General features: G+C 66.9%; 52 protein-coding genes and 2 tRNA genes. 29 read left to right on the forward strand and 25 right to left on the reverse strand.

The annotated features are described in order from the left end of the window. Window positions 1–192: 192 nt before the first annotated feature. Window positions 193–519, reverse strand: a complete 327-nt coding sequence (locus tag N802_RS14640; protein WP_052109987.1) for a hypothetical protein — start codon at window positions 517–519, stop codon at window positions 193–195. A 274-nt stretch (window positions 520–793) separates the two neighbouring features. Here N802_RS14640 and N802_RS14645 point away from each other — a divergent pair, with 274 nt between their 5' ends. Next, the gene (locus N802_RS14645; RefSeq protein ID WP_169743441.1) at window positions 794–1,798 is read left to right on the forward strand and encodes a site-specific DNA-methyltransferase; all 1,005 of its coding nucleotides are present in this window, start codon (window positions 794–796) and stop codon (window positions 1,796–1,798) included. Between the two features lie 109 nt (window positions 1,799–1,907). Continuing rightward, window positions 1,908–2,918, forward strand: coding sequence for a phospholipase D family protein (locus N802_RS19610; RefSeq protein WP_156971430.1), 1,011 nt, complete (start codon window positions 1,908–1,910; stop codon window positions 2,916–2,918). Here N802_RS19610 and N802_RS14655 read toward each other — a convergent pair. The 3 genes from N802_RS14655 to N802_RS14665 all read right to left on the reverse strand — a co-directional run bounded on the left by N802_RS14655 (window position 2,915) and on the right by N802_RS14665 (window position 6,492). Next, the gene (locus tag N802_RS14655; RefSeq protein ID WP_084072250.1) at window positions 2,915–4,240 is read right to left on the reverse strand and encodes a DNA adenine methylase; all 1,326 of its coding nucleotides are present in this window, start codon (window positions 4,238–4,240) and stop codon (window positions 2,915–2,917) included. The genes N802_RS19610 and N802_RS14655 overlap by 4 nt on opposite strands. Window positions 4,241–4,594: 354 nt before the next feature. Continuing rightward, window positions 4,595–5,941 carry a hypothetical protein gene (locus tag N802_RS20300; protein ID WP_156971431.1) on the reverse strand — a complete coding sequence of 449 codons (1,347 nt, stop codon included), beginning with the start codon at window positions 5,939–5,941 and terminating at the stop codon, window positions 4,595–4,597. 200 nt (window positions 5,942–6,141) lie between these two features. Further along, window positions 6,142–6,492, reverse strand: a complete 351-nt coding sequence (locus N802_RS14665; protein ID WP_156971432.1) for a hypothetical protein — start codon at window positions 6,490–6,492, stop codon at window positions 6,142–6,144. 464 nt (window positions 6,493–6,956) lie between these two features. On the opposite strand from N802_RS14665, the gene N802_RS14670 reads away from it, so the two are divergent. The 7 genes from N802_RS14670 (at window position 6,957) to N802_RS14700 (ending at window position 16,513) form a co-directional block, all read left to right on the forward strand. Further along, window positions 6,957–7,214, forward strand: coding sequence for a hypothetical protein (locus N802_RS14670; protein WP_035917815.1), 258 nt, complete (start codon window positions 6,957–6,959; stop codon window positions 7,212–7,214). A gap of 3 nt (window positions 7,215–7,217) precedes the next feature. Next, window positions 7,218–7,619 carry a hypothetical protein gene (locus N802_RS14675; RefSeq protein ID WP_052109990.1) on the forward strand — a complete coding sequence of 134 codons (402 nt, stop codon included), beginning with the start codon at window positions 7,218–7,220 and terminating at the stop codon, window positions 7,617–7,619. Next, complete coding sequence (locus N802_RS14680; RefSeq protein WP_084072251.1) at window positions 7,616–10,147, forward strand: ATP-binding protein; 2,532 nt, start codon at window positions 7,616–7,618, stop codon at window positions 10,145–10,147. The genes N802_RS14675 and N802_RS14680 overlap by 4 nt, the downstream gene beginning before the upstream one ends. Window positions 10,148–10,233: 86 nt before the next feature. Then, window positions 10,234–12,084 carry a hypothetical protein gene (locus N802_RS14685; protein ID WP_156971433.1) on the forward strand — a complete coding sequence of 617 codons (1,851 nt, stop codon included), beginning with the start codon at window positions 10,234–10,236 and terminating at the stop codon, window positions 12,082–12,084. Window positions 12,085–12,437: 353 nt separating this feature from the next. Then, window positions 12,438–12,662: a hypothetical protein gene (locus tag N802_RS14690; protein ID WP_035917728.1), complete on the forward strand. Its 225-nt coding sequence runs from the start codon at window positions 12,438–12,440 to the stop codon at window positions 12,660–12,662. 41 nt (window positions 12,663–12,703) lie between these two features. Further along, window positions 12,704–13,720: a C40 family peptidase gene (locus N802_RS14695; protein WP_156971434.1), complete on the forward strand. Its 1,017-nt coding sequence runs from the start codon at window positions 12,704–12,706 to the stop codon at window positions 13,718–13,720. A 387-nt stretch (window positions 13,721–14,107) separates the two neighbouring features. Next, window positions 14,108–16,513, forward strand: coding sequence for a hypothetical protein (locus N802_RS14700; RefSeq protein ID WP_169743442.1), 2,406 nt, complete (start codon window positions 14,108–14,110; stop codon window positions 16,511–16,513). A gap of 137 nt (window positions 16,514–16,650) precedes the next feature. Here the strand turns inward: N802_RS14700 and N802_RS14705 are convergent, their stop codons facing one another. Further along, on the reverse strand, window positions 16,651–16,878 hold the full coding sequence (locus N802_RS14705; protein ID WP_035917822.1) for a DUF2283 domain-containing protein: 228 nt from the start codon (window positions 16,876–16,878) through the stop codon (window positions 16,651–16,653). 484 nt (window positions 16,879–17,362) lie between these two features. Here N802_RS14705 and N802_RS14710 point away from each other — a divergent pair, with 484 nt between their 5' ends. The 14 genes from N802_RS14710 to N802_RS14780 all read left to right on the forward strand — a co-directional run bounded on the left by N802_RS14710 (window position 17,363) and on the right by N802_RS14780 (window position 27,047). Next, window positions 17,363–17,617, forward strand: coding sequence for a hypothetical protein (locus N802_RS14710; RefSeq protein ID WP_035917731.1), 255 nt, complete (start codon window positions 17,363–17,365; stop codon window positions 17,615–17,617). Between the two features lie 267 nt (window positions 17,618–17,884). After that, the gene (locus N802_RS14715; RefSeq protein WP_035917733.1) at window positions 17,885–18,181 is read left to right on the forward strand and encodes a hypothetical protein; all 297 of its coding nucleotides are present in this window, start codon (window positions 17,885–17,887) and stop codon (window positions 18,179–18,181) included. A gap of 266 nt (window positions 18,182–18,447) precedes the next feature. After that, window positions 18,448–19,287 (forward strand): helix-turn-helix domain-containing protein, encoded by an 840-nt coding sequence (locus N802_RS14720; protein ID WP_084072252.1) that lies wholly within the window; start codon window positions 18,448–18,450, stop codon window positions 19,285–19,287. A 12-nt stretch (window positions 19,288–19,299) separates the two neighbouring features. Then, window positions 19,300–19,521 carry a DUF397 domain-containing protein gene (locus N802_RS14725; protein ID WP_035917738.1) on the forward strand — a complete coding sequence of 74 codons (222 nt, stop codon included), beginning with the start codon at window positions 19,300–19,302 and terminating at the stop codon, window positions 19,519–19,521. An 8-nt stretch (window positions 19,522–19,529) separates the two neighbouring features. Beyond that, window positions 19,530–20,783 (forward strand): MFS transporter, encoded by a 1,254-nt coding sequence (locus tag N802_RS14730; RefSeq protein WP_169743443.1) that lies wholly within the window; start codon window positions 19,530–19,532, stop codon window positions 20,781–20,783. Between the two features lie 413 nt (window positions 20,784–21,196). After that, entirely contained in the window at window positions 21,197–21,622 is a 426-nt protein-coding gene (locus tag N802_RS14740) for a hypothetical protein (RefSeq protein WP_035917742.1), read from the forward strand. 3 nt (window positions 21,623–21,625) lie between these two features. Beyond that, window positions 21,626–21,874, forward strand: a complete 249-nt coding sequence (locus N802_RS14745) for a hypothetical protein (protein ID WP_035917744.1) — start codon at window positions 21,626–21,628, stop codon at window positions 21,872–21,874. Beyond that, window positions 21,874–22,125, forward strand: coding sequence for a hypothetical protein (locus N802_RS20305; RefSeq protein ID WP_035917745.1), 252 nt, complete (start codon window positions 21,874–21,876; stop codon window positions 22,123–22,125). The genes N802_RS14745 and N802_RS20305 overlap by 1 nt, the downstream gene beginning before the upstream one ends. Next, window positions 22,125–23,552 (forward strand): FtsK/SpoIIIE domain-containing protein, encoded by a 1,428-nt coding sequence (locus tag N802_RS14755; protein ID WP_052109994.1) that lies wholly within the window; start codon window positions 22,125–22,127, stop codon window positions 23,550–23,552. The genes N802_RS20305 and N802_RS14755 overlap by 1 nt, the downstream gene beginning before the upstream one ends. Then, on the forward strand, window positions 23,549–23,944 hold the full coding sequence (locus N802_RS19615) for a WhiB family transcriptional regulator (RefSeq protein ID WP_052109995.1): 396 nt from the start codon (window positions 23,549–23,551) through the stop codon (window positions 23,942–23,944). The genes N802_RS14755 and N802_RS19615 overlap by 4 nt, the downstream gene beginning before the upstream one ends. Beyond that, window positions 23,928–25,451, forward strand: a complete 1,524-nt coding sequence (locus N802_RS14765) for a replication initiator (RefSeq protein ID WP_245613953.1) — start codon at window positions 23,928–23,930, stop codon at window positions 25,449–25,451. Before N802_RS19615 ends, N802_RS14765 begins: the two co-directional genes overlap by 17 nt. A 5-nt stretch (window positions 25,452–25,456) precedes the next feature. After that, the gene (locus tag N802_RS14770) at window positions 25,457–25,642 is read left to right on the forward strand and encodes an excisionase family DNA-binding protein (protein WP_035917827.1); all 186 of its coding nucleotides are present in this window, start codon (window positions 25,457–25,459) and stop codon (window positions 25,640–25,642) included. Next, entirely contained in the window at window positions 25,639–25,842 is a 204-nt protein-coding gene (locus N802_RS14775) for an excisionase family DNA-binding protein (protein WP_035917747.1), read from the forward strand. Before N802_RS14770 ends, N802_RS14775 begins: the two co-directional genes overlap by 4 nt. After that, on the forward strand, window positions 25,842–27,047 hold the full coding sequence (locus tag N802_RS14780) for a tyrosine-type recombinase/integrase (protein WP_035917749.1): 1,206 nt from the start codon (window positions 25,842–25,844) through the stop codon (window positions 27,045–27,047). The genes N802_RS14775 and N802_RS14780 overlap by 1 nt, the downstream gene beginning before the upstream one ends. Before the next feature lie 76 nt (window positions 27,048–27,123). Here N802_RS14780 and N802_RS14785 read toward each other — a convergent pair. From N802_RS14785 to N802_RS14830, 11 genes are all read right to left on the reverse strand, one after another. Beyond that, a tRNA-Ala gene (locus tag N802_RS14785) sits at window positions 27,124–27,199 on the reverse strand. Between the two features lie 29 nt (window positions 27,200–27,228). Beyond that, window positions 27,229–27,369, reverse strand: a complete 141-nt coding sequence (locus N802_RS20310; RefSeq protein WP_156971435.1) for a DLW-39 family protein — start codon at window positions 27,367–27,369, stop codon at window positions 27,229–27,231. A 31-nt stretch (window positions 27,370–27,400) separates the two neighbouring features. After that, window positions 27,401–27,477 (reverse strand) — tRNA-Ile (locus N802_RS14790). 218 nt (window positions 27,478–27,695) lie between these two features. Then, complete coding sequence (locus N802_RS14795) at window positions 27,696–28,238, reverse strand: DUF3566 domain-containing protein (RefSeq protein WP_035917750.1); 543 nt, start codon at window positions 28,236–28,238, stop codon at window positions 27,696–27,698. After that, window positions 28,235–30,985: a DNA gyrase subunit A gene (gyrA, locus tag N802_RS14800; RefSeq protein WP_052109996.1), complete on the reverse strand. Its 2,751-nt coding sequence runs from the start codon at window positions 30,983–30,985 to the stop codon at window positions 28,235–28,237. Before gyrA ends, N802_RS14795 begins: the two co-directional genes overlap by 4 nt. Before the next feature lie 270 nt (window positions 30,986–31,255). Then, entirely contained in the window at window positions 31,256–33,379 is a 2,124-nt protein-coding gene (gyrB, locus tag N802_RS14805; RefSeq protein WP_035917753.1) for a DNA topoisomerase (ATP-hydrolyzing) subunit B, read from the reverse strand. A gap of 277 nt (window positions 33,380–33,656) precedes the next feature. After that, entirely contained in the window at window positions 33,657–34,403 is a 747-nt protein-coding gene (locus N802_RS14810; RefSeq protein ID WP_052109997.1) for a hypothetical protein, read from the reverse strand. A 113-nt stretch (window positions 34,404–34,516) separates the two neighbouring features. Next, window positions 34,517–34,981 carry an acyl-CoA thioesterase gene (locus N802_RS14815; RefSeq protein ID WP_084072254.1) on the reverse strand — a complete coding sequence of 155 codons (465 nt, stop codon included), beginning with the start codon at window positions 34,979–34,981 and terminating at the stop codon, window positions 34,517–34,519. A gap of 118 nt (window positions 34,982–35,099) precedes the next feature. Continuing rightward, entirely contained in the window at window positions 35,100–36,245 is a 1,146-nt protein-coding gene (locus N802_RS14820; RefSeq protein WP_052109998.1) for an ABC transporter ATP-binding protein, read from the reverse strand. Continuing rightward, window positions 36,242–37,951: an ABC transporter permease gene (locus N802_RS14825; protein ID WP_052109999.1), complete on the reverse strand. Its 1,710-nt coding sequence runs from the start codon at window positions 37,949–37,951 to the stop codon at window positions 36,242–36,244. Before N802_RS14825 ends, N802_RS14820 begins: the two co-directional genes overlap by 4 nt. Before the next feature lie 55 nt (window positions 37,952–38,006). Then, window positions 38,007–39,044, reverse strand: coding sequence for an extracellular solute-binding protein (locus tag N802_RS14830; RefSeq protein WP_052110000.1), 1,038 nt, complete (start codon window positions 39,042–39,044; stop codon window positions 38,007–38,009). Between the two features lie 86 nt (window positions 39,045–39,130). Here N802_RS14830 and N802_RS14835 point away from each other — a divergent pair, with 86 nt between their 5' ends. After that, window positions 39,131–41,866 carry an AMP-binding protein gene (locus tag N802_RS14835; protein ID WP_052110001.1) on the forward strand — a complete coding sequence of 912 codons (2,736 nt, stop codon included), beginning with the start codon at window positions 39,131–39,133 and terminating at the stop codon, window positions 41,864–41,866. Here N802_RS14835 and N802_RS14840 read toward each other — a convergent pair. From N802_RS14840 to dnaA, 9 genes are all read right to left on the reverse strand, one after another. Then, on the reverse strand, window positions 41,859–42,683 hold the full coding sequence (locus N802_RS14840; RefSeq protein WP_035917757.1) for an ABC transporter permease: 825 nt from the start codon (window positions 42,681–42,683) through the stop codon (window positions 41,859–41,861). The two genes, N802_RS14835 and N802_RS14840, sit on opposite strands and share 8 nt — an antisense overlap. Then, entirely contained in the window at window positions 42,680–45,601 is a 2,922-nt protein-coding gene (locus tag N802_RS14845) for an alpha/beta fold hydrolase (RefSeq protein ID WP_035917758.1), read from the reverse strand. Before N802_RS14845 ends, N802_RS14840 begins: the two co-directional genes overlap by 4 nt. Before the next feature lie 115 nt (window positions 45,602–45,716). Continuing rightward, window positions 45,717–47,228, reverse strand: a complete 1,512-nt coding sequence (locus tag N802_RS14850) for a protealysin inhibitor emfourin (protein WP_052110002.1) — start codon at window positions 47,226–47,228, stop codon at window positions 45,717–45,719. A gap of 38 nt (window positions 47,229–47,266) precedes the next feature. After that, window positions 47,267–47,848: a hypothetical protein gene (locus tag N802_RS19620; protein WP_052110003.1), complete on the reverse strand. Its 582-nt coding sequence runs from the start codon at window positions 47,846–47,848 to the stop codon at window positions 47,267–47,269. Between the two features lie 113 nt (window positions 47,849–47,961). Beyond that, complete coding sequence (locus tag N802_RS14860) at window positions 47,962–48,567, reverse strand: DciA family protein (protein WP_035917761.1); 606 nt, start codon at window positions 48,565–48,567, stop codon at window positions 47,962–47,964. Next, window positions 48,560–49,756 (reverse strand): DNA replication/repair protein RecF, encoded by a 1,197-nt coding sequence (gene recF / locus N802_RS14865; protein WP_035917762.1) that lies wholly within the window; start codon window positions 49,754–49,756, stop codon window positions 48,560–48,562. The genes N802_RS14860 and recF overlap by 8 nt, the downstream gene beginning before the upstream one ends. A gap of 22 nt (window positions 49,757–49,778) precedes the next feature. Further along, entirely contained in the window at window positions 49,779–50,939 is a 1,161-nt protein-coding gene (gnd, locus tag N802_RS14870) for a phosphogluconate dehydrogenase (NAD(+)-dependent, decarboxylating) (protein WP_052110004.1), read from the reverse strand. A gap of 160 nt (window positions 50,940–51,099) precedes the next feature. Further along, on the reverse strand, window positions 51,100–52,233 hold the full coding sequence (gene dnaN, locus N802_RS14875; protein ID WP_035917764.1) for a DNA polymerase III subunit beta: 1,134 nt from the start codon (window positions 52,231–52,233) through the stop codon (window positions 51,100–51,102). A gap of 684 nt (window positions 52,234–52,917) precedes the next feature. Beyond that, a complete protein-coding gene (gene dnaA / locus N802_RS14880) occupies window positions 52,918–54,522 on the reverse strand; it encodes a chromosomal replication initiator protein DnaA (protein WP_035917766.1) in 1,605 nt (534 codons plus the stop codon). Window positions 54,523–54,939: 417 nt separating this feature from the next. Here dnaA and rpmH point away from each other — a divergent pair, with 417 nt between their 5' ends. From rpmH to N802_RS14905, 5 genes are all read left to right on the forward strand, one after another. After that, window positions 54,940–55,077: a 50S ribosomal protein L34 gene (rpmH, locus tag N802_RS14885; protein ID WP_010849920.1), complete on the forward strand. Its 138-nt coding sequence runs from the start codon at window positions 54,940–54,942 to the stop codon at window positions 55,075–55,077. A gap of 7 nt (window positions 55,078–55,084) precedes the next feature. Continuing rightward, window positions 55,085–55,450, forward strand: coding sequence for a ribonuclease P protein component (gene rnpA, locus N802_RS14890; protein WP_035917768.1), 366 nt, complete (start codon window positions 55,085–55,087; stop codon window positions 55,448–55,450). Continuing rightward, a complete protein-coding gene (yidD, locus tag N802_RS14895; RefSeq protein WP_035917770.1) occupies window positions 55,447–55,740 on the forward strand; it encodes a membrane protein insertion efficiency factor YidD in 294 nt (97 codons plus the stop codon). The genes rnpA and yidD overlap by 4 nt, the downstream gene beginning before the upstream one ends. Window positions 55,741–55,809: 69 nt before the next feature. Then, complete coding sequence (yidC, locus tag N802_RS14900; RefSeq protein ID WP_035917773.1) at window positions 55,810–56,874, forward strand: membrane protein insertase YidC; 1,065 nt, start codon at window positions 55,810–55,812, stop codon at window positions 56,872–56,874. A gap of 105 nt (window positions 56,875–56,979) precedes the next feature. After that, window positions 56,980–57,591 carry a Jag family protein gene (locus N802_RS14905; RefSeq protein ID WP_035917775.1) on the forward strand — a complete coding sequence of 204 codons (612 nt, stop codon included), beginning with the start codon at window positions 56,980–56,982 and terminating at the stop codon, window positions 57,589–57,591. Window positions 57,592–57,671: the final 80 nt, after the last annotated feature.

Consider the following 57,671-nt stretch of genomic DNA (forward strand, 5'->3'; position numbering starts at 1 on the left):
TTGACGACTTACAACCCTGGGATGTCTAACCCCCTGCTTGCAAACTCGGCGCCTAGCCATCGTGACGCCCCGTCTGTGCGCGGGCTGCGCCACCGGGTGTCACATGTTGCCGGGTGTGGGGCGGTGGGTTGCAGTACTTCGTTGCAGTACTTCGGACGGTGCCCGAGATCGTTGGGAAGACCTCTCGCCGCTCTACTCAACAGCACCACGGCGCGTGCCAGACCGGCGCCTTGGAAGTGCTTCCGCCTCGAGAATCGCGGTGGCCACCTCGATGACCTCCCACCAGGCGCTGTCAGTGCGGAAGTAGTAGACGCGGTTCTCACCGTCAGGCCGTTCCTCGTCCAACATCCCTGCTCGAGTGAGCCGAGCCAGCTCTTGCCGGATCGCAGTCGGCGAGCCCAGCTCCCGAGGTGGCTCGGACTGAAAGAAGTCAGGCTTCTCGCGGGCAAGGATCCACATGGCCACGGGCAGCCGGCATCGGCGACCGAACAGGTCAGCACTGATTCGACCAGCATCCATGTCAGAGGCCTCTTATAAACCTTGTAACAAGTAACATGCGACTACAACCAAGGATCGGAGCTACACCTTGCGCCGTCAACCGCTTCCGTCATCACGGTACGACCGCGGGCCCGCACAGACGGCCGAGTTGCTCTGGCCCGGCAAGAGCACCGGTGCTCTTAGGACTCTGGCCCCGGTTACGTCGTCAGCTCGAGCCAGTTGGGATCTCAGGGGCCGATTGGTGCGGGGGGAACGAGCTCACAGCCTCCTCATTCACGGCGATGCAGGCAAGGGCTTGGACGAACTACGTGCGACAACCGGCGACCAGTCCCTGGCTGGCACTGTCAAGCTGTGCTACATCGATCCGCCCTACAACACCGGCGAGCGATTCGCGCATTACAACGACCGCGCTGACCGCGCTGAGTGGCTGAGCACTCTTCACGAGCACCTGCTCGCGGCGCGCGAGCTTCTGGCACCCGACGGGAGCCTGTGGCTACACCTCGATGACTCGGAACAGCACCGCGCACGATGCGTCCTAGACGAAGTGTTTGGGGAGGACTGCTTCGTCGCGACCATCGTCTGGCAGAAGCGCACAACGCGAGACAACCGCAAGTCGTTTAGTTCGATGCACGACTACATCCATATCTATGCTCCTGCGGGGCCAAAAGCGTGGAAGAAGGTTCGCAACGGGCTCCCGGACACGGGGGCGTTCGCCAACCCGGACAACGATCCACGAGGAAGCTGGCGATCGATCCCGATGAACGTTCAGGCGGGTCACGCCACGGCCAGTCAGTTCTACACCGTCGTCACTCCTACGGGCGTCCAGCACGATCCCCCTCCCGGCCGGTGCTGGACATACACAGCTGAACGGCTGGCAGAGTTGGATGCTGAAGGCCGCGTGTACTGGCCGCGCGGGGGCGACGGTAAGCCACGGCTCAAGCGATTCGAGAGTGAGGTGACGGGCCTAGCGCCGTTCACTATTTGGTCCTCAGACGAGGTGGGTGACACTGGCGCCGCCAAGCGCGGGTTGCTCAGCGAGTTCCCTCACCAACAGGCGTTCGACACGCCAAAGCCCTTGGCCCTATTGGAGCGAATCGTCTCAATTGCGACCGAGCCGGGTGACGTGGTGCTCGACTACTACCTGGGATCAGGAACTACCGCCGTCGCCGCGCAGCGTCTCGGGCGGCGCTGGGTCGGAATCGAGCAGAACCTTCGGACTATCGAGCAGTTCGCGCTGCCGCGTCTGAGTACCGCGTGGGACTCATTCCCTGACGAAGGCTTCGCGTTCGCTCAAATCTGAGTTTCACACGTGCATCGTCGCTATCATCGGTCCGATGAGACGGATTCGGCGGTGACCGGTGCTCAAATTTCAGATTGCTGGGGCACCTGGGGGCTACCTACTCGAACACTTGCTGCTCGAGTCCATCGGGGCGGAGCGGGGCGGAGGGATCTTCGCTTGGGCCAATACCAACGGGGTCAAGAGCCTCTTAGAAGATGATGCTTTCGATGAGTTCCTTCTCGCTGGGAACTTCCGGCTTTTCGTCGGCACCGACTCAATCACCGACCCTCCCGCCGTAGACAAGCTAGTTCAAGTGGCTACCAAACGGCCGCGCCTGGACGTTCGGGCCTTCATGAGTCCGACGACCTCACTCTTCCACCCCAAGCTGGCGTGGTTTGAGCACACGACGCACTTGAGCCTGATCGTCGGTTCAGGAAACCTCACCATGGGCGGGCTTCGGTCCAACTGGGAGGCCTTCGTATCGTTGAAGCTGACTGGCAACGATCGGCGCGACGCGCTGACCAGCATCGAGGCCTTCCTCACTTCTGTGACAGGCCATCTGCTGCCTATCACGGACCCACGCGTACGCGAAAGGGCCGAGAGGAACACTGGCAACGAGCGAAGCCTGCGAGCTCCTGGCGTCGTGACTTCGAAGAAACCAACTGTCACATCGTCCGTAAGTCAAGTCCTCGTTGCCGAAATCCCTAGGTCAGGCAACCGTTGGAAGCAGGCAAATTTCGATCAGGAGAACTACACGGACTTCTTCGGCGCGAAGGTCGGATCCCAGCGTCGCATTTCCCTGCACCACGTAGATTCCTCCGGCGTAGTGGGCGCGGTGGAAAGTCGCCCGAGTGTCGAGGTTGCTAGCCAGAATTATCGGTTCGAGCTTGCGGCGGCGGGAGGAATTGCGTACCCGTCTGGCGGACCACCCATTGGGGTCTTCCTTCGCCTGATGACTGGGGAGTTCCTTTACTCGTTGCTCCTGCCAGGGGATCCGGGGTATAGCGAACTTGATGGCCTACTTTCAGCCAACTGGCAAGGGCGAGCCGATCACAAGCGCCGAGTCCGCTTCTCTACGGACCAAGTTCAGCAAGCTTGGCCTGCTTCACCACTGTGGACTGTCGCCCTGCCCGCCCTCTAGTTCGAACCGACGATCAGGACCTCGGCGTTGCCGCGCACTTCAGCACTCACCTCCACTCGATTGAAGCGGCTGTGTGAAGACGACTGGATGGTGAGGACCTGGACGTCCGCGAAATACTCGGACGCCAACGACGTGAGGCCGTCGATGGACACCAGCCGGGTCTCGGGCCTCGCTTTAGTCCCCTCGCTCATTGGCGAGTAGGACAAGACCAGCGGCACGTCGAGGCGCTTGGCATTCGCGAATAACTCTTGGAACGCTGGCATCACCAGTGATCGAATGCTGAATGGCGACTGATGGCGATTCTGTCGATACAGGCCGCGACTGGGCTGAGACGACCCTGGAACCAGGGTGACACCTGGGTCGTCGTCAAGAACAAGCGTCTCGAGGACATGGTAGAAGCGGCTGTAGTGGTCTCGCGTATATGGGGGATCCGCGTAAATCACGCCGACCTCGGGACCCAAGTTGGCGAGCATCGAGGTGTAGTCAGCTTGGACGGCCCGACATTCGAACCTAGTAGGCGTGAGCGAGGCGTACCTCGTGAGCCATGTTTCAAAGGCAGGAAGAGTCTGCACGCCCCTGCTGCGCATCACCTGTCGGATCCAGTTCCGCTTCAGGCTGCCCACTGCTGTGCGAGGCTGAATGGGCTGAGCGAAGTGGCTTCCAACCGTCGAGACGAGGTCGCTCGCTACGCCTAGCAGGGCGGCGGTGGCGGTGGCGTCACGTTGCTTGCCCCAAGTCGTTCGAAGCGCGTATCGCAGGGCATCGAGCGCGGCAGCTTGGCGATACGAGAAGTAGACACCTCCGTAGTAGCGCGTCATCGTTGCCATCCGGTCGTCGAGGACTGATCGTGCCGTCTCTTTGGCCGCCTGCAACTGAGACGAGCCGCGTCCAGTGGTGGTCAATGAACCGTGCTCGATGATGTCAGCCAAGGTGCCTGGATCCGCATCGGCGTTGCTCATGGCCCGCTCTTCCAAGACCAAAAGATCCTGCATCCCTGACTCGGTTTCGGCCAGCCAACCGTGTGCGGCTTCCATGACGGAGCGAACCTCGCCGGAGGTGAAGGCACGAGGGCGAGTCAGCGCTTGGGCGAGCACGGCCGAGTAAGCCTGGACGTCGGAAGAGATGACCGGGCGCGTCATCGCTAGGCGCCGCCCTACGACCGACGTTCCCGCGAAGAGGTCGCAAGCGGTGCTGTCCGGCGCTGCGACAGCGGACACCGCTGCTTCAATGGCGCTGAGGAAGCGCGACTTGTTGCCCATGTAGTGAATGGGCCGAAACTCGGCCACCGGCGCTACACGTGGCCCAGCTTCACTGTCGCTCATTGGCCGATTGTTGCAGGCCCCTCCCTCAGAGCCGGGAACCAGCCGGGATGTTGCTTTCGAGTCCGCGCCACGAACCAGAGCAGCCAGCCGGGATGTAATCCGCCCCGGGCCCGACCAAGGCCGACGGTGGGTGCTGACCCAGAGGGCCAGGTCTCGGCCAGGCTGGGTGCCCGACCCGCACTACGCCGTTACGAGCCCACAGAACGGGCGTCGAGGACGGCGCGCCAGCGCCGCCCGCAGATGGCCGGCCCGGCGAAGCCGGGCCTTGATTGTATAGAGGTCAATTCAGCAAGGCCGCGTGCAAATCCTTGCTCTCTATGCTGGCTCGCGTAACAGATGGCTGAGGGTGCCTGACTAAACCTCCCGCTTGAGAGTACCGTCCTCGAGCACTTGGACGCCGTTGAGTCGGAACTTTTCGACGACCTGGTACACCGCGTTCGTCCGCGTAAAGCCCTGTTTGACCTTGGGAGGAATGCAGAGAAGGTCTAGGACCTGCATCCGCATGACCAATTTTGCCAAGTTGGTGATGACGGCAAGTTCGACACCGTTCGGACGATTGGGTCTGTCGGCGTGCTTCAAATCGTTGGTTGTCTTGGCTATGGCTCGAGCGATGCCAGCCTCGGTCCCAATGGCGGACCAGTCGTGTTCCGTTGCCGCTAGGCAGCGTTCGATTTGTTCCGCCAGCGTCCTTCTGGGACGCCGCAGTGGATCGCGATAGTGGCCGGCAGCTTCCAAGGACATGGCAGCCATGATCAGTTGGGGTTCTCTGAATCGAGAGGCGCCGTTGATGACTTCGACCGCTGGCTCGATGGCGCGCCTGAGGATGTGGTCGTCGTAAAGCCGATACCAGCGCTTGAGTCCGGCGGTTCCCAGATCGGAGAGTTTGAACACTGGGAGACTGAGGTCCGACGTACTTGGGACCGCCTGCTCACCGTCCTCAGAGGTCCGCTGCAACTGCACGTCCACAGGACTAGGCTCCCTGGCTTCACCGCTGAGCATCCACGTGGGGAAGTTGTCGTCTCTAATACTGTGCTCACGCCAGTAGAGTGGAGTGCCGAACGCGAGCACTAGTAGTGCGCGAACGGGCCACTGCGACACAAGGTAACCCTCGGGAGTCTCCCCCCTTCCTCTGGTGGTCGTCAGAAACGCCTGTGACGTCGCATCAAAACTATGACCGAATCGTGCGCTCCATATCGCGTCAGCACGGATCTCATGTGTGTAGCCGCCATGTCGCCAGCGGAAGTGCTGGGATGGCTTGAGGGTGGCAGTAATGGGGTCTTCTCGAGTGCGGCGTTCGCCGACTTCGACGGAACCGACGTTGGTGAACTCCGAAAGGCCGTCGATCTGCGATGTGAACTCGCGTATGCGGTAGGTGTCCTTCAACCTTCGAGGTCTGCCGGCGAAAGTCACAGACGGCGACAGTCGCCCTACGCGATAGACGCCTCCTGTATGGCCTCGCCACCTCAACCCCGTGAGGGTGGCCACTCCGCGGTCATCGCAGAAGAGCAGAGTCTCGGGGGGTCGCTCTCTATCGAACCAGTCGACGGCATGAGAGAACTGGGGAGCGCCTTTGATGTAAGGCACCGAAAGGAGTGGTCCCATCCGCGGCTCATAGGTGAGGGTTGCCGCTTGGTGGGGGGTCTCAGCTCCGTCCACGAGATGTCCGATCCGGGTCTGTTCGGGCTCCACAGCGCCTGCCATGACGTGAATCTACGCTTGAGTCGCGGACATCTTCGACAACGGCGCCCCAGGCACAAGTTGACGAGCACCGATCCGGCCATTGCCTCCATAACAAGAATCGCAAGCACGATGCAATGTTGCTGGGTGCAATTATCCGTAGGGGTGGCCAGGCGCAGCGTGACGCCCCGTCGGACGGCTGACGCAAGTTGGTGACTCTGGACTCAACCTGTCTGCCCCCGCAGATGCTCAGGGAGCCAAATGAGACCCGAGAGATCGTAAAGTGCGCGCCCCTGTGCGTCTTCGTCGACCTTGAGATAGACATCCGGTTCGTCCACCTCTGTTCGAGTGACGATGAGCTTGTCACCGACCTCCGTCGGAAATCCCCAGTCGCCATTTGGGTCGTTGGCGCGCCACCGGTCGAGGAAGTCACCTGTAGCATCTGCCGTTGCGACTGGCCGGCCGAAACCGTTCCAGGTTCCCTCCAGCATGTATGCAGCCTTGAGCGCCATGCTCTCGCAGATGTTTTCTGGAGCAGAGTCCAGACAGACAAGTAGCTTTTGCTCCCTCGTCATGGCTCCTCCTGACGTGTTGGCGGTTGGGATCACCAGTCTGACCCAAACGGACCTCGCGCCTGCAGCGTTATCCACAGGTCTGGCAGACCTCCCGCGTCTTTGCACCGACCGAAAGCCAAGCGGCACCTGGGTGCCCGGCTGCGATGCCGAAACGGAAGCTAGCCACACGGGTCTGAGAACCCGAGCCCCAAGGGTCCGGGACGGCGGGGGCTTACGGAAGCCAGCCACGCGCGTTCACCCCCGTCCTCGTCATCAGCGCCTGTAACGCAACGCGCCTCGCAGGCGAGCCGGGAACAAGGTCAACCACAGGTGACCGGCCGCTGTCCCCACACCGAACGGAATCTCAGCTCAGGTCAGCGCTTCTTCAAGAGTTGGTAAAGGATCCGGTTCCAACTGGATGCATCGCATGACCCGCTGCGCAATGGCTGTGGAGGAACACGCCTCCACGGATGCAAGGGGACACCATGCACACCATCGTCAGCACACTCGTCGCCGCTCCTGGCGACACCACCAACCTGCAGGAGTGGATCAAGAGCAACATCATCCCGCTGCTGCTCCTGCTCATCGCGGTCATGCTCTTCGTCGTCGCCCAACGAGGCGACAACGCCAAGGCCATGCGAGTCGTCGGAGGGGTCGTCATCGCCCTCGCCGTCCTCGGTCTTGCGACAAGCGGTCAGGCCGGCGAAGTCGGCACCTGGCTCGCCAGCCTCGTGACGGGCTGAGCCATGCGACTGCCTGTCGACGATGAGATCTACAACGTCAACTCGGTCTGGTTGGGTCCACCCGGACGCACCCTGCCGTTCCGCGCGCGGTACGTCGCGTATGCCGTAGGGGCGGTCGTTTTCGTTCTGCTGCAGGCGATCGAGCGCCGACTCGGCATCGGGCTCGGCTTCTTCGTACTGGCCTACAGCGTCCTCGCCACTGTCGGAATCACGCGAGGCATCCTCGCGCTGGTTGATCACGACCGACCCGTGTTCTCGGCGCTGCGCACGCTGGCCAACGAGGTCGGCGCACCCCGAGCCGACACGCGTCTTCGTCGCGTCACAATCCGCCCGGCTCGGGTTCGAGCCGTCCCCTCTCGCCCGAGCCGGGTGCCCCCGCATGGCAGGACGGAGGTGGCGGCATGAGCCGGGGACTGTCATTGCGTCGGATCTCGGGCCACTGCACGGTCAGCTCTGACCGGGTGTACGCCTGGTATCGGCTCGCGCCGCAGGCGTGGTCGTTCAGGCCCGACGGTGTCCGTGAGCAGCTGATCCGGGAGTCCGCGGATGCCCACGCCCAGCTGGCCAAACGGAATCTCCACGTCAGGGTCACGACCCGCCCGTACCCAGTGAGCCGCTGGGCCAGGGCTCACAACGCCAACGCGCCTGCGCCACTGGAGGGTTGGCGTCACCACCTGATGACGGACCAGCTGCACCTGGCTCGGCGCAGCATGGCCGACAAGGAGGTCTACTTCGGAGTCGAGATCCCCGCTGTCCGCAGGGTCCTGCACTCTCTCGGTGCCTTCGTCCGGTCGCTGTCGGACCATGAAGTGGCATCTCTCGACAAGCCCATCCGTGAGACCGACGAAATCATGGCTCTGTCGGGTATGGCCGGGTCGCCGGCTTCCCCTCGGGAGCTCGAGTGGCTTCTGCACCGATCCGTCAGTCTCGGACTGCCGGCGCCGCTCACTCTGGGTGCCGTCGAGGACGACAAGTGGGACCCCGAGGACCTCGGTGAGTTCACCGACCAGGTCCACTGGTCGTCGGTGCCCTTCGGTCGAGCGATCGCGGTGCAGGGCGAGGCCGATGGTCGCGAGGTCACTCGCTACGTCTGCGTCATGAGTGTTGGTCGCATGACCGACCTGGAGATCCCGCCCGGGGTCCCGTGGATGCAACGCACCGACCAGCTGCCGTTCCCCGTCGAATGGTCGGCCCGCATCCAGATCGAAGACCCCGGCAAGGTGGGGGCGGCCATGCGCCGCAACATCCAGAAAATCCGCGCGCAGAAGGACCACTACGAGGTCGAGCATCAGGAGCCCGCGCCGGGTGCGCTCGACCGCCAAGCATCGAAGGCCTTGGTCGTGGAGGACGAGATCTCCATGGGGCTTTCCGGTCTGAGTACTCGCACGACAGGCTGGTATCGCATCGCCGTCTCCGGTGACACCGAAGAGGAGGCCCTCGAACGAGCAGCCTCCGTTCGCAAGCTCTTCGCTCCCCAGATCACGATCACCCGCCCGGCGGACCAGTACGCCTTGGCACGGGAGTTCATCCCGGGCGAGAAGCTGGCGAACACGGCATACAGACGTCGTATGCCGGTCACAACGCTGGCGGCGGCCGTCCCGGCTGCGACGGCGAAGGTTGGCGATCGGGTCGGCATCCATCTCGGTGAGACGTCCGGTACGTCCGCTCGAGTCGTGACATGGGAACCATGGCTGTCGACAGAGAGGGACGAGGAGTCAGGGCTCGCCGTGATCTGCGCCGGCCTTGGTGGTGGGAAATCCACCGCCGGCGGAAACATCATCTACCGCACCGTCCTGCAAGGGATTCCGTGGACGGTGCTCGACCCATCGGGAAGGCTGACTTCCCTGTGTCACCTTCCCGAGCTCGCACCGGTCTCGAAGCCGGTCGACCTTCTCGACGCTGAGCCCGGGGCGCTGTCGCCCTATCGGGTGATCGTGGAGCCACGGCGGGAGCACTTCGCCTCGGAGAGCGAGTGGCGGCTGGCTCAGACCACGGCGGAGAACACGAGGCGTCTGCTCACGAGCAGCGTGCTGCGGTCGATCCTGCCTCGACAGATGCAGGAGCACGTGCTCACGGAAGTCGCGCTCATGCGCGCTGTCGGGCAGGTGAGCGCCAACCACACCTCCTCTGCCGGCGAGGTGGTCAAAGCACTCCATCGTCTGGAGGGAGATGACGAGCTCGTGCGTCACGCGGGCTACATGCACGACTTCCTCAGCGAGGCGGCGCGCACCAGCCACGGACGCCTCATCTTCCCGCCGGGGTACCAATCGGACCACAGCACGAGCGAAGCGCTGCTCACGGTGTACTCACTGCGTGGCCTTTCGCTGCCCGACGAGGACGCCAAAGGTTCTGAGGACCTCGACGAGCGCCTCAGCATGTGCGTGCTCTACATCGCGGCGTGGCTCGCCCAGCGCGGGATGTACTTCGGCGACGTGCACGCACGCAAGGGCATCTTCATCGACGAGGCCTGGGCGCTCTCGTCGTTCTCGACCGGCCGCCGCTTCATCGAACGTGCAGGGCGAGACTCCCGCAAGCACAACACCCGCGTCATCATGGCGAGCCAGAACCCCTCGGACCTGCTCAAGCTCGACCTCGCGAACCTCGTCTCGGCCGCGTTCATCGGCCGGCTGACGGGGGAGGACGCTCAACGCGATGCCCTTCGGTTCCTTCCGGGGGCACGACCGGCCCAAGGGTACGAAGGGATCTTCGAGTCGCTGTCCCGCCCCAGCACGGAGGGGCACCGAGGCGCACGGGAGTTCGTCTTCAGTGACGGCACCGGAGGCGTCGAACGCATGCGCATGGACCTGTCGGCCCACCCGCGGCTGCTCGAGGCGCTGAACACGACAGCCGACCCGACGAAGGCGCGGAACCGCTTGGAGGCCAACGGTCGCCTTGCCGACGGTGACCTTGATGAGGGTCGTGAGATCGCATGACGCGCACGGCCAGCCCATGGACGGCTCGCGTCCTCGGGGTCGCAATAGTGGCGCTCCTGCTTGGGTGCTTCGGCGTGGCTACGGCGATGGCAACTCCCTCGATCCCGGGTGTCCCGGACTGCAAGGACGCCCCCGTCGCGGAGCAGCCCGATCGCGGAGTCTCGGGGATGTTGGACCCGGCTCCTGACCCGGTACCGCCGGCTGGGGACCCGTTCGCCTCATCGCGAACAACGAGCATCTACGACCAGTACGGGTATGCCGGCTTGCGGTGGAACACCTACGACCTGGGCTGCGGTGGCTCCGTTCGCGACCCAGAGGCGTCGGCCGACACCATGGTGGGCAACCTCGCCATGTCGGGCGCTGTATTCGTCACCTCCCTGAGCAACGGCATACACAACGCGGTCAGCAAGCCCCAGGACTACATGGGCCCGCTCGACCGAGTTGTCGACCGTGTCTCGAGCAGAATGCATGACGCGATCTGGACGCCGTGGGGTGCCGTCGCACTTCTCGGAGTGGTCGCGCTGTTGCTGACGTACTCGATGCGCGGTCAGATGTCCTCCGTTGTCTCGGGCGGGCTCTGGGCCCTGCTCGTTCTCGCTATCGTGAGCGGCCTCGGCGCGTATCCGAGTCGCGCAGCGTCGTTCTTTGACGACACGGTCACCCGCACCATTGGTGCGCTCCAGGTGGGCAGTGCAGGGCTGGTCGCAGGTGACGACTTGGCGGATCCGGGTCGCAGCCAGGGGGCATTGGCCGTGGACACCGTCCTCTACGAGGGCTGGCTCCGAGGTGAGCTCGGAAGCTCGGACAGCCCGGCAGCTGACAAGTGGGGCCCGCAGCTGTTCAAGGCAACCGCGTTCACCCGCAGTGAGGCAGCCGAGAGTCGGGATCCCAATCGCGCCCAGGAGATCTCGGAGGAGAAGGCGGAGGCCTTCACCACCCTTGCTGACGAGATCAAGGAGGAGGACCCCTCGACGTATGCCGTACTGCAGGGGAAGGCGGGGGGGCGTGCCGGGACTGGGCTGCTGACCTTCATCGGTTCACTCTTCACCGTCGGGTTCCGGGTGATCGCCGATGCCTTCCTTGTCGCCGGGCTCGTGATGCTGCGACTCCTGGTGATGTTCTTCCCAGCAGCCGCGGTCGTCGGGGTACTCGCCCCGCTGTCCTCGATCGTGCGCCGGATCGGCAACATCGGTGCCGCCTCGCTCGTGAACGTCGTGGCGTTCTCGGCTGGGTCGGTCATCCACACAGCCGCTGTCAGTGCGCTTCTCAGCTCGGGTCAGGGTGCCGGGATGTCGGTGATGGTGCTGCTCCTGTGTCTGGTCCTAACCGTTGCCGCGCTCGTGCTGATGTTGCCGTTCCTCTCGATGACTCGGATGCTTGGTGGCCAGTCCCGTCATGGCGTCATGAGGTCCGTCCGCCGAAATGCCATCCGGTATGCCGTCAATCGCAAGGCGACCGAGGACGGAACCAACGACGTGATCGATGAACAACGTGAGCGCCGTTCACAACCCGACGGTGACCCCGGCTCGAGAGTCTCCGACCCGACGCGGTCTGAGTCGTTCCGGCGACCGTCGCCTGTCTGGGATGTGACGAGCGACGGTGTTCGGTGGCGCGATTCGTCGAGCGACGACTCGCCCCAGCCCGTTCTGTTGACCTCGGCTCGCCGGCCCGGCGCCCGTTCTGATCCGGATCCGAGTCCCTCTTGGCCCGACGCTCCCCGAGGTCCCAACGAGCCACGACCGCAGCCGGGTCCGCAGGGTTCGCCCTCAGAGAGAGTGCTTGTCGGCCGACTGGTCGCCGATGAAGCGAACTCCGATCGAAAGCTGGGCCTCGTCCGGGAGCACGACGGAGACACCGAACGTCGGCACGACGGCTCCTTCGGGCACGAGATCTACGACCCGGGCACCGGACGCGACGCCGATCGGGAGGCGTCATGAGCGTCAGAGGTCAGCAGCTGTGGCGTTGGCCCCTGTGGTCATGGACGCACCTGGCCATCACGTGCACCCTGATGGCCTTGGTGCTGACCGGTCTGGGTCGTCTGCAAGCCAGTCGCGAAGACCGAAGCGCTTCCCATCCGACGCCGAGTCCAACTCAGACCGCTGAGTCCGCGGTCAACGACTTGGCCTCAACCGACGCCTCGGCTGCTTCTGCATCTCCGTCGTCGGCCGAGACCGTGGAGGCCTCGCCCTCGCCGTCTATGAGCAATCCTGTCGTAGTCGCACGCGCCTTCGTGACTGCCTGGTCCCGGCCCTACGACCCGGCGCCGAAATGGCGGGGCCGGTTGACTCCAATGGCGACTCCTCAGTTCGCAGCGCAGCTCTCGAGAACGGACCCGCTCCGGGTCCCGGCTACCGCTGTTGTCGGTGACGGTGTCGAGGTGTCGAAGTCGGCGACCTCGGTGACCATCCGGCATACGACGGACAACGGACGAGTGCTTGTCACGCTCGCTCGATCCGGTCCGCGCTGGCTTGTGGCCGCCATCGCTCCGGACGAGTCCGCTGGAGGTGTTCCGTGAGCGACCCGATCACAGCCCTTGCGCTCGAGAAGGGTCGCCAAGTGATCGTGCGGCGCTTGGTGAAGATCCTTGCGTGGGTGATGCCGCTCGTACTCGTTGTCGTTGGAGGGCTGGCGATCTTCGCGAGCCTGCTCTTTGCCGGAGGGGATGGTGAGGAAGTGGCGGGCGGCGTTTGCCCGGGCGTGCAGCGACCCACGGTGCAAGCGGAAGCGGACCTTGATCCTGAGCAGATCGCGAACGCGCAGAGCATCGTCGCGGTGGGTCGTCGACTCAACGTGCCGGATCGTGGCCTGGCGATCGCGATTGCCACGGCGATGCAAGAGTCGACACTCCACAACGTCCCCTACGGAGACCGCGATTCGCTCGGACTCTTCCAGCAGCGCACCCCATGGGGAAGTCGTGCAGAGCGTCTCGACCCGTCGACGTCAGCAGAACTGTTCTTCAACGGCGGACGAGGTGGCCAGCCAGGCCTGTTGTCGATTCCGAACTATCTCTCGTTGCCGCTGACGCTTGCCGCGCAGGCTGTTCAACGCAGCGCGTTCCCCGACGCGTACGCCAAGTGGGAAGGGCTCGCCAATAAGTTGCTGGGCCAGCGCGCGGTAGCGGGGGCGCGGTGTCTCGTCGGTGTTGCCGGTGGTTCAAGTGCAGTCGTCGACGCTGCACTCAAGTGGTTGGGCACCCCGTACTCCTGGGGAGGAGGCGGACTCGAAGGCCCCACGTTCGGCATCGCCCACGGGGCTGGCACGCAAGGTTTCGACTGCTCAGGACTCACGAGGTACTCCGTGTTCGCAGCAACCGGCCGTGTGATCCCTCGCGTCGCCAGCGACCAAGCGCGAGCACTGCAACGTGTACCGACTGATCAGATCCAAGCGGGTGACTTGCTGTTCTTCCATGCGGATGGAGATCCTCCCGGCTTCTACCATCACGTCGGCATCGCCGACGGAAACGGCGGGATGGTGCATGCCCCAAGGACTGGCCGAACGGTCGAGGTTGTTCCGAACGTCCTATCGAGCGGCTACTTTGCCGAGCAACTGGCCTTGGTCGGTCGCGCCTCTTGATGACCCCGCCAATGGAACCGACCGCTCATGCCACCTGTCGAGATGCGGCGAACTTTGCACACCCGACGTTTCTATGTTGCATGGACGGACGTCGATGTGTGCGGCAGCCCGCAGGGACCTATCCCATCGAGCCGGGTGCCGACGTGCGCGCCGCCAACTCGGGCTCATGCCGATGAGCGGTAGACGGCGGCCGCGTCTTTCCGTCCGGTGAGGACTGTGCCGTGACCTCGTCGTCGCCCCGATGAGTCCGGCCGTGGCCGCTCGAAACGAGCTCCTGTCAGTCCCTCGTGGGACGCTTTTCGCGTGACGATGCCAGATCCCGCCGGACCGGCCTGGTCGCTTCGAGAGGGCGAGGTCCCAGCGCCAGTAGAGGTTCACGAGGCGCTGTTGGAGACCGCGGACGGGCGGCGGATCACCCTTGTTGCGGCCAGCGAGGCAGCCTTGATGGCCACTGCCGCGCAGATCGACGCCTACGCCGGTCAACTGCAACCGTTGGAACCGGGCGAAGAGCCCGGGCGAGACCAACTTCCCGCGGTGGTCGAGCATGCCGCGCACCACATCGAGAAGTTGGTAGGGGGTCACGACTCCTACGACGTTATGACCATGCTGCGCCAGTACTTGGTGCCGCCCGACTTGGCTCTCTGGTCGGAGAGCGGCTCATCGCTGGGTGACTCCTGGGCTGCCGCCGAGGTGGTCGCGCTAGTTCTACTGGGCCTTGGCCTCCCCACACGCGACCCAGAAGTGGAGACCCCCACTGCCTCCATCGTGCCGGAACTGGCGACCAGCGGCGCGGCAGTCGTACAGCTCGCCGCAATCAATGGGATCACCCGCTACAGCCGAATGTCGGCAAGTGCGGACTCCTCCGGCGGATTGACGGCCATGGCATTCCGCCTTTCCAGCCACGAAACCTCCGTCCGCGGTCGCCAGTACCCAACCGTTGCAGCCCAGATCAACGACGCCGTGCTGCGCACCCCACAGACAGCCACCACCTTCCGGAACAGCCTCGGGTTTAGCTACGACGACGTCATAGCCGTGCGCCACGCACTCGTCGATCTCGTCGGCCGGGCGCACGAGCAGGCTTACGCCGCTCTCGCCCTTGCAGCGCAAGCTGGCGGCGCACCGGATGCGACTGCGCAGGCGGCAGTGGAAGCCTTGTTCCAGACCCCTTCCCAACTGCAACAGGTCACGGCACGTCAGGTCGCGGACCACGCCGGACTCGAGCCCGGACTGGTGGAGACGCTGCTTGACAGGTTCAGCGTCCGGCCCAACGGGGGCGCCCCGCTCGAGCTGGTCAGAGCGTTCGTCGATGGCCGCAACCCCATGGCCGGTACTGCCATGCTGTCGGCACCGGACCGGGGATACCTGCCGCTCCCCGGGGCCATCGCCCTGGACGAGATCCGACGCACCTGCGAGGCGCCGATCAAGGGCACCAGCGCGTGGACCCGGTACGGGCGCGCCCGGGATCGAGCGGTGGAGGCCTTGGTCGCCGACATCCTCACGGCCATGCTGGACGACCGGGCCGCAGTCCATCGCAATCTGCGCTATCGCGAAAGCCAAGCAGCCCACGATTTGTCAGCCACGTCTACCGCTCACGCGGTCGCTCCCATTACCGAGGTGGACTGCCTGCTGGTCCTCGATGGGGTCGCCTTGTGCGTCGAGGTGAAGGCCGGTGACCTGCGCCCGCGGACACGCCAAGGGGGCTTGGCCCAATTGCAGGGCGACCTGGAGAAGACCGTCAAGGCCGCCGCGAGCCAGGCCGACCGGCTGCGCCGACTGATCGTGGATCACGAAGGCCTTTGGCTCGAGGACGGCACTTGGCTCGACTTTGGAGACATTCAGGAGATCCACTCTCTGGTGGTGTGCTTGGACGACCTAGGTCCGCTGGCGCTGTGCACCGCCGAGCTCGTGCGTGCCGGCGTGCTCACGCAGACCCAGCTGCCTTGGGTGGTGAGCGTTCACGACTTGGTCGTGACCCAGCACGTCCTGAATCGGCCCGAACATTTCCTGAGTTACCTCCGCCGACGCACCAACCGCGACGCGGCGCTGTGGGTGACCGGCAGCGACGAGCTAGATCTGCTGATGTGGTTTCTCGCCGGTGGCTTCTACTTCGTCCCTGACCCGGACCGAATCCACGCCGAGCATCCCGGCTCCAAGCCACCCACGGCCCGAATGCGCAGGGAGTACTCCGAGCAGGGCCGCACCCAGGTCGGAACGTTTACTGACCCGTTGGACGCGTATTACTACTGGCTGGACGGCAGTTCGAGCCAGGAAGTGGCCTGCCCTCGCCGCGGCGACCCACCCCCGCTCTTCCACCGCCTCATCGACACCATGCGGCAGCAGGCGGCCCCGGGCTGGTGGCGAGTCGGCGCGGACCTAGACGGGTACTCCACCCAAGCTCAGGAGCAGATGGCTACGAATATCGAGACCACTCTGGAGAGCAGTCGTCGCGACGGCAAGTTCCACACCTTCACCACCGGCGGCACCGATGACACGGGCCGCTGGCTCTACATCTTCGCGACCGGACCGGTCACCCCCGAGAGCCGCGACCATCTTCGGCAGTACCTCGCTGCGAAGAAGCATCAGCAGCACGCTGACCGTGCCTTGGCGGTCCACCTGAATCCCGACGGGTCGCCCCGGCTCACCCTGTGGCTCGCCTACCCGCCCGAGAACGACCCAGAGCTCGACCGCCTCGCCCGCGCCATGCGCCTGATTCCACCTGACCGCGCCCCGGACAGCATCCCACCCAAAGCCAAGGCCAAGGCCAAGGCCGTCCGGAGGAAACGGCGACGGTAGGCCCCACGGAGTCCTTCGCTCGGGTCCTGACTTTCGCTCAACGGCGTTGCTCATTCACGGTTTGGGAGTCCGGGATGACAGACCCAGCGACTACCGCAAATGCCGCGATCCGATGGATCGTGCCGATGGGCGGTCCCTCACTCCAGAAGCGCGGCGGGCATGAGGCTCCGCGCGTCAAGCACCTCAAGGCCAAGTAGCCGCCCGTAATCATCTACATCGAGGTTCACCATCCACGGTTCTGAGCCGTCACCTACGGGGACTGTTTTGGCCACGCCGCCAGGCTGTATATCTGGGACGAAGTAGATGTAGGCGGCATCGGCTTCGGAGTCGTACGTGACTCGCAGGGGCTTGAGTGAGTCCTTCATGGCTCCATGCTCCACCACGTGGGCTCCGTCCGCTCATGCCGCTGCCGGGATCTGATGTGCAGGATCCGACACCGCCTGCGGCAGACTCGGCATTCGTGACGAGTGACCGAGCAATCCGACTTCGACGCACCGGCCAGCGCCGCACATGGCCGTGGTTTCGGACGCGCCCTGAGTATGAGCTGGTGATTAGCGTCGGGGACGCCGAGATCTATCGAGGCCTAACGATGGTGCCGTCAGCCGTTCTAGTCAGGAAGGGCGGGGTCCACAGCACCGACTCGTACGACTGGGTCCGCGCCGCCGATGAGGCCTACGAGCGGCACGACGGGACTTGGATATCGGACCCGTTTGGCGGCTGAGGCGTGAACTCGATGGCGAGCCGAACCTTCCGCTCATGCCGCAGAGTGCACATCAGGGTGCTGACGGCCGGGTGACTCAAGTTCGCGACACCCGGTAGAAACCACATCCCGCTTGTACCCTTCCCCCCATGGGGGACGCGGAAGTCGGGTTTTATGTCAACTGGTCCATCCTGCCCATCTTCCTGGTGTTCGCGCTCGGAGTCGCCTGGTACGCCACGAAGGTCTCTGGTAGCTGGACGCGCCCTTGGCTCGGCACGAAGCCGGTCTGGTGGTTCGTCGTTCTCTTCCTGCTTCCCCCGTTCAGCTACCTGTATCTCGCCGTGACCCTCTTCTCCAACCGGCACGCGCCGGAAGCCATCACTGGTCGACGCCCAGTTCGATGAAGGGCGCCGCTCCAGTCGCAGTCGATGACGGGTCCCGGACACACATCGGCATGGCGAAAGATGCTGCCGTGAACGAACGCTCATGCCGCAAATCGGGCCGATCCACGGCGGATAGTGCTGCGCTTCGGGGAGGATGTGCTCATGGGGCGTTTCGCTTTGAATGCGGCGACGATGCTGGTGGGCGGCGCCATCCTTGCCCTATCGGCTTGCGCCGCACCTTCTGCGGACAGTGCTTTGGTGCCGCCACCGGGTGCATCTGCTCCTGTCGTGCTCGACACGTACCTTCGAGCCCTCGTGGCTGGCGAGTGTGCCATCGCTCGCGCTGCTGCGGCACCCGCCTTCTCCTCCGAGAACGGCGACCTCTGTGGCGACGTGGAAGTTTCGGCGTTCTCCGTCCGTGAAGACGCAGCGACGCCCGGGCCGGATGAAGTCGTGTACTCAACCATCCTCACCACGGACGGAAGCAGCGACGGCACCATCGCGCGCGGGGAGACCCTTTGGTTTTACCAACTAGAGCACCGAGGCGGCGAGTGGAGGGTTGTGAGCGGTGGGTCAGGGCCGTAGGCCACACATCTCGCTATCAGCCGACGCTCTACCGGATCTGACACCGATCCTGCGGGAAGTCTCTACGTAGCCGCGTTGCGCGAGTCTCGATCACTGCGGTTGAGGCAGCCGAGGATCGAGATCTCGGCTTACCGCCAGGAGCGGTACCTCCAGCATTGGAACCTGCGGCGGGCACGGGATTGATAGGTGCTGTCCCGGCGCCGCCGAATCCTGATGTGGTTGTCATATTGGTAGGGTGCTTCCTATGCACTACTGCATGAGGTCGAATGTCTGAAGAGTCCAGAGCCCGTCTGGGCCACGAGCTGCGCCGCATACGCGAAGCGGAAGGGCTGTCAGGTATGTCCGTGGCAAAGGACTTGGGATGGTCTCAGTCCAAGGTGTCTCGGGTCGAGACTGGGCGCTTCGGGGCGTCATTGGCGGAGGTCGCCGACCTCTTGAACTTCTATGGAGTCCCGGAGGAGATCCGAGCCGAGCTCCTGGGCGCGGTTGCCCGGGCCGAAGGTCTCGAAGGTGCGTGGGTGGTCCGCGCCGGCGGCGCCCCTCGACGTCAGTCGAATGTTCAGGTCCTCGAGTCCCGGGTCCGGCAGATCCGCCAATACCAGGCACTGTGGATTCCAGGTCTCCTCCAGTCGCCCGCATATGCGGCCGCGGTAGCGCGCGCCGCCAAGCTCGGTTCAGTCGAGTCCTTCGTGTCCCGCCGTCTGGATCGCCAGCGGGCCGTCACGCAGGCGCGGGGTGTCAAGTACTCCGTCGTCCTCGAAGAGCAGGCCCTTCATCGCGCGCCGGGCCGGGAGCTGGACATCATGCCGGCGCAGATGGAACAGCTCGCCGACGCGATCGATGCCGGTTGGGTCGACGTCCGCATCCGGCGGACTTCCGACGCCGCAACGTTCTCGGTGTCCTCGTTCGTTCTCTACGACTTCCGGGAAGGTCCACCAGTAGTTCTGTATGAGGCCCAGGCCGCCGATCTGTACCTTTCGGCTCCAGACGACATTGCCAACCATGAGAAGCAGTTCCGCGCAGTCCAACGCGAAGCTCTCGACCGGGACGCGTCCCGTGCTCTGGTCGAGTCGATGCGGCGCAACAGGGCGTCGCTGCAAGGTTAGGAGAGAGATTAGATGGAACCAAACTGGCAGAGCGCCATCTGGCGCAAGAGCGTGTTCAGCGACACCGGCGCCTGCGTCGAAGTCGCTCACTCCGCTGGCCTGATCGGCGTGAGGGACACCAAGGCGAAAGGTGAGGGTCCCATCCTCGCCTTCACCGAGCCCGAGTGGCGTGCCTTCGTGGGCGGGGTCGTAGACGGTGAGTTCGACTTCGACAGGCTGTCCAAGTCCGGATGAGCCACGAGGTGACCAATCAGGAGCCGACGCCAGCTCGCACATCAAGCGGGCTGGGTCGGTTGCTGGCGTCCACTGGCGTATCCATCGCCGGTCAGGGCATGGTCATCGCGGCTGTGCCTCTTTTGGCCGCGTCCCTGACCCGCGAACCGCTGGGTGTGTCGATCGCGGTGGCCGCGACGTATGCCGCGTGGCTGGCGGTAGGCCTTCCGGCCGGTGCGCTGGTCGACCGTTGGCACCGTCGTCTCACCATGGTCGTCGCGGACCTGGTCCGAGTGGCCCTTTTAGGCTTCCTTGCCCTAGCGGTGTGGCTCGACGTTGCGTCCATCCCTCTACTGGTCGCTGTCGTCTTCCTCGTTGGAGTTGCTGGGTGCTTCTTTGATCCCGCAGCCCAAGCCGCAATCCCGACACTGGTGGGCCGTGACAATGACGCCCTTGCGCGTGCGAACAGCAAGGTGTGGTCCCTCGACATGCTTGGCCGCTCTCTCGTCGGACCGCCTTTGGGTGCTGCGCTGTTCGCCTCTGCTGCCGTCTTGCCCTTCGCGGCCAATGCTGGCACCTTCGCCCTATCGGCCATTCTTCTCACCGGGCTGAGACGCCTGGGTCGTCCGGCGGTTCCGCCAGATGGTCACCCGCGCTTGTATGCCTCTCTGGTCGAGGGCGTCGCATTCTTGACGCGTCACCGCGACTTGCGAGCGTTGACGATCGGGATGGGCGCGTTCAACCTCGTCTACAACCTGGCCTACGCCACGCTCGTGCTCTTTGCCCAGGACCGTCTCGGGATCTCGGACCGTGGATTTGGATTCCTTTTGGCGATGCTTGCGGTCGGTGGGCTCATCGGCGCCTGGCTCGCTCCGAGGCTTCGTAAGGCGCTCTCGTTCAGACAGCTGTATGCCGCGGGGCTGGGTGTGCAAGGTATCGCTTGGATCGTCGTGGTCATCTGGCAGAACACGGTGGTTGCTGGGACAGCCCTGGTGGCCGTCGGCATTGCCAGCATGCTTGTGACCGTGGTTGGCGCGGCCGCTCGCCAGAGCCTCACTCCCGACGAGCTGCTGGGCCGAGTCAGTTCCGGTACTCGAGTAGTCGGCATCGGGTCAGCGGCGATCGGGGCCGTGCTGGGTGGCCTCGCGGCCAATCTTGGCTCCCTCGCGACACCTTTCCTTCTCGCGTCGATCTTGGCCCTGAGCTGTGCCTGCGCCTTCCTCCTCGCGGACCGTCGTCTGGGTGACAGACAAAAGGGGGATCACCCCTCCAAGCCTGCTTAGGGGGCAAGATCCACCCCGGGTAGGGCAGGTTCTCCAACCGGTGCACGGGCCGCGAGCAGGTCGAGTAGTTCTTCGTTCTGGTCGCCAACCTACGGTCAGTCGGTCACGTGCCCTCCAAGCACGCCGAGCTGAGTCCCTGTGGAAAAACCCGCGGTCGGTTTCGCGATTTCGGCTTCGATGGCTCCATGGACGGCTTGGACGGGTCAGATGACCCCCGGTATGCCTGCCGACACCGGATCGCGGCGACGGATCTTGTGTCGCTTGCTCGTTGGCCCGGGTACCGGCCGGGGCTGACCGCCTCGCCGCCCTAGGGCAGCTGACATCAGAGGGCTTGACTCCCGTTATGCAGTAGTGCATGGTAAGGTTCTATGCAGTAGTGCATAAGGCACTACTCCGAAGGTTAGGAGAACCCAGTGGCACTCGCAGGAAGATTCCCCATCGCACACGACGTCGCCTTCCCCGGGGGCGCCTACCTCGTCAGCGAGGTGACCCCGGTCTACGACTTCGACAGGTCGACCAAGGACAACAAGGTCCAACAGGTCGACAAGGACAACGGCCTGCTGCTCTGGCAGATCGACGTCGTGGACCCTGACCCGAACGCGCCGCGGAAGCAAAAGACGGTCTCGGTCAAGTTCGCCGCCAAGGTTCAGCCGGTGCCACCGTCGAACGACGGCTCATCGCCCTTCACCCCGGTCGAGTTCGAAGGGCTCACGGCGCTGGCGTACATCCAGGAGAGCGGCGACTTCAGCAGCGTCGTCTACTCCTACAAGGCCAGCGGCATGAAGTCGCCCGGTCGACCGGCGAGCTCCCGGCCCGCCGGCGATGGCAAGGCGGCATAACCCATGCGACGCGTCGACATCGCGGCGTGGACGGACCTCCTCGGGGTCGGTGAGAAGGAGCTGCCTTGGGCGCTCAAGGCTCGCGTCCGTGTCGTCGAGGACACGCAGGCGGACGTCAACCGTCTGCGGCAGGGGCTTCGAGCCGCACCCGATGAGGAACTCGTCCTCATGCTCGAGGCCGCCTGCCGGTCGCTGGCCATGGCTGGTGAGCGGTTGGAGGAGCACGTCTCCGACTTGGCGAAGGCGTCGTGATGAGGGTCGGCACGCCACTCGAATGGGCGACCACTCTCGGGGTCGGTCCCGATGACCTGCCCGCGGCATCTCGTGTCGTCCTTCGTGGAGCGGTCGTCATCGATGAGGCGATCGTCAAGCTTCGGACGACCTTTCACGGATGTCCCGACCCGGAGCTCGAGAAGGGCCTGATCCAGCTGGAACACCAGATGGGTCGTTCGCTCGACCAGATCGAGGACCTCCACGCCGAAATCAGGAAGGAACTGGACTGATGCAGAACCACTCGAGGAACCAGATGTTCGACTCGGACGAGCCGCTTGCGTTGATCGTCGAGGGGGTGTTCCGCTCCCTGTGGTTCGCGGTGATCGCGAGCTTCAGCATGGTTCGGCTGGTGTTCCGAGCGCCGCTCCTGATGGTTGCGGCCGCGTCAAGTCTGGGTGCGATCTGGTTTTTCGGGTGGCGCTGGTCAGCCTTCACCTTGGCTGGATTTCTCGCTGGCGTTGTGATCTGGCGCTTCACCCATCGGGCGAGCTACATGAGTCTCCTTCAGCCGACCCTGAGCCAGACCTGGCGCGCGCCGCTCTACCGCCTGTGGTTCCCGCACGTCGCCCGCCGCTGCGGCCTCGTCGTACACGAACCGTCCCTGCCTTCAAGAGAAAGGAGGGATCTGGAAGCCGCTCGGCTCCTCAAGGTACGGGTACAGGGGACAGGAGCCGAGCGACTTCTCCTCCGGTTGCCAGTTGGGATGACGCCCGAGGATGTAGCGGTCCGCGCCCAGGCAGTGGGTCAGGCGTTCGGTGTCGCGGAGACTCGCACGTTGGCCTCGCGACCGGGTCGCGTCTGGCTCGAGTTCCGCCGTCGCGACGTCCTCAAGATGACGGTCCGCCCTGTCGCTCAGGACGTGCCCGACCTTGCGGCCCTCACGCTGGGTCTTCGCGATGACGGCCGGCCGTGGCATCTGCGACTGCAGGGAACGCACGTGCTGATCGCTGGGGCAACCGGTGCCGGCAAGGGCTCGGTGCTCTGGTCGATGGTCGCCGGTCTCGCTAAGGCAATCGAAGGTCGATGGGTCGAGGTCTGGGCACTTGACCCGAAGGGTGGCATGGAACTCGGACTGGGGCGGGCAGCGTTCTCCCGCTTCGAAGGTGGGTCAGCCGAGGCAATGTGCGACTTGCTCGAAGAGCTGGTCGAGCTGAAGACACGCAGGAGCATGGCGCTGTCCACACACGGCATACGGACTCACGTTCCTCACGCCGAGAGCCCACACATCGTCATGGTCATCGACGAGCTGGCAACGCTGACGGCCTTCGCGGAGAGGAGCGTCGTCCGTCGAGTGGAACAAGCACTCGGTGTGCTCCTCACGCAGGGGCGAGCAGTAGGCATCAGCGTCGTTGCGGCAGTTCAGGATCCAGGCAAGGACGTCGTCACTTGGCGCGATCTCTTCCCGGCCCGCGTGGCCATGCGGCTGGACAACCCGATCCAAGTCGACATGGTCCTGGGCGACGGCGCACGCGAGCGGGGAGCGCTTGCCGACCAGATTTCCGAACTTCAAGCGGGAGTGGCCTACGTGCGCGTTGAAGGCACCCGCGAGATCAGCCGGGTTCGTGCGGCCTATCTGAGTGACGAGGACGTTCGCTCCTTGGCCGACGGGATCGAGGCTTCTCGAACAGCCCAGCCGCAACCCGAGGAGGCGGCGTGAGCCGGCGTCGGAAGGTGGGTGACGCTGCTTCGCAGCGGATCTACGGTGAGTTCGCCGACGGCATCCGGTTCCGGAATCCTGAGCTGCGCCGCCGGCTCCTGGGAATCCTGTGGCGCCTGCGCGGATCGTGCGTCCAGCATGACGTCCGCCTCTGGTTCACCGAGCGAACCAAGCCGAGTCACCGCGTTCTCGCCATGTGCCGTGGCTGCCCGGTCCGTGGTCTATGTCTCGCGTCGTCCATCGCGTACGCCGAGGAGTTCGGGGTGTGGGGTGGGTACACAGCGCCGCAAAGGGAGGCCATGATCCTCACCGCTCGGCAAGGAGTCCCCGTGGACCACATCGTCACCAGCGTGCTCAGCCACGAGGAGGACCGACGTGCTGCCGCAAGCTGACGTTCCTGTCGAGGCTGTGCGAGAGCTTGCCGCCAAGGAGGGTGTCTGCACTCGACCGCTCTTTCGTCGGGTCGTCGACACGGCCACGGGTGAGGTGGCGACCGTGTCGTTGCCCTGCCAGTCCACACGCGACAGCCAATGCCCTTCTTGTGCCAAGCGAGCCCGCGCACTTCGCGTCCAGCAGTGCTCGGCGGGGTGGCACCTTGAGCAAGAGCCGGAGATCGCGCCAGCCTCGTCGGACGACGAGGACGACCAAGACGACGATGGAGAGTCCGACACCGCAGCCGACGAGCGCGCGACCCGGTCGACCCGCCGCCGCGACGACGTCCCGGATCTGCCGCGCGTACCTCAAGAGGACAGGACCCTCGGGCGCGTCTTCGAAGGGAATGACGGCAAGGTCTACCGGCCCTCGATGTTCATCACCCTGACTCTGCCGGGCTACGGCCGGATCCTCCCGGGCAAGGGATTCCCTTCCGACCCGACCAGGTACGACTACCGCCGCGCTGCGCTTGATGCCCTGCACTTCTCGAAGCTCCTCGATCGGTGGTTCCAGAACCTGCGGAGGTGCGCGGGCTACAAGGTGCAGTACTTCGGGGCTGTCGAAGCTCAGCGCCGACTTGCTCCGCACTTCCACGTTGCCACCCGGGGTGCAATCCCGCGCAAGGTCATCAAGGACGTGACGAAGGCGACCTACGTGAGCATCTGGTGGCCAGCCATGGACGAGCCCAAGTACGTCGCAGAGCTCCCGTGCTGGGACGGCATGGACTACCTCGACCCGCACACCGGGATTCCGTTGAAGACCTGGGGCGCAGCGATGGAAGAGCTGGAACGCGACCCAGATGCCCGACCGGCCCACATCGTTCGCTTCGGGAAGCAGGTCGACGCCAAAGGCCTCATCGCCGGGACTCCCGACACCGACCGCACCGTTCGCTACCTCACCAAGTACCTCACCAAGGCACTCGCCGAGACGTATGCCAACGACGACCACGTCGAACACGCCTACGACGTGCACATGGACCGCCTCTGGAATGAGGTGCGGTTTCTTCCGTGCTCGCGTGACTGCGCGAACTGGCTCCGCTACGGCATCCAGCCCCGAACGGTCGGGCCAGGCCTCGAGCCGGGCTGGTGCCCGTCAAAAGCACATTCGCGTGAGCACCTCGGTCTCGGTGGCCGCGGTGTCCTTGTGTCACGGGGCTGGTCGGGGAAGACGCTCGCCGGTCACCGAGCGGATCGGTCCGAGGTCGTCCGACAGGCGCTCAAGGAAGCTGGGATGGAGATGGCTACAGCCGACCGCATGGCAGCGCAGGTGGTCGACGAGAACGGGAACGCCCGGTTCGAATGGGCTGCGGTCATCCCGGGGACAGGCACCAAGGCGCATCTGCTCATGGCCACGATCCTCGAACGTCGTCGTTGGCGGGAGGACTACGAGCGAGCTAGAGCCCTTCGAGTGGCCAAAGGTCCCCCTGTGGACAACTCATTCGGCAATTCAGCGAGCCAGAGGAGGTGAGGGAGATGGAGAGGATCTACACGTTGGACGAAGCCGCCAAGGTGATGGGCACGACCACGAGCTTCCCTCGCCGGCTCGTTGCACAGCGGCGAATCCGGTTCGTGGAGGACGGACTGCTCGTGTGCATCCCGGAGTCGGCGATCGACGAGTTCCTCGACGAGAGGTCAGAGTCAGAAAGGAGGCAGACATGAGTGACGTGGTGCTAAAGCGACGTTGGCACACGGTGGCCGAGGTTGCCGAGATGCTGGGCTACGGCGAAACCAAGGTCCGGATGGCCATCATTGCCGGCGACCTGAAGTCCGTGAAGGACGGCAAGCTGCGCCGGATCCTCCCCGAGTGGGTGGATGAGTACGTGGCCCTGAAGGTCGCCGAGTCCGAGCAGGAGCTCTGATGGCCAAGCGAGGCAACGGGGAAGGCTCGATCTACCCCTACCGGAATGGGTTCGCGGCCCACGTTTGGATCACCACGCCGGAGGGCCGGCGGGTACGCCGAGTCGTCTACGGGAAGACCCGTGAGATCGTGCGTGAGAAGTTCCTGGCCCTCCACGAGCAGGCGCGTCGTGGCCCGGTCGCGACGAGGACCCCTACACTGAGGGAGTTCGCCGAAGGCTGGCTCCGGGACGTCGTCAAGCCCAACCTCGCTCCCACCACGAGTTCCAACTACGCCTTGTTCTTGAGGCACTACATCGAGCCGGACCTTGGCACGAAGCGCATAGACCGGCTCAGTGTCCGCGATGTTCGGACGTGGCTCAACGCGCTCAAGGAACGGTGCCAGTGCTGCGCGCAAGGCAAGGACGCCGCCCGGGAGAAGCCCAGATGCTGCGCCATTGGGAAGTGCTGCGAGCAGCGTGCCTCTGAGTGGACCCGCCACCAGGCTTGGACCGTGCTGCGCAGCATTCTCAGCGAGGCGATGCGCGACGAGCTGGTGGCGAGAAACGTCGCAGCCCTTGTGAAGGTGCCCTTGCCTCGTCCCCGGAAGCGGAAGTACTGGACTGTCGAGGAAGCCCGCCAGTTCCTGGAGTCGGCCAAGTCGAACGACGACCCGCTTTTCGCCGGCTACGTCCTCATGCTCGTGCTGGGCCTGCGCCGCGGTGAGCTGCTCGGCCTCAAGTGGGAGGACCTCGACGTCAAGGCAGGAGAGGCCCGGATCGGCTGGCAGCTTCAGCGCATCGACGGCGAACTGGTCCGTCGTCAGACTAAGACCCACTCGTCGGACGCGCCCCTCCCCCTGCCTGACATCTGCGTGCAGGCACTCAAGGATCGTCGCCTCACCGAGAACAAGCTCCGTCTCGCCGCGGGGGAGGCGTGGGCCGGCACTGGTCTCATGTTGACGACACGACTCGGCGACCCGCTCGATCCACGCAACTTCCAGCGAGCCTTCCGCTCCAGCGTGCGGCGCGCGGGTGTGCCGATCATCCCTGTGCATTCGACCAGACGAACCTGCGCGAGCCTGCTCGTGGCGCTCGACGTGCACCCGCGCGTGGCGATGGCCATTCTTCGGCACAGCAAGATCGCGGTGACGATGGACATCTACTCCCAAGTGTCCGCAGCCTCGACCCGGGAGGCCCTGAAGCGGCTCGGGGAGGCGTTCCAATGAACCGCGTTGCCGTACTTTGCTGGAATCAGGGGACGAAAGAGGCCCTCCCCGGATTCCGGAAAGGGCCTCTGACCTGTGGTGGAGCCAAGGGGACTCGAACCCCTAACCCCCTGCTTGCAAAGCAGGTGCGCTACCAATTGCGCCATGGCCCCGAGGCGGTGACGAGCACCGCCAGGGTGATTCAGTTCTTGGTCTCGACCGAACCCGAACCCGAGTCGGTGGCCTCGGCCCAGAGCCGCTGGTCAGCGCCCTGCGCGTCGAGCTTCTTCTTGACCACGCCTGCCGTCAGCGCGGTCAGGACGAGGAAGAGGACCTTCTTCACGGGTGCACCACCTGGTGGGTCGAGGATCGGATGGTGGGCCTAAGAGGACTTGAACCTCTGGCCTCTTCCTTATCAGGGAAGCGCTCTAACCGTCTGAGCTATAGGCCCGTCGCCAATCCGGCGGCGCCACCGGGGTGGCGCGAGAAACGAGGTTACCTCACCCTCCGTCTCCCCTCCAAAACGGTATGCCGGCCGCTCTGGGCGAGCGGCCGGCATACCGGCTGTGGGTGGAGACTTCACCCCGAGAACTCGGGCTTCGCGCGGCCAAGGAAGCCTTGCGAAGTGCGACAAACCCACTTGCGGCGGGAAAGTCGGGGGGTGGTGCGTCAGTCGTCGGTGAGGGTCAGCTGGAGGCCGCCGACGAGGCTGCTCGACACGTTGTAGAGGAACGCCGCGAGGGTCGCGAGCGCCGTCATGAGGATGACGTCGATGACGCCGACGACGATCGCGAGGGAGATGACCCGGCCGAAGCCGAGGAAGTCCATGATGTCGAAGGTGTTCTCGCCGTCCTGGATGATCTGGCCGACGAGGCCGTTGACCTGCTCGAAGACACCCATGCCGGCGAGGATCGTCCACAGCACCGCCACCATGACGACGCCGGCGATGCCGAGGGCCACGGAGAGCAGGAACGACATCTTCATCGCCGACCACGGGTCGACGCGGGAGACCGTGAGGCGGACCCGGCGACCGGTGCCGCGAGCGGCAGGAGCAGGTCCCTGAGGTGCCGTGGCCGGGTTGCTCGAGCCGTTGGGTGCAGCGTCGGCCGGAACGTTCGCGCCGGAGTCGGGACGGGACAGGGAGCGGGTGGGTTCAGACGAGGAACCCGACACCGATCGCATCGAGGTTCCTGCGTGGTCTGCCGTGCTCACTCGTCGCCTCCGTCACCCTCTGCATTGCGCTCAGCGCCGTCCTTGTCCTCCGACGGTACGCCATCGGCCGCGCTGGGGTCACTCTCGACGCCTGCGGGCTGAGACGTGTCGGCTCCGGCCTCACCGCTGGACGGTGCCTCCGTGACCACCTCGTCGAGGGGTGTTCCGTCGACCGGGGAGACACCCTCGGCGTCGGCCTCGGCGACCTCTTCCTCGACGGCCTTCTCGGCGTTGCGGGCGACACCGACGATCGGGTCGTTCTTGCCGGGCTTGGCGAACCAGACGCCGGCGGTGTTGCGGCCGGTGAGCCGGACCTCGTCGACACGCGATCGCACGATGTTGCCGCGCTCGAAGACGACCATGACCTCGTCGTCCTCGCTCACGGTGAGGGCACCGACGAGGTCGCCGCCCTTGTCGGTGAGCTTGGCGACGGTGACACCGAGGATGGCGCGACCCTTGACGTTCCACTGCGACGCCTTGGAGCGCTTGGCCAGGCCGGACTCGAAGACGACGAACACGTCAGGGTCGGTGCCCTGCTCGATGACGGACATCGACAGGAGCTTGTCGTCGCCGCGGAACTTCATGCCGGTGACACCGGACGTCGAGCGACCCATCGGGCGCAGCGTCGCGTCGTCGGCGTGGAAGCGCACCGACTGGCCCTTCTTGGAGACGAGGAGCAGGTCGTCGGACGAGGACGTGAGTCCGGCGCCGACGAGCTCATCCTCGTCGCGCAGGTTCACGGCGATGAGGCCGCCGCTGCGCGGGGAGTCGTACTCGCTGAGGCGGGTCTTCTTGACGAGGCCGTTCTTCGTCGCGAGGACGAGGTAGGGCGAGATCTCGTAGTTGCGCAGGGCCAGCACCTGGGCGATGTGCTCGTCGGGCTGGAACGCCATGATGTTGGCGACATGCTGCCCCTTGGAGTCACGGCCGGCGTCGGGCAGCTCGTAGGCCTTGGCGCGGTAGACCCGGCCGAGGTTGGTGAAGAAGAGCAGCCAGTGGTGCGACGTCGTCGTGAAGAAGTGCGCCACGACGTCCTCGCCGCGCAGCTGGGCACCCTTGACGCCCTTGCCGCCGCGCTTCTGCGAACGGTAGGCGTCGACCTTGGTGCGCTTGGCGTAGCCGCCCCGGGTGATCGTGACGACCACGTCCTCCTCCGGGATGAGGTCCTCCATCGACATGTCGCCGTCGAAGCCGTGGATCGTCGTGCGGCGCTCGTCGCCGTACTTCTCCACGATCCCCGCGAGCTCCTCGGACACGATCGTCCGCTGGCGCTCGGGCTTGGCGAGGATGTCCTGGTAGTCCTCGATCTCACGCTGGATCGCGTCGTGCTCGTCGATGATCTTCTGGCGCTCGAGGGCGGCCAGGCGACGGAGCTGGAGCTCGAGGATGGCGCGGGCCTGGATCTCGTCGATCTCGAGGAGCTCGATGAGTCCGTCGCGGGCGGCCTCGGCGGTCGGCGAGCGACGGATGAGGGCAATGACCTCATCGAGCATGTCGAGCGCCTTGAGATAGCCGCGCAGGATGTGGATCCGGTCCTCGGCCTCCTGGAGGAGGTAGGCCGTGCGCCGCTGGATGACGTCGATCTGGTGGTCGACCCAGTGGCGGATGAACGCGTCGATCGGCAGGGTGCGCGGCACCCCGTCGACGAGGGCGAGCATGTTGGCGCCGAAGTTCGTCTGGAGCTGGGTGTGCTTGTAGAGGTTGTTGAGCACGACCTTGGCGACGGCGTCGCGCTTGAGCACGATGACGAGGCGCTGCCCGGTGCGGCCGGACGTCTCGTCGCGGATGTCGGCGATGCCCTGGAGTCGACCCTCCTTGACGTGCTCGGCGATCTTCTGCGCGAGGGAGTCGGGGTTGACCTGGTAGGGGAGCTCGGAGACGACGAGGCACTGACGCCCCTGGATCTCCTCGACCTCGACGATGGCCCGCATGATGACCGAGCCGCGGCCGGTGCGGTAGGCGTCCTCGATGCCCTTGCGACCCATGATGAGCGCGCCGGTCGGGAAGTCCGGGCCGGTGATGCGCGCCATGACGGCCTCGAGGGCCTCGTCACGCGACGCCTCCGGGTGGTCGAGCATCCACTGGGCCGCGGCGGCGACCTCACGCAGGTTGTGCGGCGGGATCTGCGTGGCCATGCCGACGGCGATGCCGGAGGAGCCGTTGACGAGCAGGTTGGGGAAGCGCGCCGGCAGCACCGTCGGCTCGAGCGTCTTGCCGTCGTAGTTCGGGGCGAAGTCGACCGTCTTCTTGTCGATGTCGCGCACGAGCTCCATCGACAGCGGCGCCATGCGGCACTCGGTGTATCGCGGGGCAGCGGCCGGGTCGTCACCGGGGCTGCCGAAGTTGCCCTGCCCCTGCACCAGCGGGTAGCGCAGCGACCAGTCCTGCACGAGGCGCACCAACGCGTCATAGATCGCGCTGTCACCGTGCGGGTGGTACTGACCCATGACGTCACCGACGACACGGCTGCACTTGTTGAACCCGCGGTCGGGCCGGTAGCCGCCGTCGTACATCGCGTAGATGACGCGGCGGTGCACCGGCTTCATGCCATCACGCACATCCGGCAGCGCACGACTCACGATGACGCTCATGGCGTACTCGATGTAGCTGCGCTGCATCTCGGTGTTGAGGTCCACCGGCTCCGTGCGGTCACTCTCGCCCGGGCTCCGGTCGTGCATCACCGACCCCTGCTCGCCAGTGTCCTCAGCGTCCAGGTCGTTCTCGGTGCCGTCGATGTCGTCAGCCATGAGTTTCCTTGTCCTTCAGTGCAATTCAAGCGACGTATGCCGCAAAGTTCAGTTCGAGCGAAAGGCGAGTCACGCTGTGGCCCGGGAGTCGAGCAGCGTGCGTTTCGAACGCAACCACGCTGGGAAGGTGCCGTTCCGTGGAGCAGATCAACGTCTTGTTCGCCGCTGGCTGGGCCTGGCGGGAGCCGCGAGCGCGCTCAGCGCGCGAGCGGCGGATGGAACTGCGGCGAACAAGATGTTGAACTGCGACGCAACGAAACGGCATACGAATCAGATATCCAGGAACCGCACGTCGCGAGCGTTGCGTTGAATGAACGAACGCCGCGACTCGACGTCCTCACCCATGAGGATCGAGAAGATCTCGTCCGCAGCAGCCGCGTCGTCGAGGGTGACCTGGAGCAGGATCCGGTTGTCCGGGTCCATCGTGGTCTCCCACAGCTCCTGATAGTCCATCTCGCCGAGGCCCTTGTAGCGCTGGATCCCGTTGTCCTTGGGCATGCGCCGACCCTTGCTCTGCCCCTCGGCGACGAGCGCGTCCCGCTCACGGTCGGTGAACGCGAACTCGTGGGGGGCGTTGCTCCACTTGATGCGGTAGAGCGGGGGCTGGGCGAGGTAGACGTAGCCGGCCTCGATGAGCGGCTTCATGAACCGGAAGAGCAGCGTCAGCAGCAGGGTGCGGATGTGCATGCCGTCGACGTCGGCGTCGGCCATGACCACGATCTTGTGATAGCGGGCCTTCTCGATGTCGAAGTCCTCGCCGATGCCGGTGCCGAACGCCGAGATCAGGGCCTGGACCTCGTTGTTGGCGAGGGCCTTGTCGAGGCGGGCGCGCTCGACGTTGAGGATCTTGCCGCGGATCGGGAGGATCGCCTGGGTGTGCGGGTTGCGGCCGCGGACGGCGGAACCACCGGCGGAGTCACCCTCGACGATGAAGACCTCGGAGACGGCGGGATCCTTCGCCTGGCAGTCGCGCAGCTTGCCGGGGAGGCCGCCGGACTCGAGGACACGCTTGCGGGTCGCCTCGCGGGCCTTGCGGGCCGCCATGCGGGCGGTCGCGGCCTGGATCGCCTTGCGGACGATCTCCTTGCCCTCGTTGGGGTGACGCTCGAGCCAGTCACCGAACGAGTCGGTCATGGCGCGCTGGACGAAGCCCTTGACCTCGGAGTTGCCGAGCTTGGTCTTGGTCTGACCCTCGAACTGCGGCTCGCCGAGCTTGACGGAGATGACGGCGGTGAGGCCCTCACGGACGTCGTCGCCGGTGAGGTTCTCGTCCTTGTCCTTGAGCTGGTTCTGCTTGCGCGCGAAGTCGTTGATCATCTTGGTGAGCGCGGCGCGGAAGCCCTCTTCGTGAGTGCCGCCCTCGTGCGTGTTGATCGTGTTGGCGTAGGTGTGCACCGACTCGCTGTAGGCGCCGGTCCACTGCATCGCGAGCTCGAGGCTGAGCGCACGGGCCTCGTCCTCGACCTCGATGCTGATGATGTCGGGGTGCACCGGGTCGGACTTCTTGCTCGCGACGAGGTGGGTGACGTAGTCGACGAGGCCGTTGTCGTAGCGGTAGGAGACCTGGCGCTTGCGCTCGTCGTTGCCCTCGACCTCCTCGGCGTCGGCCTCGTCGTGCGTCTCCTGGACGCGCTCGTCGGTGAGGTTGATCGTCAGGCCCTTGTTGAGGAAGGCCATCTGCTGGAACCGTGCGCGGATCGTCTCGTAGTCGTAGGTCGTGGTCTCGAAGATGTCGCCGTCGGCCCAGAACGTGATCGTCGTGCCGGTCTCGTCGGTCTCGCCGACCTTCTCGAGGGGCGCGAGGCGCTCACCGTGGTCGAACTCCATGCGCCACACGTGGCCGAGCTGCTTGACCTCGGCGATGAGGCGCGTCGCGAGGGCGTTGACGACGGAGGAGCCGACGCCGTGCAGACCACCGGAGACCTTGTAGCCGCCACCTCCGAACTTGCCACCGGCGTGGAGCTGGGTGAGGACGAGCTCGACGGTGGAGATGCCGTAGGCGTCGTTCATGCCCGTGGGGATGCCGCGACCGTTGTCGGTGACTCGGATGCCACCGTCCTGGAGGAGGGTGACATCGATGGTGTCGGCGTGGCCGGCGAGGCTCTCGTCCACCGCGTTGTCGACAATCTCCCACACGAGGTGGTGCAGACCGCGCTCACCGGTGGACCCGATGTACATCCCCGGGCGCTTGCGGACCGCCTCGAGGCCCTCGAGGACCTGGATGGCGGACGCGTCGTAGGTGGCGTCGTCGTCGACCGCGGACGACGAACGTCCGTTGGTGGGCGTCGACGGCACAGCGGCGTCGCCTGCCGCCGGGTCCACGGTCGGCTGTGCCGGGTCTCCCTGGGTGGTGTCGGGCGTCTCGATGCTGTTGTCGTCGGGCGTGCTCGGCACGGTGCTCCTTCAGCTGGCGTGGCTCATGCCGCGCGCCCGGGGCGGGAATTCGCCCAGGGCGCGACGTTCACCGGCCAGTTTACCCGTCAGTCCTGTCAGCGCACGCCAATGGAGGCCCGAGAAGGGCGTTTCTTCGACTTTCCACACCCGTTTTGGACCCGGCATACGCCCCCCACCCCTCTCAGGGCCTCTGTGGGCGTTTCCAAGGCCTGTGGACGGCGGGTCAGTGAGCGCGCTCCACCACCGGTCGTGACGTCGACCGAAGTCGGCGGGTTCGTCAGCGGCCGGTGGTGAAGAAGGTCCAGGTGCCGTCTCCCGCGAAGCCCACCCGGTAGCCGGTGTAGCCACCGTCATTGAGGCGCATCTTCGCCGCGCCGTCGCGGGTGACCAGACGGGCTGCGATGACCTTGTCCCACTCCGCCTCGTTCTCGGCGAACTGCTCCGAGAAGACCCGCGGCTGGATCGTGCCGTCGAAGGTTTCCGTCGGCGGCAGCGTCAGCACGGTCGCGAGGGCGACGTAGGTCTGCGGGGCGTTCGACGTGAAGATCGCGTTCGCGGCCTTCTCCCCGGCGAAGCCAGTCGCGTCGGCCCGGGCAAGGCTGATCAGCTTCTCCGCGTCACAGGCCTTGGCGGCGCTGTGCACCTGCTTGGCCTTGGCGGCCGCCTTCGCCGACATCCCGGAGGTGTTCGGGGCCGCGACCTGCGAGGCCGCACAGCCCGATGACCCACCGGAGCCACCGCTGCTGCCACTGGTGCTGCCTGAGCCGCCCGTGCCGCTCGCCGACTGCGCCGGTGCAGGGGCGGTCGTGGCATCGCTCGACGCCACACTGGGAGTCGCCGTGGCGGTCTCGGTCGGCCCACTGCTTGTCGGCGCCGACGCGGACGTCGACTCGCTGGTCGCCGGCTTCGGCGCCGCGGTCGGTTCGTCGTCGGAGCAGCCGGCCAGCGCCGCCACCGACAGGACTGCTGAGGCGATCAGCGCTGTGGTGCGGCAAGTGGGCAGGACGATTCCCCGAGACGACATGACTCCCACCGTAACGGGTGTGACTGGTGAGACTGAGGAACCCACGCGGGGTGAGGCGGACCGCGGAAGGTGGGCGGACGGCATACGGGATCGGTGTTTTGGCCGCGCAGGTGTCAGGCCTGCGCAGCGAGGGCGCGCTCGACGACAGCGCGCACGTCGGCCGGGATCGGGACGGAGTGACGGCCGGCGCGGTCGATGTAGACCTGCGCCCACAAGCCATGCGCCGCGATGTCGTCGCTGCCCTCGGCGAAGAGGCCGAACGCAAAGGTGACGCTCTTGGTGCCGATGCGCTCGACGCGTACGCCGACGTCGATGGGGTGGGGGTACGCGAGTTCGGCATAGAACCGGCAGGACGACTCGGCCACGACCCCGAGCGTCGGCGTCGACACCTCGTCGGTGCCGGTCTCGCGGATGAGCCAGGCGTTGAGGACGGCGTCGAAGAGCTCGTAGTAGACCGCGTTGTTGAGGTGGCCGTACATGTCGTTGTCGGCCCACCGCGTCGTCATGCGCTGCATCTCGGGGAAGTCGGCGCGCGTCAGGGTCCGCGGGTCCACCGTGGTCGCGGCGTCTGAAGTCATGCGACTCAGGGTAGATCGCGGTCCAGCCCGAGGGACCGGAGGGAAGGTGTGGGGTCCGGAGGACAAGGAAGCCTCCGGACCCCACACCTCTCCTCATGGGGAGCAAAAGTTGTGGCGGTCAGTGCGTGTTCGGAGCATGGGTCACGGTGCGTTCGCCGACGAGGAGGCTCGGCACCATGCCCGGGTGAATCGAGGCGAACACCTTGGTGCCGACGGGGTATCGGATGGAGTGCGGCTGCCACGAGCGCACCGTGCGGCCTGACGGCAGCAGGACGGTGTGGAGGATGAACGCGCCGTGGTACTCGACGCGGTCGACGACGGCGAGGGCGCCGTGGTGCTCCGCGCCATCGGTCTCCGGACCGGGCAGGGTGAGGCTGACCTCGTGAGGGCGCACGACGACCTCGGCATCGGCGACGTCGGTCTGGACGGTGACCAGCCCGAGTTCGCAGGCGAGGCCGTGCTCGTCGACCGACGAGGGGAGGAAGTCGGCGTCGCCCATGAAGGACGCGACGAACCGGCTCACCGGCCGCTCGAAGACCTGCACCGGCGTGCCGAGCTGCTCGATCACGCCGTCGCGCATCACCCCGATGCGGTCACCGACGGTGAGGGCTTCGGTCTGGTCGTGCGTCACGAGGACCGCCGTCGTCCCCGTGGCGCGCAGGATGTCGACCGTGTCGGTGCGCACCCGAGCACGCAGTGACTCGTCGAGGGACGAGAACGGCTCGTCCATGAGCACGACCGCCGGACGCGGTGCCAGCGCGCGGGCCAGGGCGATGCGTTGCTGCTCACCACCGGAGAGTTCGTGGGGATAACGATCGGCAACGTGGGGCAGGTGGACGAGGTCGAGGACCTCACGCACGCGTGCATCCTGCTCGGTGCGACGCACACCGTCGAGGCCGAACCGGATGTTGTCCCCGACGCTCAAGTGGGGGAAGAGTGCGTGCTCCTGGAAGACGAGCCCGACGCGACGCTTCTCGGGCGGAACCCACTGGGCTCGTGTCACAGGTGCGTGCCCAACCGAGGAATTCGGTGAGTTCGGGACAGCGGAGGCGGTGCCGGCGACGACCTCACCGCCGACCCGCAGCGTGCCCTGGTCGGGGCGTTCGAGGCCGGCGACCAGCCGCAGCAGGGTCGACTTGCCGCAGCCCGACGGCCCGATGAGCGCGAGGATCTCGCCCTGCGCCACCGACAGGTCGAGGGCACGCACGGCAGGAGTGTCGCCATAGGACTTGGAGACGCCGGTCAGGTCGAGGGCGCCGGTCATGAGATCACCTGCTTGTGGGGTTCGGCGAGGCGTACCTGCCGGACGAGGAACCACACCGGCACGATCGCGAGCGCCACGATGAGGAGCGCCGGCAGGGCCGCCTGCTCCCAGAAGTTCTCGTTGGCGAGCTCATAGACCCACACCGACACCGTGGTGAAGCCGAAGGGGCGCAGGAGCAGCACGAGGGGCAACTCTTTCACGGCGTCGACGGCCACCAGCACCAGCGCCACCGCGATCCCCGACCGCGACATGGGCAGGTGTACGCGGCGCAGGACCCGCAGCGGCGACGCCCCCAGCGAGAACGCCGAGTTCGTCACCGACGGAGAGATCGTCGTGAAGCTCGCATCAACGGCTTGGTATGCCGGCGCGAGGAACCTCACGATGTAGCTCGCCAGAATGCCCAGCACCGAACCCGTGACGACGAGGCCCGTCCCACCCGGAACCCCCAGCGCCTCGAGCCAGCCGTCGAAGGCGGCGAAAGCGACAAGGACGCCGATCCCGATGACTGCGCCGGGCACGGCATACCCGAAGGTCGTGAGCTGCGCGGCAGCGCGGGCGAGCCGGCCGCCCGTCATGCGCACCCCGTGAGTGAGGAGCAGCGCCAACCCGACGCACGCGATCGCGGCGAGCGCGGCCATGACGGCACTGTTGGTGAGGTTCGTGGCGAAGCGCGACGTGGACAGGGCCGACGAGTCGGCGGCCGTCGCCGTCACCGCCCACCACAGCAGCTGGGCGACCGGCAACACGAAGCCCGCGGCAAGGACGGCACCCGCGGCGGCAAAGGCCCACCACCGGCCGGCCCCCGTGAGCAGCGTCGGCGCAGCCGGGGGACGGTGGCCCCCGCGCGAGTCGTAGCGGGCGCCACCGCGCAGGATCCGCTCGGCAGTGAGGACCATGACGGCGAAGGCGAGGACGAGCACCGACAGTTGGGCCGCCGATGCGAAGTCGAACGAGCCCTTCCACGTGAGATAGACGCCGACCGAGACCGTCCGCACCCCGAAGTACTGGACCGTGGCGAAGTCCGTCAGCGTCTCCATCATCACGACGGCCAGGCCACCGGCGAGCGCCGGCCGCGCGAGCGGCAACAGCACCTGCCGGAACGCCCGCCAGGGCGAGGCCCCGAGCATGCGGGCCGCGTCCCACGTCGCCTGCCCCTGGCCGCGGAAAGCGGCTCGGGACAACAGATAGACGTAGGGATAGAGGGTCAGGGTCATGACGACCGGAGCACCGAACCACCCGGACAGGAGCTCGACGAACCCGGACCCGCCGAACACCTCCCGCGCCGCCCGCGCCGGACCACCCGCCGGCCCGAACGTCGACAGGAAGAGGAAGCCGAGCACATAGGCCGGCATCGCGAGCGGCAGGACGAGCATCCACGAGAAGAGCCGACGCCCGGGGAACTCGTAGGCCGTCACGAGCCACGCGAGACCGACGCCGAGCACCGATGTCCCCAGCCCCACCAGGAGGAGCAGGGCCACGGTGCTGAGCACCATCAGCCCGAGGTCACCCGGCAGGGCCAGGGACCCGGCAGAGGCAAAGGCCTGGACGAGCACGGAGACGACCGGGATCGAGACGACCACCGCGATGAGGACGACGATCGCGGACCACCGGGGTCGGCCGGCCCCGGTGAGTCGGGGCGCACGCAACCCGGTTCGCGAGCCGGAGGTCCGCTCGCGAGCCTGGTCAACGCGGCTCTGGAGGCTCACATCGGCTCGCGAGCCGTTTCGCCCGGCCGCACGCCTGCGCGCCCAGCCCGGCGGGTCACTTGTAGCCGGCCTCGGAGAGGACCTTGACCGCCTCGGCGTTCTGCGACCCGTAGGCCTCGGCCGACACCGGCATGCGCTTGAACTCGCCGAACTCGGCGATGACCGGCTCGGGCTTGACCGACTCGTTCACGGGGTACTCGTGGTTGCCGTCGACGAACGCGCTCTGCCCCTTGCTGGCAAGCCACTCGATGAGCTGCTGCGCCTGGGCGGCGTTGTCGGAGGTCTTGACGACGCCCGCACCGGAGATGTTGACGTGCGTGCCGGCACCCTCCTGCGAGGCCCAGAACGGCGCGACGTTGAAGTCGGGGTTCTTCTTCTGCTCGCGGGCGAGGTAGTAGTGGTTCGTGATGCCGACGTCACACGTGCCCGCGTCGATCGCCTTGAGCAGCTCGACGTCGTTGGACTTGATGTCGACCTCGTTGGCCACCCAGCCCTTGACCGTGGCGAGCGCCTTGTCGCGGCCCTCGAGGTCGATGAGGCTCGCGACGAGGCTCTGGGTGTAGGCCGACGTGGAGTCGCGCATGCAGAGGCGGCCCTTCCACTTCGGGTCGGTGAGGCCGGCGTAGGTGTTCGTCGCGTCGAAGTCGGTCGGCTTGACCTTGTCGGGGTTGTACATCGTCGTGCGGGCGCGCATCGCGAGGCCGAACCACTGGTTGCCGCTGTCGCGCAGGTCGGTTGGGACGGCCTCGGTGAGCGCGGCCGACTCGACGGGCTTGAGCACGCCCTCCTGACCGGCATTCCACAGCGCGCCGGCGTCGACCGTCATGAACACGTCGGCCTCGCCGTCGGCGCCCTCGGCCTTGATCCGCTGGAGCAGCTCCGCGTCACTGCCGGAGATGAACTCGACGGTGATGCCGGTTTCTTCCTGGAAGTCGCCGAACGCACCCTCGAGGTCGTAGTGCCGCGCCGAATAGATCTGGAGGTCGGCGTTGCTGCCGCCGATCCCGAGCACGCCGCAGCCGGCGAGGGGGAGGACGGTAGCGGTCGTGACGAGGCCGGCGAGGCCGGCACGCTTCAGGCGGCGGGTGGGCACAGGTGACTCCTGGACGGGGTGGCGCTGACGTGTGCATTCTTACGGAGTTAGGTAAGCCTGTCCAAATTCCACTAACCTCTCCGGTTGTGACGACCCCGGTCCTGCCTCGGCACCGCGTCGCCCTGGTCGGGCGACTGCGGTCCTTCGGCGACGCTGTCGCGCTGCGGTGGGAGGGCCGGTCCGGACTCGAGACGATGTCGTATGCCGTCCTCGCCGATCGCGTGGACGCGCGCCGGTCCGCGTTGGGTTCCGCTCCGCGGCTCGTGCTCCTCGAGGCGGGCAACGACGTCGAGACGGTCGTGACCCTGCTCGCGGCGCTCGACGGCGCCCACCCCGTCATCGTCACCTCAGCGACCCCGGCCCCTTCCCCGACGATTTCTGACCTATTGGACGCGAATGTTCGGACCCAGGCGCCCCTCCTCGACGCGTGGGATCCGGATGTCGTGGCGCACGGCGCCCACCTCGAACACCGGACCCCGCAGCACCGAGACAGTGCGCACGACCTGCACCCGGACCTGGCGCTCATGCTCTCGACCTCGGGCAGCACCGGCTCTCCCAAGCTCGTCCGCCTCAGCGCGGCGAACCTCGACTGCAACGCCGCTCAGATCGTCGACGCCCTGGGCATCACCGCCGACGACGTCGCGGCCACGACCCTCCCGCTGCAGTACTGCTACGGCCTCTCCATCCTCCTGAGCCACCTGTCGGTCGGCGCCGGCGTCCTCCTCACCGACCTCTCCGTCGTCGACACCTGCTTCTGGGACGCCTTCCGGGAGGCGGGCGGGACGACGCTCGCGGGGGTGCCCTACACGTTCGACCTGCTCGACGCGGCGGGTTTCGCGGGCATGGACCTGCCCCGGCTGCGTCTCGTCACCCAGGCCGGCGGTCGCCTCGACCCGGCGGCGGTCCGGCGCTGGGCCGAACTCGGCGAGCGCCGCGGCTTCGAGTTCGCGGTGATGTACGGCCAGACCGAGGCCACCGCCCGAATGGCAACTCTCCCAACGCATCTCGCCGCCTCGCACCCGTCGAGCATCGGCGTCGCCGTGCGCGGCGGACACTTCCGCATCGACCCGCTCGACGGTGACGCCGGAGACCTCGGGCCGGGCGTGGGAGAGCTCGTCTACGAGGGCGGCAACGTCATGATGGGCTACGCCGAGAAGCCCTCCGACCTCGCCCGCGGAGCGGAGCTGAGCGAGCTCCGGACCGGCGACCTCGCCCGGTTCGACGCCGACGGTCTCGTCGAGATCGTCGGCCGCCGCAGCCGCTTCGCCAAGGTCTGCGGCCTGCGAATCGACCTGGATCGGGTCGAGAGCGACCTCGCCGAAGGTGGGCGGACGGCATACGCGATGGATGGTGGTGACCGGCTGCTCGTCGCGCTCACCGGATCTGTCGCCGCCGATCTCACCTCCGTGCGCCGCGAGATCAGCGATCGGTATGCCGTGCCACGCGCTGGCGTCGTGGTCACCGAGGTCGGCGACGTCCCGCGGACGGTGTCGGGGAAGGTCGACCGCCCCGCTCTGGCAGCACTCGTCGACGCCTTCGGTGAGCCGACCTGCGTCACCTCCGACCGGCTGAGTGCCCCGTCGCCGAGTGTCACGGATCGTCTTTGTGCCCCCTTGGGACAGGGGTCCCGGGCCGACGGCCCCGGCCGCCTGTCCCAACGGGGCACGAAGACGGAGCAGGTTCGGGCGCTCTACGCCGACCTGCTCGACCGTCCCGACGCGACCGTGGACGACTCGTTCGTGACGCTGCGCGGAGACTCGTTGTCCTACGTCGAGGCCTCGGTGCGGCTCGAGGGCCTGCTCGGCACCCTTCCCCCGTCGTGGCACACGCGCCCGGTGCGGGACCTCGCGCGGCTGTCGTCCGGTCCCGAGCCCAGCACCCACTCCACGACGTCCCGCTCCCGGCTCAGCTCACGACTGCGCAGCCTCGAGACGTCCGTCGTCCTGCGCGGGGTCGCCATCGCCGTCATCGTCCTCACCCACGCGGGCGTCCTCGACATCCAGGGCGGAGCGCACGTCCTGCTCGCCGTCGCCGGCTTCGCTTTCGCCCGATTCCAGTTGTCCGACGCACCCCGACGCGAGCGGATCTCCCACGTCCTCGAGTCGGTGACGCGGATCGCCGTGCCCAGCGCGGTGTTCGTGGGCGTCCTCGTGCTCATCGACGACCGCTTCAGTGGGTGGAACGCGGCCCTGCTCACCTCGATCGGCGGCGACAACGTCCACGCCCAGTGGCGCTACTGGTTCATCGAGGCCATGGTCCACATCCTCGTCGGCCTGGCGTTGCTGCTCTGCGTCCCGGCGCTCGACCGCCTCGAGCGGGCCCGTCCGTTCGCGGTTCCGGTGGGGCTGGCGTTGCTGGGGCTCGTCGTGCGCTTTGACCTCGTCTCCGTCGGCAGCCACCACGTCAATGGCCGGCCGGGGATGGTGCTGTGGATCTTCGCCCTGGGGTGGGCCATGGCGCGCACGACGGTGACGTGGCAGCGGTGGCTGCTCACGGCATACATCGTCGTGGTCGTTCCGGGGTTCTACGGTGACCCGACCCGTGACGCGACGATCGCCGTGGGGCTGCTCGTCCTCCTGTGGGTGCGGTCGGTTCGGGTGCCGGCGTTCGTCGTGCCCATCCTGGTGCCGGTCGCCTCGGCGAGCCTCTACATCTACCTCGTGCAGTGGGAGGTCATGGGCCGCGTGGGCTACTCGCTGCTCGGCGCCGTCATCGCCCTGCTGACGGGATGGATCGCGTGGCGCGGGGCGTCGCCGATCGTCGAGCCGATCGCCCGCTGGGTCGGCGCCCGCGTCCCACGCGCCAGAGCGTCCGCTAGCTGAGGATGTCCTGACGCCGGAACCGCCGGTAGCCGAGGGCCACGAACAGCACCGTATAGAGGATCGACCACAGCGCCCCGTGCCGCAGGTCGACCCAGTCGATCGGACCGGACACGAGCATGTCGAGCCACGCCCGTGAGTAGTGCCCCGGCAGCGCCTTGCGCCAGTCACCTAGCGCGTCGATCGAGTCGAGGATGCCGGAGACGATGAGGAGGATCAGCGCACCGCCGACCGCAGCCAGCGGGGTCTGGCTCCTGACCCCGACCCAGAACGAGAAGGCGCCGATGGGCGCGATCGTCACGAGGACATAGGCCACCGCGACCGCCATCCGCGGGAACCACTCGCCGAACGGCATCTCGCCGCCGCCGAGGATCGTGAACGGCTCCGATCCGTAGGCCATGGTGCCGATGAGCAGCGCCCAGACCGGCAGGACGACGACGAGGCTGGCTGTCGAGAGGAAGCCGATGACGAGCTTGCTCGTGAGGAGTCGCGCCCGCGTTACCGGGGCGGTGAGCAAGTAGCGCAGCGACGCCCATGACGCCTCCGCCGGCACGGGATCCCCGGCGAAGAGCGCGGCGACGATGAAGAGCAGGAGTTCGGCCGACACGACGAGCGTGAAGACGGTGAAGTTCGGGCCGCCACTCGTCGCGAGGTCGACGAGCCGGATCGTGGGGTCGTCGGCGCGACCCGGTTCGTCGTCGAGCGAGAAGGCCGCGACGAGGATGAGGGGGAGTGCGGCAACGATCCCGATGACCCAGAGGGTGCGGCGGCGCCCGAGCTGCCGCTTCAGCTCGGACCGCCAGGAAAGGGGTCGGCTCATCGCGCGCGCACCTGTCGTAGTCGTTCGATGAGGCCGGCGTCGCCGGTGCCGTCGTCGGCTCGGACCTGCGACGAGGCGATCACGCCGAGGAAGACTTCCTCGAGGTGACGCCGACTGCCGACCCCGACGACCTCGGCACCGGAGGCGACGACCGCCCGGACGACCTCCTCACGCGGTCGGTTCGAGACCACGGTGAGGGTCGGCTTGGAGGGTTCGTCGATCGTTTCGAGCGAGAGTATGCCGTCCGCCCCCTCGAGCGCGTCCCGTGCGGCTTCGAGGCCGTCCGCCGTCGCGAGCTCGAACACCGTCGTGTCCTGGCTCGCGAGGAGGTCGGCGACCGGACCCGCCGTGACGACCCGACCGGCGTGCATGACGACGACGTGGCTGCAGGTCAGCTCGACCTCGGCGAGGAGGTGGCTCGACACGACGACCGTGCGACCCGAGGCGGCGTAGGACTGCAGGATCGGGCGCATCGCCGCGATCTGGGGCGGGTCGAGACCATTGGTGGGCTCGTCGAGGAAGAGGACCTCCGGCTTGCCGAGCATGGCTTGGGCGATGCCGAGTCGCTGCTTCATGCCGTGGCTGTAGGTGCGGACCGGGCGGTCCAGAGCGCCGCCGAGGGCCGCGACGGCGACGGCCTCGTCGAGGTCGGCCTCGTCGGCGGGGCGTCCGGTCGCGGCCCAGTAGGCCTTGAGGTTCTCGCGCCCGGTGAGGTGGGGGAGGAACCCGGGGCCTTCGACGAGGGCGCCCACCCGGCCGAGGATCTCCGAGCCGGGGTGCACGGGTCGGCCGAGGACGTGCACCGACCCCGAGTCGGGGGTGATGAGTCCGAGCATCATCCGCATCGTCGTGGTCTTGCCGGCGCCGTTGGGTCCGAGGAGGCCCACGACCTGGCCGCGTTCGGCCCGCCAGGAGACGTCGTCGACGGCCCGGTGCCCGTCGGCATAGGTCTTGACGAGGTGGTCGACGACGAGGGGAATGTCGGCATAGTCCTCGCGGACGTGCTCACGGTGTCGGCGCCGCCAGCGCAGGAGCGCGGACGCGGCGATGACCAGGAGGAGGGCTGCGATACCGGCGACGAGAGCGAGGGACTCGGTGTCGCGCTCGGTCGTCGCGGGGACGATCGCGCCCGCCGCAGTGGGGAGGGTGAGCGTGGCGTCGGCGAGCGTGATCCGGTCGGCACGGGCCTCCCGTGGCACCGTGAACGAGTTGTCGGTGGACGTGACGAGGACCCGCCATTGGCTTCCGGCGGCCATCGACCACACCGACGGGGGGAGGTTGACGGTGACCTCGGTGGGCTCGCCCGGTGTCGTCGCCACGCGGACTGGAGCGGTGAGGGCGCGCTGCTGCACGGCGTCGGATCCCTCGACCCGCCAGAGGGAGACGAAGAAGGTTGCTTCATTGCCCGTGGACGTGACCCGGAGGCTGACCGTGGGTGAGCCGACGACGGTGAGTGAGCGCGGCAGGGTGGCGCTGTCGAAGGCGGCCGACATGCCCGGGAGGGCGGCCAGCCGATACGTCGGCAGCTCGACGGATCCCAGTCCCGGCACGGAGGTCATCGAGTTGGGCTGGCCGCCGGGTGGGGTGAGGACGACGGTCGGGCTCTCGGGAGCCCGCAACGGAGTCTGTTGTGGGCTCCCCTGCAGTCCCGGGTAGCGGTCGAGCGTCGCGACCGGCGCGGTGTCACTGCGCCTGGGAACGGGGAGTGAATAGGTGAACGCGGGAACGGGGAGTGGGTCGGTCCGGCTGCCGGCGAGGTAGGTGCGGAGCCACGTCCGGGCGGCTTCCTCGTCGAGGGTGGGGTTCGAGGAGGCGCCATCGTGTCCGCCGTCGGTCCATCGCACCGCGTGGCGAGTGCCGGCCTGCGCGAGGCCGGCGGCATTGGCGTCGGCCTGGTCGAGTCCGAAGAGGGTGTCGGCTTCGCCCTGGATGAGGAGAGTCGGCGCCGTGACGGAGGCGATCGTCCCGCGAGGACTGTTGCGGCGAAGCGTCGCGGCGAGTTCTGGACTGGGGCGGCCGTCCTCGGCAGCTGCTTGGAGCCCGCGGCACAACGCGACGTCGAACCGGCCACACAGGGCGTCGGCCGGAGCCGCCTGGGGGTTGTTCGGGGTCGTGCCCGGAGTCGCCGGCGTGCCCGGGGTCGTCGGGATGGCCGGTGACGAGGTGGCGGCTGGGGCCGGGGTCCCGCTCGCCGCGGCCCCTCCAGCACCACCGGCCGCGCCGCCACTGGCGGACGCGCCGAAGCTCGCGGTGAAGAAGCGGGTGCCCCAGAGCTGCTTGTAGGGGCCGGGTGTCGTGTTTCCGGATGCCGCCTGCGGGAAGAGCGCCGTCGACAGGTCGTGCCACGTGATCGCGGCAACCGTGGCGTCGACCCTGGGGTCCGCAGCCGCGAGCATGAGCGCGAAGGCACCGCCGTAGGAGCCGCCTGCCACGGCGACGCGTGGGTCGCCCGCCGAGTCCTTGGCGACCTCCGACCGGGCCGCGACGAGGTCGACGAGGAGGCGGCCATCGGCGATCTCGCGATCCGGAGAGTTGAGGTGGATCCGCCCTCCCGAGCGTCCGAAGCCCCGGGCCGTGAAGGCGAGGACGACGTGGCCGTCGGCGGCGTAGCGCCGGGCCTCGTCGTCGACGTCCTCCTTGCTGCCGCCGAATCCGTGGGCGAGCAGGATGGCCGGCCGTGGCTCCCCACTGCCGCCCGGCAGGTAGAGCCGGGTGTCGAGGCGCACCGCGGTGCCGTCGGCCTCCGCGCCCACGTCAACGAACTGGTCGGTCGTCGTCACCGCGGTCTCAGCCTCGGCAGCGGAGGCTCCCGCCGCAGGCACCATGGCGGCACCGGTCAGGGCACAGCCCACGGCGAGCGTGAGGGCTACCGCGCGCACGCCACGGCGGCGGGGACGTGCTGGCGCGGGTCGCGGCATGACTCATCCTCTCCCAGGGGAGGGGCAAGCTGAGTCGTTCTGCACGCGCCGCACACCGGTCGAACGGTCCGGCACCCCATCCGGTTCCGCGCGGCAGGTAGGGCCGCGGCCGGACTCAGGTGCCGAGGGTCCTGTCGAAGAGGTCACGAACCGTGTCGGGCAGAGCAGGTTCCGGGATCGTCAGGTCGATCGGCGGTGCCGCACAGCTCACGCCGTAGCTGAACCGGTCGGGTTGCATGGGGCCACCCGCGAACTCCTGAAGCCGAGGCTCGGGGCCGACGAGCAGGCTCCGCCAGGCGAGGGCGTCGATCTCGGGGAGCTGATCGAGGACGACGGTGCGTTCTCGAACCAGTCCGGCGAACCCGCCCGTACGGCGGAGTTGGACCTCGCGCGGCTCCGTCACCCGACCTGGATCCGGAGCCGGGGTCGGGCTCGGGCTTGGGCTTGGGCTCGGGGTGGGAGTCGGGGACGGAGCCCCCGGCACCGGAGGGCTGCCGGGGGCGGACTCGGCCCCCTCGGTGACGCCAACCTCCCGCCACGCGGCCCGGACCGCTTCGGCTTCAGCCGACCCCTCGCCGTGGAGGGTGACGGCAGCCGCCTCGGTGAGCGCCGCAAACGTCGCGAAGTCGCAGTCCGCTCTGATGTCACCGGTGATCACGGCATACCAAATCGCCCCTGGACGCTCCCACGCGTTGCCGCCGAGCGTGGTCGCGACGAGGTGGAAGGCACGGTTGGGGATGCCGGAGTTGATGTGGACGCCGCCGTTGTCGCCGTCGGTGACGACGAAGTCGCGCATGTGCCCCGGCTGCGGGTCCTGGCCGAGCCGCGGGTCGTCGTAGGCCGTGCCCGGCTCCTTCATCGAGCGGAGCCCGACGCCCTGGACCGTCGGGCCGAGCAGCTCGGCACCGATGATCCAGTCCGACTGCTCGGCGGTCTGGCCGAGGGCACGCTGCTTGACGAGGATGCCGAAGACGTCGGAGATGTGCTCGTTGAGGGCGCCGGCCTGGTCCTGGTAGACGAGGCCCGAGGTGTATTGCGTGACGCCGTGGGCGAGCTCGTGGCCGATGACGTCGAGGCTGCGGGTGAACCCGAGCAGCACCTCGCCGTCTCCGTCGCCGAAGACCATCTGTGAGCCGTCCCAGAACGCGTTGTCATAGTTGCGTCCGTAGTGCACGGTGGCGAGCAGCCCGAGTCCGCGGTCATCGAGCGAATTGCGGTCGTATGCCGTGTGCCACAGATCCCAGGTCGCGCCCAGTCCGTCGTAGGCCTCGTTGACGGCGGTGTCGTCGGTGGCCGGGTCGCCCTCGGCGCGGACGCGGGTGCCGGGCAGGCGAGTCGTGTTCTCGGCGTCGTGGACGATCCGGTTCGGCTCCTCGGTCGTGGATCGGTTGGCACGACGGCTCACCACGGCCCCGCCGTCGCGCAACGAGTGTTCGCGGCCATGTCGCTCGTAGCGGAGCTGGTCGAGGCGCAGGGTCTCCCGGGCCCGCTCCTCGAGGTGCGGGTCGCCCGACGTCGCGAGCGCCTCGAGGACGTAGGGAGGCACGATCCCGCACCACACCGGAGTCGAGGAGGAGGGTCGCTGCGGCTCGGACGTCGGCGTGCTGGGGGTGATGGGCGTCGTCATGCCCCCATCCTGTGCCACCGCACCGACACTCGCGCGCTCTAGGAGAGGGCTCCTGGTCCTCGTTGCCCCGCCAACGCGACGACGGTCCACGGCACGGGCTTGGGCGCTTGGTCGGAGGGCAGACCCAGCATCCACCGCATCACCGAACGGGCCTCCTGGAGCGTGGCAATGAGACCGAGGTGGTTCAGGGAGATTCCCAGGTCACGACGCGCGTCATCGGCGTATCCGTGACAGTGCCAGGAGTGGAAGTCGAGGACTTCCTCGGCCCCGACGACCTCGTAGCCCAGGACTGCAGCCTCCGGTGCGAGGGCCTCCGCCCGATGCAGTCGCTCGAACCACGGCGTCTCGCCCTCCCACTCCTTGACGAAGGTGGAGGCGTCGCTGGGTGCCATCGCCACGGTGAGCAGCGCGGGTGACGGGGTCAGTCGCGCGGCTGCCTGCTCGGCCTGCGCCGGGTCCTGGAACCAGTCGCCCAAGCAGGGGCCCGGCTTCGGCAGGTCCGGTTGGATGCAGTCGCTGATGGTCAGGAGGTGGGGTGGAAGCGAGACGCCGACCGACACGGGGGCATCGACGACCCGGACGAGCACCCAGCCCGCCACGATCAACTCCTCGTCGGCCACACGCCAAGGATGACCCTGTTCAGCGCGAAATACCTCTGGTCCGCGAAAGGCGTGACGCGTGATGCCACAGGGGAGCCCGGGCCCGAGGAACACGGTCGCTCGTGGGGGTCAGGTCAGCCGTAGGTGTCGCGGGGGCCCCGGCCGTCCTGGACGCGACGCCCACCGCGCGACCACGACGGAGCACTCGGTCCCACGACGCGGATCTCACTCACGGTGCCCTCGCCGACCTCACGCGCCAGCGTCGTCATCAACGTGCTCGACATGAGCCGCAGGTTCGTTGCCCAGGAGGTCGAGTCGGCGCGCACGGTGAGGACAGTGTCGGCGAACTCGACCGGCTGACAGTGCTGGGCGACTTCCGGGCCGACGATCGAGGGCCAGCGCCCGATGACCGCGCCGACCGCGACGTCGACCTTCCACCCCCGCTCGCTGACGAAGGCATCGAGCTCGTCCCCGAGCAGTTGGGGATCTCGGCCGCCCCGCCGCCGCTCACCACCGGCACCGTCCGGCACGTCCTTGAAGCGGCGCTTCGGCTTGACTCCCGGCCGCAGCCCCCGCGCCCGGGCGGCCGCCCTGGCCCGGGAGAGCGCGTCCGCGGGAGCCGACGTCAGGTCGGCCACCGTTTCACGTGAAACCTCGCCGGCTGCGTCCGTGCCAGAGCCCTCGTTGCCGGACCCGCGCGAATCGCCCTGTCCCGCAACGGGACCCAGATCGTCACTCACGCGCGGTCACCTCGCCGAGCGACACGGCATACGTGCGTCCGTGCAGGTCGGACGGGACGTCCGCTTCCACGGCAGCGGTGATGAGCACCTGCTCACAGTCCGCGACCATCGCCGCCAGCCGTTCCCGCCGACCCGTGTCGAGCTCAGCGAAGACGTCGTCGAGGATGAGCACCGGATCGTCCCCGAGGTCGTGACGAAGCAGGTGGTATGCCGCGAGCTTGAGTCCCAGCGCAAAGCTCCAGCTCTCGCCGTGGCTGGCATAACCCTTGGCGGGCAGCTCCCCGAGGGTGAGGACGACGTCGTCGCGGTGGGGCCCCACCAGCGTCACGCCACGCTCGATCTCCTGCGATCGCACCTCGGCGAAGGACTCGAGCAGCTCGGCGTGCAACTCCTCAAGCTCGGGCACCTCGCCCGCGGCGATCCGTCCCGCCATCTCCTCACGCAGCGAGGACCGATAGGCCACGCGCGCATCGGACTGGCCGGCCGACACTTCGTCATAGGCCTTGCCGAGCAACGGCCCCAGGTCACGCAACAGCCGCAAGCGCGCATAGAGCAGGGGAGCGGCCACCTGGGCGAGCTGGGTGTTCCACACGTCGAGGGTGTGCAGCGCGCTCTCGCGCTCCGACGCGACATCGGCTCCCTCCACCGGTCGTCGCTGCTTGCCACGCCCCCGCAGCACTGGCGCCGCCGACTTGAGCAGGGCGTTGCGCTGCTTGAGGATCCGGTCGTAGTCGCCCCGAGCCCCGGCCCAGCGCGGCTGGCGAGCGACGAGCAGGTCGTCGAGGAAACGTCGGCGCTCCGACGGGTCCCCCTTGACCAGAGCGAGGTCCTCCGGGGCGAACAGGACGGTCCGCACCTGGCCCAGGACGTCACGGGTCCGCGTCAGCGGCGACTTGTTGAGCCGCGCCCGGTTCGCCCGGCCCGGATTGATCTCGAGTTCGACCATGGACTCGCGCCCGTCCCGCACGACTGCACCGCGCACGATCGCCTGGGCCGCCCCGAAGCGCACGAGCGGCGCATCGCTCGCAACCCGGTGCGACGAGAGCGACGCGAGGTAGCCGATCGCCTCGACGAGGTTGGTCTTGCCCTGTCCGTTGAGTCCGACGAAGGTCGTGACGCCCGGCTCGAGCGGAAGTTCGGCGCTCGGATAGCTCCGGAAGTCGCCGACGGTGAGGTGCCGGACGTACACCTAGCAGGGCCCTCTCACTCGCTCAGGCCTTCTTGGCGGCGCGCTTCCGCGTCGACGCGGCCGTGGAGCCGGCCTTCTTGGCTGCAGCGGTCTTCTTGGCGGTGCCGGTGCCCGAGGTCGGGCCGCCAGCGGCGCCGGTCGAGCCCGAGCCGGACGACGGACCCGCCGCAGCGACCTTGCGACCCTTGGCCGCCGCCTTCGTGGCGCTCTTGGTCGGCTTCTCCTTCTTCGCTGCCTTCACCTGGGCTGTCTTGACCTTCTTGGGACCCATCGCCGCCTCGGCGCGGAGGTCGTCGCCCTCCTTGAGCGTCATGACGTGGTGGCCGCCGAACTGGCCCCGCAGTGCGGCGACGGCCTGCATCGTCGGCGACGACTGCTGGCGCGACGCGAACCGGGCAAAGAGGGACGCCGAGATGACGGGCATGGGCACCGCGTTGGCGATGGCCTCCTCGACCGTCCACCGCCCCTCGCCCGAGTCGGCGGTGTAGTCGGAAACGTCCTCGAGGTCAGGGTTCTCCTCGAGCGCCTTGACCATGAGGTCGAGCAGCCAGGAACGGACGACGGTGCCACGGCTCCACGCCTTGAACGACCCGGGGACATCCTTGACGATGTCCTTCTTCTCGAGGAGCTCGTAGCCCTCGGCGTAGGCGTGCATCAGGCCGTACTCGATGCCGTTGTGCACCATCTTGACGTAGTGCCCCGCACCGATGTCGCCGGCGTGGACGAAGCCCTCGTCGCGCGGACCCTCGGGGCGCAGCGCATCGAAGATCGGCATCGCCTTGGCGACGTTGGTCTTGGTGCCACCGACCATGAGGCCGTAGCCGTTCTCCAGACCCCAGATCCCGCCGGACACACCACAGTCGAGATAGCCGATGCCCTTGGCCTTGAGCAGCTTCTCGTTCTCGATGTCGTCGGTGAAGCGGCTGTTGCCGCCGTCGATGACGAGGTCTCCCTTGTCGAGGAGGTCGGCCAGCTTTGCGACGGTCTCACGGGTGGGGTCGCCGTGGGGGACCATCACCCAGACCACGCGCGGGGCCTCGAGTGCCTTGACGAGCGCCGGCAGGGTCTTGACGTCCGACACCTTGGGGTTGTGGTCGAAGCCGACCACCTCGTGGCCTGCGCGACGGATGCGCTCGCGCATGTTGCCGCCCATCTTGCCGAGCCCGATGAGTCCCAGTTGCATTGCCAACCCCTTCAGCTGTCGGAGAATTCGCTGCCTTCATGCGTGGCGGTGCGGTGCTTCGTTGTGCTGTTCTTCCCCGTATGCCGGGTGGTCCCGTGGACGGGACCGGACGGCATACGCGGTGGTTCTGGTCGTGCGGTTGCTGGTCAGGCTACGCCCGTCAACTCGCGAAACGGACGGGCATGATGACGTAGCGGTAGCTCGTGTCCGCCTCGCCGTCGGCCTCGGCCTGACCGCTGAGGACCGCCGGACGGGACGGCTGCGTGAACGAGAGGCGGCTGAACTCGGTCCCGACTGCGCCCAGACCGTCGAGGAGGAAGCCCGGGTTGAAGGCGACCTCGATCTCGGGACCGCTGAGGGTGGCCTCGACGGCTTCACTCGCCTGGGCGTCCTCGCCGGTGCCGGCCTCGATCGCGACCTGGCCCTCGGTGAACCGCAGCCGCACGGGCGTGTTGCGCTCGGCGACGAGGGCGACGCGCTTCACTGCCTCGACGAGTTCGGCGGTGTTGATCACCGACTCGGTCTCCGAGGTCGTGGGGAAGATCGAGCTGACCTTGGGGTACTCGCCGTCGAGCAGGCGAGTCGTCGTGCGGCGCGAGCCGGCTTCGAAGCCGACGAGCCCGTCACCCCCGGCGGCCGAGCCGAGCGCCACGTCGATGGAGCCGGAGGCGCCGAGCGAACGCGCGGTGTCGGCCAGGGTGCGCGCGGGGACGAGCACGACGTGGCTCGCGGCACTGTCGGTGGGGTTCCACGTGAGCTCGCGCATCGCGAGGCGGTAGCGGTCGGTCGCGAGGAGGGTCACCTTGTCTCCCTCGATCTCGACCCGCACCCCGGTGAGGATCGGGAGGGTGTCGCCCTTGTCGGCGGCGACCGACACCTGGCTCACGGCCTGGGTGAACACGTGGCCGTCGATCGAGCCGCTCGCCTCGGGGGACGCGGGCAGCGTCGGGTAGTCGTCCGACGGCATCTGGAGCAGGCTGAACCGGCTCGACCCGCAGATGACCTGGACTTTGGAGCCCGAGGCCTCGACGTCGACCGGCTTGTTGGGCAGGTTGCGGGAGATGTCGGCGAGGAGACGCCCCAGAACCAGGACGGTGCCCGCCTCGCTGACCTCGGCGGGGACCGTGAGTCGCGCCGAGACTTCGTAGTCGAATGCCGACAGGGTCACGGTGCCCTCGTCACTGGCCTCGATGAGGATGCCCGCGAGCACGGGGACGGGAGGACGCGCGGGGAGTCCGCGGGCCACCCAGGTGACCGCCTCGGCCAGGACTTCACGCTCGACGCGGAACTTCACGGCATACCGACCTAACTGTGTGGGTGGAACGGGCAGAACGACAGATCGTGGCCGCACGCGCGAACGAGCGCCAGCATGCGGGGAACCACGACATTAGTGCACGAATGACAGGAGCGACGCGCGAGTCGGAACTTGTCATTCGTCCCTGGGGAGTGGGGCTCGGGCAGCAGGGTTCCACAGGCAGGTCATCGGGGCAGGACCAGAGATTGAGGGATCTCGTCAGAGTTGTAGGAGGTGTGGATTCTGTGGACAACCTGACGTTCGTGCAGGTCACGTGGCCTCCCAGGGCGGTGGACGGAGCGTGGATCTCCTGTGGAGCTCTGGGTCGCCCATGTTGACGTTCTGTATGCCGTCCACTCCCGTCCACTGATACGTCACCGTTTGTCCACGGCCGGGAAGGGGTTGTCCACAGTTGTCCACAGGTCTTGGGGACGAACCGGGGAATCCGGCTGTCAACAGGTTGTCCACAGCCTGAGTTGTCCACAGAGTTGTTCACAGCCAGTGGATGAATCGTGGTCGGATCCCTGTGGATCATCGAATGTGACGAATCGATGACGAGGTGCCCACAGGTGTGGATTCCCCTGTGGACAACGGGTCGCCTGTGGACGGATACCCCGACTTTGTGCCCCTACGGGACACACTCGCTGCCCTCGCGTGTCCCATAGGGACACAAGGTGGGAGGGGTCAGCGCGACTGCTGCTTGATCCGGTTCGTGAGCTCGGTGACCTGGTTGTAGATCGCGCGACGCTCGGCCATGAGCTGGCGGATCTTCTTGTCGGCGTGCATGACCGTCGTGTGGTCCCGGCCGCCGAACTGCTGCCCGATCTTGGGGAGGGACAGGTCGGTGAGCTCGCGGCAGAGGTACATCGCGATCTGGCGGGCCGTCACGAGCACCCGCGAGCGGGACTGGCCCTGGAGGTCCTCGAGGGTGAGGCCGAAGTAGGCCGCCGTCTGCGCCATGATCGTCGCGCTGGTGATCTGGCTCGACGAATCGTGCGGGATGAGGTCCTTGAGCACGATCTCGGCGAGGGAGATGTCGACCGGCTGACGGTTGAGGCTGGCGAACGCGGTGACCCGGATGAGGGCGCCCTCGAGTTCGCGGATGTTGGTCGTGATGCGCGAGGCGATGAACTCGAGAACGTCGTCGGGGACGCTGAGCTTCTCCTGAGCGGCCTTCTTGCGCAGGATCGCGATACGCGTCTCGAGGTCGGGCGGCTGCACGTCGGTCATGAGGCCCCACTCGAAGCGGCTGCGCATCCGCTCCTCGAAGCCGCTGAGCAACTTCGGCGGCAGGTCACTGGTGATGACGACCTGCTTGTTGGCGTTGTGGAGGGTGTTGAAGGTGTGGAAGAACTCCTCCTGGGTCTGCACCTTGCCCTGGAGGAACTGGATGTCATCGATGAGGAGGACGTCCACGTCGCGATAACGGCGCTGGAAGTTCGCGGCCTTGTCGTCGCGGATGCTGTTGATGAAGTCGTTGGTGAACTCCTCGGAGTTCACGTAGCGCACCTTGACGTGCGGGAAGAGGTTGCGGGCGTAGTGCCCGATGGCGTGGAGCAGGTGGGTCTTGCCCAGCCCTGACTCGCCATAGATGAAGAGCGGGTTGTAGGCCTTGGCCGGCGTCTCTGCGACCGCCAGTGCCGCCGCGTTGGCGAACCGGTTGGAGGCCCCGATGACGAAGGTGTCGAAGGTGTACTTCGGGTTGAGCCTCGTGAGCTCGACCTGCTCGGGCACCGTGACGCCGGGACGGGGGCGGAGTGCGCCCGGGGTACGCAGGTGGGTCACCGAGCCGTCGTCGCGTCCAGAGTTCTGCTCGTCGTCGTCCTCGACGAGGGCGATCCCGTCCAGTTCGGCGCGCCGCTTGGCTCTGCGTCCGTCGGCGTCGGTGGGGCCGGACTCGACCAGAGTCGTGGTTGCGCCACGGCGCTCTGCCTCACCGGAGCTGTCGGTGGCGGCAGACGTGGCCCCGTCAGGACCCGGCGCCATCGAGGGCTGTGCCGAGGTCGGGTCCGAGTCGGCCGGCGGTTCGGCCACGGGGATGTCACCCAAGGACGAGTCGACCGTGACGGCCAGACGGACGGAGTGGCCGAGTTGGGACGCGAGCGTCTCCGTGACCCGATCACGCAGCCGGGTCTCGACGATGTCCTTGGTGAAGTCGTTGGGCACGGCGATCAGCGCCGTGTCGTCGAGCAGGCCCACCAGCCGCGCCAGGGACAGGAAGGCCCGCTGCTGCACCGGGATGCCGTCCGAGTCGAGGGCATCGAGCGTCGTCCGCCAGATCTGGTCCATCCCCACATCCGGCACGTGACCACTCAACCTTCCATCTCGTGTGCGCATCCCCCTGCGCGTTTCCACAGAGTTGTCCGTTTCCACAGAGTTGTCCACAGACTGTGGGTATGCCGGGTGACGCTAACAAGGGGGTGCCGGTCCAGCAAGCCGGTGGTACACCTTGCGAGCGATTCGTGCTCGGATTGCCGGCGTGTCGCGCACAGTTCGAGGCGCCGTGAGGTGAGAGCATATGCGGTTCGCTGTGGATTCTGGGGTGAAGTGCGCCGAGTTTGACCCACATGGGCGCTCTCCCGTACCTTTGACAGGCCTGTTGTGGCGGCCGTTGACGCCTGCCCACGGGCCCTGAGCCTGCAGTATCGAAAGCCCAGAACCATGCGGTGACGTCCGTGTGGTCCGTCCCGTGAGAAGAGATTCGCCGTGAGCAAGCGTACGTTCCAGCCCAACAACCGTCGCCGGGCCAAGACCCACGGCTTCCGCCTGCGCATGCGCACTCGCGCCGGCCGCGCCATCCTCGCCGCCCGCCGCCGCAAGGGTCGCGCCGAGCTCTCCGCCTGAGGCTTCGGTGCTGCCGGCGCCGAACCGACTGCGTGAGCGGTCGGATTTCGCGTCGGCAATCCGCGCCCCTGGTGCGACGCGAGCGGGATCGAGGATCCTCGTGGTGCACGCCAACGTGACCGACTCTCGTGCGGGACTTCCGCCGCGGGTCGGTTTCGTCGTGTCCAAGGCCGTCGGCAACGCCGTGGTGCGCAACCGGACCAAGCGCCGACTGAGGGCCGCGATGGCCACCCAGCTGACCGGCATACCCGACGGCGTCGACGTCGTGGTCCGAGCGCAACAAGCCGCTTCGAGCGTGACGTTCTCAGAACTGTCAGATGCGCTGATTCCATTGTTGCACAAGGCAATTGGGCGTCTAGAGGTTGCCAGATGAAGATGAGCCAGTTCGCTGCCAAGCCGCTCGTGTGGCTCGTGCGCGCCTACCAGCTCGTCCTCTCACCGATGCGGCCGCCAACCTGCCGCTACTACCCCTCCTGCTCTGCGTATGCCGTGACCGCCCTGAGTCGGTACGGCCTGTTCCGCGGAACCTGGCTGACGATCCGCCGGTTGGGCAGGTGTCACCCCTGGTCGCCCGGGGGTGTCGACCACGTGCCGCCGCTGCCCGGCGAGCCTGATGACGGCGAGCTCATTGCCCGCCACATCCCCCACGAGACCACCACCTGACCCACACCCACCGCACCACCGGTGTGGGCCCACTCCCGGCGCCAGTCGCCGGACCTAACGAAGGACAGCATGGGAGACTTCTTCAACAGCCTGATGCACCCGATCGAGCTTCTCGTCGCGTGGATCATGTACGGCTTCCACCAGGTGTTCACCACCATCGGGCTGGACCCGGCCTCGGGTGCGGCGTGGGCCCTGTCGATCATCGGCCTCGTGATCGTCATGCGTGCCGCGATGATCCCGCTGTTCGTCAAGCAGATCAACGCTTCGCGGAAGATGCAACTCATCCAGCCCGAGCTTCAGAAGATCCAGAAGAAGTACAAGGGCAAGACCGACCCTGAGTCCCGCCAGGCGATGACCCAGGAGACGATGGCGCTCTATCGCTCCGAGGGGACCAACCCGTTCTCGTCGTGTCTGCCGATCCTCGTGCAGTCGCCGTTCTTCTTCGGTCTCTTCCGTGTGCTCAACGGGCTCGAGAAGATCTCGACCGGGGAGAACGAGCCGATCGGGCCGATCACCCGGGAGGTCGCCGGTCAGGCCGAGGGTGCGACGCTCTTTGGTGCGCAGCTGTCCGACACCTTCCTCGGGGCCGACAACACCGCGACCTACATCGTCACGATCATCCTGATCATCCTCATGTCGGCGACGACGTTCCTCACCCAGCGTCAGCTGATGACCAAGAACATGCCGGCGTCCGCGCTGGACAACCCGTTCGCGAAGCAGCAGAAGCTCATCATGTACATCATGCCGGTGGTCTTCGCCGTCTCCGGCGTGAACTTCCCGATCGGTGTCCTCCTCTACTGGTTCACCACCAACGTGTGGTCGATGGTCCAGCAGTTCTACGTCATCCGGAAGATGCCGGCCCCCGGATCGGCAGCGGAGAAGGCGCTGCACGCGCGCCTCGCGAAGCGTGGCAAGCCCATCCCCGGTGAGGCGGAGCGCAAGGCCGCCGAGGAGGCCGAGGCGGCTGCGGCTGCGGAACGGTCCAGCCAGCGAGTTCAGCCCAAGAGCAAGAAGCGCGCCAAGAAGCAGGGCGGCGCCGGGGCAGCGGCCAAGAAGCAGGGCGGCTCAGGCGCCGCCAAGAAGAAGGGTGGGTCCGGGGCCGTCGCCAAGAAGAAGCCCCAGACCGACAGCTGAGACCACAACCGAGACCACAACCGCTGCATCAGGGCTCTGACCTGCGACGATGCAGCCCCGGACTGGCTGACGAGGGCGTTGGCCGCCACGAGAGGAACCCACCATATGAGCGAAGTGACTGACCAGGAGACCTCGGCCGACGACACCACTGACGTCGCCGAGGAGGACGCCGCCATCGAGTCGACCGAGGCTACGGACGTGTCCACGGATGAGGTTGCTGCCGACTCGGTCGCGCCAACGAAGGCTGCTCCCGTTGACCTCGAGAAGGAAGGCGAGGTTGCTGCTGACTTCCTCGAGAACCTCCTCGACATCTGCGACCTGGACGGCGACATCGACGTTGACATCGACGGGGATCGCGCCGCCGTGGCGATCGTTGACTCCGAGGACGGTCGCGTCCCGCGACGCCTCGTCGGCGACAACGCCAAGGTCCTCGACGCGTTGCAGGAGCTCACCCGTCTCGCCGTTCAGTCGGCGACCGGCCAGCGCAGCCGCCTCATGTTGGACGTCGCGGGTCACCGTGCCGGTCGTCGCGCGGAGCTCGTCGAGATCGCCCAGGAGGCGATCACGTCGGTCAAGGAGTCCGGCGAGAAGGTGGCCCTCGAGTCGATGACGGCGTTCGAGCGCAAGGTCGTCCACGACGAGGTCCTGGCCGCCGGCCTCTCTTCGGAGTCCGAGGGTGTCGAGCCCCGACGTCACGTCGTGGTCCTGCCCGCGTGAGCGATGTTTCACGTGAAACGGTGAGCAACTCCGAGGAGTTTGACACCACACTTCCGGCCGCACCTTCGGGTGCGGCTGTC

Origin of the sequence: Knoellia sinensis KCTC 19936 (genome assembly GCF_000768705.1) — a bacterium.
Lineage (GTDB): Bacteria > Actinomycetota > Actinomycetes > Actinomycetales > Dermatophilaceae > Knoellia > Knoellia sinensis.

Bases quoted from the DNA above. Each gene is read 5' to 3' on its own strand.
- N802_RS14640 (WP_052109987.1), bottom strand. From the start codon at position 519: ATGGATGCTGGTCGAATCAGTGCTGACCTGTTCGGTCGCCGATGCCGG.
- N802_RS14655 (WP_084072250.1), bottom strand. From the start codon at position 4,240: ATGAGCGACAGTGAAGCTGGGCCACGTGTAGCGCCGGTGGCCGAGTTT.
- N802_RS20300 (WP_156971431.1), bottom strand. From the start codon at position 5,941: ATGGCAGGCGCTGTGGAGCCCGAACAGACCCGGATCGGACATCTCGTG.
- N802_RS14665 (WP_156971432.1), bottom strand. From the start codon at position 6,492: ATGACGAGGGAGCAAAAGCTACTTGTCTGTCTGGACTCTGCTCCAGAA.
- N802_RS14670 (WP_035917815.1), top strand. From the start codon at position 6,957: ATGCACACCATCGTCAGCACACTCGTCGCCGCTCCTGGCGACACCACC.
- N802_RS14675 (WP_052109990.1), top strand. From the start codon at position 7,218: ATGCGACTGCCTGTCGACGATGAGATCTACAACGTCAACTCGGTCTGG.
- N802_RS14680 (WP_084072251.1), top strand. From the start codon at position 7,616: ATGAGCCGGGGACTGTCATTGCGTCGGATCTCGGGCCACTGCACGGTC.
- N802_RS14685 (WP_156971433.1), top strand. From the start codon at position 10,234: ATGGCAACTCCCTCGATCCCGGGTGTCCCGGACTGCAAGGACGCCCCC.
- N802_RS14690 (WP_035917728.1), top strand. From the start codon at position 12,438: ATGGCGACTCCTCAGTTCGCAGCGCAGCTCTCGAGAACGGACCCGCTC.
- N802_RS14705 (WP_035917822.1), bottom strand. From the start codon at position 16,878: ATGAAGGACTCACTCAAGCCCCTGCGAGTCACGTACGACTCCGAAGCC.
- N802_RS14710 (WP_035917731.1), top strand. From the start codon at position 17,363: ATGGGGGACGCGGAAGTCGGGTTTTATGTCAACTGGTCCATCCTGCCC.
- N802_RS14720 (WP_084072252.1), top strand. From the start codon at position 18,448: ATGTCTGAAGAGTCCAGAGCCCGTCTGGGCCACGAGCTGCGCCGCATA.
- N802_RS14725 (WP_035917738.1), top strand. From the start codon at position 19,300: ATGGAACCAAACTGGCAGAGCGCCATCTGGCGCAAGAGCGTGTTCAGC.
- N802_RS14745 (WP_035917744.1), top strand. From the start codon at position 21,626: ATGCGACGCGTCGACATCGCGGCGTGGACGGACCTCCTCGGGGTCGGT.
- N802_RS20305 (WP_035917745.1), top strand. From the start codon at position 21,874: ATGAGGGTCGGCACGCCACTCGAATGGGCGACCACTCTCGGGGTCGGT.
- N802_RS14755 (WP_052109994.1), top strand. From the start codon at position 22,125: ATGCAGAACCACTCGAGGAACCAGATGTTCGACTCGGACGAGCCGCTT.
- N802_RS14770 (WP_035917827.1), top strand. From the start codon at position 25,457: ATGGAGAGGATCTACACGTTGGACGAAGCCGCCAAGGTGATGGGCACG.
- N802_RS14775 (WP_035917747.1), top strand. From the start codon at position 25,639: ATGAGTGACGTGGTGCTAAAGCGACGTTGGCACACGGTGGCCGAGGTT.
- N802_RS14780 (WP_035917749.1), top strand. From the start codon at position 25,842: ATGGCCAAGCGAGGCAACGGGGAAGGCTCGATCTACCCCTACCGGAAT.
- gyrA (WP_052109996.1), bottom strand. From the start codon at position 30,985: ATGGCTGACGACATCGACGGCACCGAGAACGACCTGGACGCTGAGGAC.
- N802_RS14810 (WP_052109997.1), bottom strand. From the start codon at position 34,403: ATGTCGTCTCGGGGAATCGTCCTGCCCACTTGCCGCACCACAGCGCTG.
- N802_RS14815 (WP_084072254.1), bottom strand. From the start codon at position 34,981: ATGACTTCAGACGCCGCGACCACGGTGGACCCGCGGACCCTGACGCGC.
- N802_RS14820 (WP_052109998.1), bottom strand. From the start codon at position 36,245: ATGACCGGCGCCCTCGACCTGACCGGCGTCTCCAAGTCCTATGGCGAC.
- N802_RS14840 (WP_035917757.1), bottom strand. From the start codon at position 42,683: ATGAGCCGACCCCTTTCCTGGCGGTCCGAGCTGAAGCGGCAGCTCGGG.
- N802_RS14845 (WP_035917758.1), bottom strand. From the start codon at position 45,601: ATGCCGCGACCCGCGCCAGCACGTCCCCGCCGCCGTGGCGTGCGCGCG.
- N802_RS14850 (WP_052110002.1), bottom strand. From the start codon at position 47,228: ATGACGACGCCCATCACCCCCAGCACGCCGACGTCCGAGCCGCAGCGA.
- gnd (WP_052110004.1), bottom strand. From the start codon at position 50,939: ATGCAACTGGGACTCATCGGGCTCGGCAAGATGGGCGGCAACATGCGC.
- dnaA (WP_035917766.1), bottom strand. From the start codon at position 54,522: ATGGACCAGATCTGGCGGACGACGCTCGATGCCCTCGACTCGGACGGC.
- yidD (WP_035917770.1), top strand. From the start codon at position 55,447: ATGAAGATGAGCCAGTTCGCTGCCAAGCCGCTCGTGTGGCTCGTGCGC.
- yidC (WP_035917773.1), top strand. From the start codon at position 55,810: ATGGGAGACTTCTTCAACAGCCTGATGCACCCGATCGAGCTTCTCGTC.
- N802_RS14905 (WP_035917775.1), top strand. From the start codon at position 56,980: ATGAGCGAAGTGACTGACCAGGAGACCTCGGCCGACGACACCACTGAC.